Annotated in this window: 35 protein-coding genes and 1 pseudogene; 19 read left to right on the forward strand and 17 right to left on the reverse strand. The window is 43.7% G+C overall.

The genetic code is table 11. The features are described 5' to 3' along the window. The first annotated feature begins 237 nt into the window (after positions 1–237). The 8 genes from D9603_RS13725 (at position 238) to D9603_RS13760 (ending at position 10,841) form a co-directional block, all read left to right on the forward strand. Positions 238–918, forward strand: coding sequence for a DNA-3-methyladenine glycosylase I (locus D9603_RS13725; protein WP_128731737.1), 681 nt, complete (start codon positions 238–240; stop codon positions 916–918). 20 nt (positions 919–938) lie between these two features. Continuing rightward, positions 939–2,360, forward strand: coding sequence for a protein adenylyltransferase SelO family protein (locus D9603_RS13730; RefSeq protein WP_128731738.1), 1,422 nt, complete (start codon positions 939–941; stop codon positions 2,358–2,360). Then, positions 2,361–4,139, forward strand: a complete 1,779-nt coding sequence (locus D9603_RS13735; RefSeq protein ID WP_128731739.1) for an ABC transporter ATP-binding protein — start codon at positions 2,361–2,363, stop codon at positions 4,137–4,139. 151 nt (positions 4,140–4,290) lie between these two features. Further along, positions 4,291–5,340 carry an OmpA family protein gene (locus D9603_RS13740; RefSeq protein WP_128731764.1) on the forward strand — a complete coding sequence of 350 codons (1,050 nt, stop codon included), beginning with the start codon at positions 4,291–4,293 and terminating at the stop codon, positions 5,338–5,340. 309 nt (positions 5,341–5,649) lie between these two features. Next, positions 5,650–8,247, forward strand: coding sequence for a bifunctional aconitate hydratase 2/2-methylisocitrate dehydratase (gene acnB, locus D9603_RS13745; protein ID WP_128731740.1), 2,598 nt, complete (start codon positions 5,650–5,652; stop codon positions 8,245–8,247). 243 nt (positions 8,248–8,490) lie between these two features. Further along, a complete protein-coding gene (locus D9603_RS13750) occupies positions 8,491–9,123 on the forward strand; it encodes a 2OG-Fe dioxygenase family protein (RefSeq protein ID WP_128731741.1) in 633 nt (210 codons plus the stop codon). Positions 9,124–9,132: 9 nt separating this feature from the next. Further along, the gene (locus D9603_RS13755; RefSeq protein ID WP_128731742.1) at positions 9,133–10,368 is read left to right on the forward strand and encodes a cysteine desulfurase-like protein; all 1,236 of its coding nucleotides are present in this window, start codon (positions 9,133–9,135) and stop codon (positions 10,366–10,368) included. Between the two features lie 128 nt (positions 10,369–10,496). Beyond that, positions 10,497–10,841 carry a hypothetical protein gene (locus tag D9603_RS13760; protein ID WP_128731743.1) on the forward strand — a complete coding sequence of 115 codons (345 nt, stop codon included), beginning with the start codon at positions 10,497–10,499 and terminating at the stop codon, positions 10,839–10,841. Here D9603_RS13760 and D9603_RS13765 read toward each other — a convergent pair. From D9603_RS13765 to D9603_RS13815, 10 genes are all read right to left on the reverse strand, one after another. Further along, entirely contained in the window at positions 10,819–11,280 is a 462-nt protein-coding gene (locus tag D9603_RS13765) for a cyclic nucleotide-binding domain-containing protein (RefSeq protein ID WP_128731744.1), read from the reverse strand. The genes D9603_RS13760 and D9603_RS13765 overlap by 23 nt on opposite strands. 22 nt (positions 11,281–11,302) lie before the next feature. Further along, positions 11,303–12,700, reverse strand: a complete 1,398-nt coding sequence (ntrC, locus tag D9603_RS13770) for a nitrogen regulation protein NR(I) (protein ID WP_128731745.1) — start codon at positions 12,698–12,700, stop codon at positions 11,303–11,305. Continuing rightward, a complete protein-coding gene (gene glnL, locus D9603_RS13775) occupies positions 12,697–13,779 on the reverse strand; it encodes a nitrogen regulation protein NR(II) (RefSeq protein WP_128731746.1) in 1,083 nt (360 codons plus the stop codon). Before glnL ends, ntrC begins: the two co-directional genes overlap by 4 nt. Positions 13,780–14,070: 291 nt before the next feature. Beyond that, positions 14,071–14,601 (reverse strand): DUF4124 domain-containing protein, encoded by a 531-nt coding sequence (locus D9603_RS13780; protein ID WP_241651667.1) that lies wholly within the window; start codon positions 14,599–14,601, stop codon positions 14,071–14,073. 413 nt (positions 14,602–15,014) lie between these two features. Further along, positions 15,015–16,421, reverse strand: a complete 1,407-nt coding sequence (gene glnA, locus D9603_RS13785; RefSeq protein WP_128731747.1) for a glutamate--ammonia ligase — start codon at positions 16,419–16,421, stop codon at positions 15,015–15,017. A gap of 920 nt (positions 16,422–17,341) precedes the next feature. Beyond that, the gene (locus D9603_RS13795) at positions 17,342–18,064 is read right to left on the reverse strand and encodes an ABC transporter ATP-binding protein (protein ID WP_128731748.1); all 723 of its coding nucleotides are present in this window, start codon (positions 18,062–18,064) and stop codon (positions 17,342–17,344) included. A 26-nt stretch (positions 18,065–18,090) separates the two neighbouring features. Beyond that, complete coding sequence (locus D9603_RS13800; protein ID WP_241651668.1) at positions 18,091–19,341, reverse strand: HlyD family efflux transporter periplasmic adaptor subunit; 1,251 nt, start codon at positions 19,339–19,341, stop codon at positions 18,091–18,093. A 150-nt stretch (positions 19,342–19,491) separates the two neighbouring features. Beyond that, the gene (locus D9603_RS13805; protein WP_128731749.1) at positions 19,492–20,787 is read right to left on the reverse strand and encodes a HAMP domain-containing sensor histidine kinase; all 1,296 of its coding nucleotides are present in this window, start codon (positions 20,785–20,787) and stop codon (positions 19,492–19,494) included. Then, positions 20,774–22,141, reverse strand: a complete 1,368-nt coding sequence (locus D9603_RS13810; protein ID WP_128731750.1) for a sigma-54 dependent transcriptional regulator — start codon at positions 22,139–22,141, stop codon at positions 20,774–20,776. Before D9603_RS13810 ends, D9603_RS13805 begins: the two co-directional genes overlap by 14 nt. Positions 22,142–22,171: 30 nt before the next feature. Then, entirely contained in the window at positions 22,172–24,616 is a 2,445-nt protein-coding gene (locus D9603_RS13815) for an ABC transporter permease (protein WP_128731751.1), read from the reverse strand. Between the two features lie 369 nt (positions 24,617–24,985). Between D9603_RS13815 and typA the strand changes: the two genes are divergently transcribed. Further along, positions 24,986–26,806, forward strand: a complete 1,821-nt coding sequence (gene typA, locus D9603_RS13820; protein ID WP_125251358.1) for a translational GTPase TypA — start codon at positions 24,986–24,988, stop codon at positions 26,804–26,806. A 74-nt stretch (positions 26,807–26,880) separates the two neighbouring features. On the opposite strand, the gene D9603_RS13825 is transcribed toward typA, so the two are convergent. The 5 genes from D9603_RS13825 to D9603_RS13845 form a co-directional block, all read right to left on the reverse strand. Continuing rightward, on the reverse strand, positions 26,881–27,729 hold the full coding sequence (locus D9603_RS13825; RefSeq protein WP_125251359.1) for a CZB domain-containing protein: 849 nt from the start codon (positions 27,727–27,729) through the stop codon (positions 26,881–26,883). A gap of 44 nt (positions 27,730–27,773) precedes the next feature. Then, a complete protein-coding gene (locus tag D9603_RS13830) occupies positions 27,774–28,829 on the reverse strand; it encodes an ABC transporter substrate-binding protein (protein WP_241651670.1) in 1,056 nt (351 codons plus the stop codon). 19 nt (positions 28,830–28,848) lie between these two features. Next, the gene (locus D9603_RS13835) at positions 28,849–30,918 is read right to left on the reverse strand and encodes a GNAT family N-acetyltransferase (RefSeq protein WP_128731753.1); all 2,070 of its coding nucleotides are present in this window, start codon (positions 30,916–30,918) and stop codon (positions 28,849–28,851) included. After that, positions 30,896–33,061, reverse strand: a complete 2,166-nt coding sequence (gene uvrD, locus D9603_RS13840) for a DNA helicase II (protein WP_128731754.1) — start codon at positions 33,059–33,061, stop codon at positions 30,896–30,898. The genes D9603_RS13835 and uvrD overlap by 23 nt, the downstream gene beginning before the upstream one ends. Positions 33,062–33,200: 139 nt before the next feature. Next, entirely contained in the window at positions 33,201–34,148 is a 948-nt protein-coding gene (locus D9603_RS13845; RefSeq protein WP_128731755.1) for a chemotaxis protein CheV, read from the reverse strand. 122 nt (positions 34,149–34,270) lie between these two features. Here D9603_RS13845 and D9603_RS13850 point away from each other — a divergent pair, with 122 nt between their 5' ends. Both D9603_RS13850 and D9603_RS22150 read left to right on the forward strand, forming a co-directional pair. After that, on the forward strand, positions 34,271–35,350 hold the full coding sequence (locus tag D9603_RS13850) for an ion channel (RefSeq protein ID WP_128731756.1): 1,080 nt from the start codon (positions 34,271–34,273) through the stop codon (positions 35,348–35,350). Then, a complete protein-coding gene (locus D9603_RS22150; RefSeq protein ID WP_241651669.1) occupies positions 35,329–35,532 on the forward strand; it encodes a hypothetical protein in 204 nt (67 codons plus the stop codon). The genes D9603_RS13850 and D9603_RS22150 overlap by 22 nt, the downstream gene beginning before the upstream one ends. Here the strand turns inward: D9603_RS22150 and D9603_RS13860 are convergent. Continuing rightward, entirely contained in the window at positions 35,529–35,990 is a 462-nt protein-coding gene (locus D9603_RS13860; RefSeq protein ID WP_128731757.1) for an EVE domain-containing protein, read from the reverse strand. The two genes, D9603_RS22150 and D9603_RS13860, sit on opposite strands and share 4 nt — an antisense overlap. Before the next feature lie 125 nt (positions 35,991–36,115). Here D9603_RS13860 and tesB point away from each other — a divergent pair, with 125 nt between their 5' ends. The 8 genes from tesB (at position 36,116) to D9603_RS13900 (ending at position 43,500) form a co-directional block, all read left to right on the forward strand. After that, a complete protein-coding gene (gene tesB / locus D9603_RS13865) occupies positions 36,116–36,973 on the forward strand; it encodes an acyl-CoA thioesterase II (RefSeq protein ID WP_128731758.1) in 858 nt (285 codons plus the stop codon). 347 nt (positions 36,974–37,320) lie between these two features. Further along, positions 37,321–37,989 carry a CsgG/HfaB family protein gene (locus D9603_RS13870; RefSeq protein ID WP_125251367.1) on the forward strand — a complete coding sequence of 223 codons (669 nt, stop codon included), beginning with the start codon at positions 37,321–37,323 and terminating at the stop codon, positions 37,987–37,989. 34 nt (positions 37,990–38,023) lie between these two features. Continuing rightward, the gene (locus tag D9603_RS13875; RefSeq protein WP_128731759.1) at positions 38,024–38,368 is read left to right on the forward strand and encodes a DUF4810 domain-containing protein; all 345 of its coding nucleotides are present in this window, start codon (positions 38,024–38,026) and stop codon (positions 38,366–38,368) included. A gap of 1 nt (position 38,369) precedes the next feature. Next, entirely contained in the window at positions 38,370–39,029 is a 660-nt protein-coding gene (locus D9603_RS13880) for a DUF799 domain-containing protein (RefSeq protein ID WP_128731760.1), read from the forward strand. Positions 39,030–39,114: 85 nt separating this feature from the next. Then, positions 39,115–39,915: a VOC family protein gene (locus D9603_RS13885; protein ID WP_128731761.1), complete on the forward strand. Its 801-nt coding sequence runs from the start codon at positions 39,115–39,117 to the stop codon at positions 39,913–39,915. A 132-nt stretch (positions 39,916–40,047) separates the two neighbouring features. Further along, complete coding sequence (locus tag D9603_RS13890; protein ID WP_128731762.1) at positions 40,048–40,713, forward strand: SDR family oxidoreductase; 666 nt, start codon at positions 40,048–40,050, stop codon at positions 40,711–40,713. An 84-nt stretch (positions 40,714–40,797) separates the two neighbouring features. Then, positions 40,798–41,166: a hypothetical protein gene (locus D9603_RS13895; protein ID WP_125251372.1), complete on the forward strand. Its 369-nt coding sequence runs from the start codon at positions 40,798–40,800 to the stop codon at positions 41,164–41,166. Then, on the forward strand, positions 41,167–43,500 hold the full coding sequence (locus D9603_RS13900) for a fatty acid cis/trans isomerase (RefSeq protein ID WP_128731763.1): 2,334 nt from the start codon (positions 41,167–41,169) through the stop codon (positions 43,498–43,500). A gap of 51 nt (positions 43,501–43,551) precedes the next feature. Here D9603_RS13900 and D9603_RS13905 read toward each other — a convergent pair. Further along, positions 43,552–43,768 (reverse strand): annotated as a pseudogene (locus D9603_RS13905) (AhpC/TSA family protein); the annotation flags it as partial.

Consider the following 43,768-nt stretch of genomic DNA (forward strand, 5'->3'; position numbering starts at 1 on the left):
ACCTTGGCGATAGCAGGACGCGTTAGCGGGGTTATCGACAAGATTTTCTAGCCTCAAAATAGACCACTTAATTAAGCAAATTGGTATAACTTTCCTATTCCCCTAACTTTAATTGGCCGTTGCGATCCCCAACGGTCAATTATCAACATATCTTGTTGCTATTTGTAGAAAACCTCTGACATCGATATTTCAGATCAGTTACCCTGTAATAACTATCCAGTAAATTCAGTAGCGAGCATGAACGTATTCGACAATATTTATCAAAGAGCTGCTCAGCGCAAAGGTTCACAAGCGGCACTTGCAGCAAAATTAAGTAAACCATTAAGTCCAGAAAGCCTACGTGCGCTCAGTGATGACCAATGGCTGGAGGAATTTACCCGAAAAGTATTTCAAAGTGGCTTTTATTGGTCTGTTGTTGACAGCAAGTGGGAAGGGTTTAGAGAGGTTTTTTGGCAGTTTTCTATCGACAAGCTACTGATGATGTCACCAGAAATGTATGAACAGCGTAGTCAAGATGAACGTATCATTCGTAATGCCAAAAAAGTGAAAAGTATCGCTGATAATTGTCATATGATTTTTGAAGTACAGCAGCAGTATGGCCGCTTTAGTGAGTTTGTTGCTAGCTGGCCTGAAGATAATATTGTTGGATTATGGTTGTATCTGAAAAAACATGGTGCGCGTTTGGGTGGTAATACAGGTCCTTACGCACTGAGAGTTTTGGGAAAAGACACCTTTTTGTTGAGTAAAGATGTAGAAACGGTACTGCGCGCAGAAGCTGTTATTGATGGTGGGCTACAAAGCCAAAAGTCATTATTAGCAGCACAACAATTTTTCAATGAAATGCGTCAGTATAGTGGTTTCAGTCTACAAGAATTAAGCCAAATCGTAGCGATGAGCGTAGGTGAAAACGTTCGCTAGTGAAAGAGGGAGAAAGTTGGATGGCGTTTTTTCAGCCCTATCAAGGCACAGAGCTGCTTTTTGATGAGCAGCCTACAAAATTTAATCAACCCGTTTTGCTGTTAAAGCATGCTCCTTTATTGGAGAAGTTGGGTCTTAGTCATGTTGACGATACAGCACTGGCGGCATTGTTGAGTGGCCAGCAACCGCTTGGAGAGATTAAGCCGGCAAGCCTAGCATATAGTGGCCATCAATTTGGTCAATTTAACCCACTGCTAGGAGATGGTCGCGCTCACCTTATTGGTGGGGTTAAACTTGAAGATGGCACACAATATGACCTGCACTTAAAAGGCTCTGGTGCAACGCGGTTCTCGCGTGGTGGTGATGGTTTTTGCGCGCTGGGCCCTGCTGTTAGAGAGTTTATAATGAGTCAGGCGATGGCTGCGCTTGGGGTGCCAACAACAGAGTGCTTATCGGTAGTCACAACCGGCCATCGAGTTTATCGTCAAACTGAGGTGCCTGGTGCTGTGGTGTGTCGTGTGGCTAAGAGTCATATTCGTATCGGCACTTTGCAATATCTTGCCACTCAAGAGAATCAGGCGGGGCTATGGCAACTGTTACAGCAGCTAGGTGTGCAATTATTTGACGGTTTAGCGGTGCGCTCGGAGCGTGATGTGCTTGAACTGTTCCGTGAGGTATGTGAGCAGCTGGTGGACTTGGCGGTAGAGTGGATGCGAGTGGGCTTTATTCATGGCGTTATGAACACAGACAATATTTTGCTCAGTGGTGAAACCATAGACTATGGTCCGTGCGCCATGATGGAAAAGTTTGATTTTAACGCAGTATATAGCTCAATTGATAGGCAGGGGCGTTATGCGTTTGGCAATCAACCAAATATCATGAACTGGAATTGTGCGCGACTGGCGGAGTCCTTGTTGGTGTTGTGGCAAGATGAGCAGCAGGGTATCGCAGCTCTAAGTCAAATATTGACAGAGTTCTCAGAGTCTTTTAATCGTAAATATAAAGACATGTGGGCGGCAAAGTTAGGAATTGACGAGTGGCACGATGCCGATGATGTTTTACTTGCCGACTTGCTCAAGCTAATGACTGAGCATTCACTTGACTTTACTAATACCTTTGCAGCGCTTACGAACACTTTGCTTGGAAATCCAAATAAGACCTTACAAATACCCAGTGAACTGGATAGTTGGCAGCAACGTTGGCAGCAAAGGCGTGCGTCAGATGATGTCGCGACGCACTTGATGAGTCAAGCAAATCCAATTTTGATCCCTCGAAACGCACTGGTAGAAGCTGAGATTGAACAGTTTAATCAGAGTGGGTCGAGTGAATCGCTTGATGATTGGCTACTCGCACTCAACAGCCCTTACGAATATAAGGACTATCCTGAGATGTGGATGAAGGCATCCACACCCGCACACTATAAAACTTTTTGTGGAACCTAAATGGCAAAAAATCAGCTTTCTTGGCAAGAGATCAAAGATAAGGTACTTGAGCAAAAGCGCCCACTAATTTCAGCGCACATTATTGCGTTGTTTGCGGCCTTGGTCAGTGTGCCCATTCCGTTAATGATGCCGCTGCTAGTGGATGAAGTGCTACTTAACACTCCAGGCCCTGCCGTGAATTGGATGAACTCAATACTGCCACAGCATTGGCACCAGCCGAGTGCTTATATCATTGTTATTTTGCTGGCTGTTATTGCCATGCGACTTGCTAGTTTAGTATTGGGGGTGATGCAGTCTCGACAATTCACAATTATTGGCAAGGGGATTAGTTATGAGATCCGTGAACGCTTGCTCTCTCACTTGCCTAAGGTGCAACTCAAAGAGTATGAAAGTCAAGGTGGTGCGGCTATTAGTTCACGCTGTATCACGGATGTGGAAACATTAGATAAGTTTATTAGTCAGACCTTGTCTCGCTTTTTGATAGGGTTACTGACCATCGTTGGTACTGCAGCTATCTTACTGTGGATTGATTGGGTGCTTGGACTGGTTATTTTGCTACTTAATCCTGCGGTTATCTATTTTTCTCGGCAATTTGGTAAACATGTTAAAGAGCTAAAAAGGGAAGAAAATGCAGCGTTTGAGGCATTACAAACAGCGTTAGTAGAAACGTTAGATGCAATTTCTCAATTAAAAGCGGTACGTCGTGAAGGCACTTACTTTGAACAAGTTAAAGTAGCTGCCAAAGATCTCAAACATTTCGCTGTGCAGTCACAATGGAAAACGGATGCCGTTAATCGCCTAAGCTTTACGGTGTTTTTGGTTGGGTTCGAGTTTTTCCGTGCTGTTGCCATGTTTATGGTGGTGTTTTCTGACTTAACCGTAGGGCAGATATTTGCGGTATTTGGATACCTGTGGTTTATGATGGGACCGGTTCAGGAAATCTTGGGTATTCAATATGCTTATTATGGGGCATCAGCGGCATTAACGCGGCTCAATCAAGTATTTAATTTTGCCACCGAGACACAGTATCCTGCAACGCATTCGGTGTTTGATTCTGCTCAAGTGGATATTAAGTTCAACAATATTGATTTTGCCTATGTTGCAGAGCAGCCCGTACTAAAACAAGTTTCGTTACACATTCCAGCAGGTAAGAAAGTGGCTCTGGTGGCGGTCTCTGGAGGAGGGAAATCAACATTAGTGCAGCTGCTGTTAGGGTTATATGAAAAGCAAAGTGGTGATATTCACATTAATGATACACCAGTAGAGCAAATTGGCTATGACGCTGTAAGAGATAATATTGTCACTGTATTACAACAACCCATACTCTTTAATGCCAGTATTCGTGAAAATCTGGCAATGGGAAGAACGGTAGCTGATGATGTGCTTTGGCAAGCGTTACAAGTTGCAGAACTTGCCAGCACTGTAATGATGTTGGAAGACAAGTTAGACGCCCAAGTTGGTCGCAATGGTATTAAATTATCAGGTGGACAGAAACAGCGACTTGCCATCGCCCGTATGGTTGTTGCGGATCCAAAAGTGGTGGTATTGGATGAAGCAACATCAGCGCTTGATATTGAAACAGAAGCCAAAATTCATCGTAATTTACAGGCTTTCTTAGCGAGCAGAACCACACTGATTATCGCTCATCGCTTGAGTGCAATTAAACAAGCCGACTTAATTTATGTGCTTGATGACGGTTCTGTATCCCAATATGGAGCTCATGATGAACTATTACAGGAACAGGGGCTCTACCGTATCTTGTTTGGCCATCAGCATTAGTGGATATTTGGCGAAAATTCTGGATGTAACGTTAAGTAAACATTAATAGACAAGCTAATATTATCTCTGCAACGTAATCAGTCGGCGCATTTTCTGATAGACTGTCAGAGTCAATACTCAATGCGTTAACTAACAGAGATGGGAAGGAATGATGAAAATTAAAACTTTGAGTTTACTAGTTGCGATGGCTGCATCAGCCACTGCACATGCAAATACCACCGAGCCAACTGAAGGCGTATATCTTGGGGTGTTTGGTGACTACTATGATGCCGACTGGCAAAATCACCGTGACATGGCTGGTTTAGATGTTGAGGACTCAACGGGTTGGGGTGCTGAAATTGGCTACCGCTTTGATAAGTTTTGGAGCGGTCGTATTGAATATGCAGACATGGACTTTGATTTAGGTGGGATCAGTAATGGTTCGCTTGACGCTGAGCGCTATGGTATCGATGGTCTATATCACTTTGATGGTGGCCCATTCTACGGTCTAGTTGGTTTGAAAAAAATGAACTTAGATGCCATTTCAGATAACACCTTCGCAAACTTAGGTGCGGGTGTACGTCACCATTTTACTGAGCACCTATTTTTAAATGCTGAAGCTGCTGTGTATCAGGGGTTAGAAGCTGGTTTTACTGATGTAGGTGGTAAAATTGGTATTAACTACTCGTTCGGTAGTGCAGGTAAATCAGAAGCAGTTGCACCAGCTCCAGCACCTGTTGTTCCACAAGCACCGCAAGACAGTGATAAAGATGGCGTAGTGGATAGCGAAGATAAATGCGCAAATACACCAATGACGGATGCAGTTGACGCGTCTGGCTGTACTTTGTACGAAACGAAAGAAGACAAAGTGAGCCTGCTAGTGCGTTTCCCACACGATGATGCCACTTTCTCTCAGCAATATGTCGATGACATCAATGCTGTAGCTAAGTTCTTAAAAGAACATAAAAACGCAGACGTTTTGATTGAAGGTCACGCGTCAGCTGTCGGTGATGCTGATTACAACCAACAACTGTCTGAGCGCCGCGCGAAAAACGTTGCTGAAAAACTCGTTGATATGGGTATTGATTCAATGCGTATTACCACAGTGGGTTACGGTGAGGAGCGTTTGAAGAATCCAGCGAATACGCTAAAAGCACATGCGGAAAACCGCCGTGTAGAAGCGCACGTTTCTTCTAAAGAAAAAGTAAAAGTTAAGCGTTAATGTTCACTTAGCTTATGCGAAAAGGCTCCTATTGGAGCTTTTTTGATCCAATTAATTGCGCGCTTTTACAAAATTTAAATGATTCTCGTTTGACTAATATTCATCAAAATATACTTGTTCCACCATGCTTATTCATAGTATTTATAGTGACTATAAGGCGAGGTATCGCATGCAAGATTTTCATCTATACTCAAAGACCTTATAATTGTTCATTATATTTTATGGTCAAGGGAATGGTTCAGCCGGTTTCACTAATAACCGCAGCCAGATCATTTACTTGTCTGTCCACGTCACCAAGAGGGCAATATTGTGCTTCAAGAATATCGTAAACACGTAGAAGAGCGTGCCGCGCAAGGTATCGTGCCTAAGCCGTTAGACGCGCAGCAAACTGCTGACCTTATCGAATTATTAAAAACTCCACCGGCTGGTGAAGAAGAGTTTATTGTTGATCTATTCATTAACCGTGTACCGCCAGGTGTAGATGACGCGGCTTATGTAAAAGCGGGCTTTTTAGCTGCGGTAGCGAAAGGCGAAGCTGAATCACCACTTATTTCAAAAGAGTATGCAGCAGAGCTACTTGGTACCATGCTAGGTGGTTATAACATCGCGCCAATGATTGACCTGTTAGACGATGCAACACTTGCACCTATCGTTGCTAAAGGTTTATCTCATACACTACTGATGTTTGACGCATTCTACGACGTAGAAGAAAAAGCAAAAGCTGGCAACGAGTTTGCTAAGCAAGTTATTGAATCATGGGCAAATGCAGAATGGTTCCTTGAGAAGCCAGCGGTTGCAGACAAAATTTCTGTAACTGTATTCAAAGTAACGGGTGAGACAAACACAGATGACTTGTCTCCAGCTCCAGACGCTTGGTCTCGTCCAGATATCCCATTACACGCACTGGCTATGCTTAAAAACGAGCGTGATGGTATCAACCCAGACAAACCTGGTGAAGTAGGTCCTATCGCACAGCTTGAAGCGCTGAATGGTAAAGGTTTACCGCTAGCATACGTGGGTGATGTTGTTGGTACCGGTTCATCTCGTAAATCTGCAACTAACTCAGTACTTTGGTTCATGGGTGATGACATCCCATTCGTACCAAACAAGCGCGTTGGCGGTGTCTGTCTAGGTGGTAAAATTGCACCTATCTTCTTCAACACCATGGAAGATTCAGGTGCACTACCTATTGAACTTCCAGTTGACGAACTAAACATGGGCGACCAAATCGACATCTTCCCATACGAAGGTGTAGTTAAGCGTCACGGTACAGACGAAGTTATTTCGACTTTCTCACTAAAATCAGACGTAATTCTTGATGAAGTGCGTGCTGGTGGTCGTATTCCACTTATCATCGGTCGCGGTCTAACAGACAAGGCACGTACCTCTCTTGGTCTTGAAGCTGAAGACATCTTCCGTAAGCCAAAACTAGTGGCGGATTCTGGAAAGGGCTTTACCCTTGCACAGAAAATGGTAGGTAAAGCATGTAACATGCCGGGTGTACGCCCAGGTCAATACTGTGAACCAACAATGACAACGGTAGGTTCTCAGGATACCACGGGTCCTATGACGCGTGATGAGCTTAAAGATCTTGCTTGTCTTGGCTTCTCTGCTGACCTGACAATGCAGTCATTCTGCCACACATCAGCTTATCCTAAGCCAATCGACGTAAACACACACCACACACTTCCTGATTTCATCATGAACCGTGGCGGTGTATCGCTACGTCCAGGTGACGGTGTTATCCACTCGTGGCTAAACCGTATGCTACTACCTGATACAGTAGGTACAGGTGGTGACTCACATACTCGTTTCCCGTTAGGTATTTCATTCCCAGCAGGTTCTGGTGCGGTAGCATTTGCAGCTGCGACAGGTGTAATGCCACTTGATATGCCTGAGTCAATCCTTGTTCGCTTTAAAGGTGAAATGCAGCCAGGTATCACACTACGTGACCTAGTACACGCTATCCCTTACTATGCAATTCAGCAAGGTCTATTGACGGTTGAGAAAAAAGGTAAGATCAACGAATTCTCTGGTCGCATCCTTGAAATCGAAGGTGTTGAACATCTAACTGTTGAGCAAGCGTTCGAACTCTCTGACGCTTCTGCAGAGCGCAGTGCAGCAGGTTGTACCGTTAAACTTTCACAAGCGTCTATTGAAGAGTACCTAAACTCTAACATCGTGATGCTTAAGTGGATGATCTCTGAAGGCTATGGTGATGTACGTACTATTGAGCGTCGTATTACTAAGATGCAAGAGTGGTTAGCAAACCCAGAGCTAATGACAGCAGACGCGGATGCAGAATACGCACACACTATTGAGATTGACCTTGCAGATATCAAAGAGCCAATCCTTTGTGCACCGAATGACCCTGATGACGCACGTTTACTTTCAGCGGTAACCGGTGAGAAAATCGATGAAGTATTCATCGGTTCTTGTATGACTAACATCGGTCACTTCCGTGCAGCTGGTAAACTACTAGATAACTTCGGTGGTCGTCTACCAACGCAACTATGGGTTGCTCCACCAACGAAGATGGACCGCGATCAGTTAACTGACGAAGGTTACTACGGTATTTATGGCCGTGTAGGTGCACGTATCGAAACGCCTGGATGTTCACTATGTATGGGTAACCAAGCACGTGTTGCTGATAAAGCAACAGTGGTGTCTACCTCTACTCGCAACTTCCCTAACCGCCTAGGTACAGGTGCAAATGTATTCCTTGCATCAGCAGAACTTGCAGCTGTCGCTGCTATTCTTGGTAAATTACCAACACCTGCTGAATATCAAGAGTATGCAGAGAAAATCAATGCAACGGCTGCTGACACGTACCGTTACTTGAACTTCCACAAGATGCCTCAGTACACTAAAAAAGCAGACTCAGTGATCATTCAACAAGCAGTTTAATTACGCGTTTAGAATACATTGAGATAAAAAGCCAGCACTTGCTGGCTTTTTTTATGCGCATAAAACGCTCAAATTAAATGGTGTTATCAAGCTTTATTTTAAATCTAGATAAGTAATCTATTAAAGTTGCAATTAGTGGGTTTTTATTGCGTTTTAGTGATTAAAATCCCGTTTTTTTAAACAGTAATTTTCTCTAGTTTTATTAGAATTATCGGCAAATTCTCATCAATGGGCGAGAGGATCATGACAACAGTAAACAACCAGAATTTATTACAACTACGCTTTTTACCACAGCAGCATATTGATGCAGTGAAGCCGTATTTTAGCCAGCTTCCAGACAACCCTTATGCTGATGGCGCATTTAGAAAACGTCGCTACTCGGTGGTAAAGTTCATCAATAATGAAGTAACATTACAGCCGACCAAGGCCTTTGTGCAAGACGATTCAATTAATACCTTTCAAGGCAATGTTGAGCGTGTTTACGAAAACCTAGAACAAGAGATGCTAAATACCGATGGTTTCAAGCATATGCTTGCAGAATTTAAAACCATGACAGGTATTGCAGATGACACCGATATTGAGGTGCATCAGTTCCGCATGCTGGCGATAGAAAGTGATACGCCTCCAGCCCCTGAGGGCGTGCACCAAGATGGCTTTGACCATGTGTGTGTATGTGGTGTTTCGCATGAAAATATTGCTGGTGGTGAATTATTGGTATACGAGCATAAAGAAGCCGAGCCATGTTTTAAAATGGAAATCAAAGATGGTCTATTTGCACTGGTGAATGACCGTGAAGTGTGGCATAACGCAACACCAATGAATAAGCTAGATGCCGAGCAAGTCGGTTACCTAGATTGCTTCGTGTTTACAGCCTAAGAGGGTAGTATGGATTTAAATCAAGTGCGTCGTCAGTTTCCTGCGTTGATGCAAAGTGTCGGCGGGACTGCTCCTATTTTTCTAGATGGCCCAGGTGGCTCTCAAGTACCACAATCTGTGTTGAGCGCGATGTCAGCCTACCTTGGTTACTTCAACTCCAACTTGGGTGGCGCATTTTTCTCAAGCGACAAAACGGTCAGTTTAATGAATGAAGCCCGCCAAGCTGTGGCGGACTTTTTGAATGCACCGAGTGTTGAGCAAATCGTTTTTGGTGCCAACATGACTAGCCTTGCATTCAGCTTTAGCCGAGCCGTGTCACGTGATTGGCAAGTTGGCGATGAAGTTATTGTGACCAATGCAGATCACTATTCAAATGTATCTTCATGGCATCAAGCTGCTGAAGATAAAGGGGCGACTGTACACACAGTTAAGGTAAACGAAACCGACTGTACGCTTGATTTGGCACAGCTGGAAGGGTTATTAAATCATAACACGAAGTTAGTTGCTGTTACGTATGCCTCTAATACCACAGGCTCAATCAATGACATCAAGCGCATTGTCGAGCGTGCGCACCAAGTTGGTGCGTTAGTGTTTGTTGATGCTGTTCACTATGCGCCACATGAATTACTTGATGTTCAAGCACTAGACTGTGATTTCCTTGCATGCTCAGCCTATAAGTTCTTCGGCCCACATGTTGGTATCGTTTACGGCAAACGAGAGCATCTAGAAGGCTTTACACCATATAAAGTAGAGCCTGTAAAAGATATTATCCCTTATCGTTGGGAAACGGGTACTCAGAGCTTTGAAGGAATAGCAGGTGTTGTGGCTGCCATAGACTATATCGCCTCTTTAAGCGAAATGAGTGCCGATACGCCGCGTCGTGATAAGTTAGTGGAAGCTTTTGCACGCATCAAAGCGCATGAGACGCAACTGAGCCAACATTTCTTGACGCGTTTAGCGGAGTTTAAGCAAATTAAGCTATTTGGTATCGCATCGCTTGATAGGTTAGCAGAGCGTACACCAACGTTTGCGCTGACATTTGACGGCATTGCACCTCGTGAGGTTTCTGAGTTTTTAGGTGCAAAACACATGTGTGTATGGGATGGTCACTTTTACGCGCAAGGGTTATGTGAGCAACTAGGCGTAATGGACAAAGGCGGTGTTGTTCGCATCGGCTGTATGCACTACAACACGATTGCTGAGTTAGATCGACTATTTGATGCCTTTAGTGAATTATTAGCGTAAGTCGCATCAACATAATGGGAGCCAAGGCTCCCATTATTTATTTCCCAACAAGATCACATGGAGTCGTGTTTGTTGGAAGCTAATTTGATACGCTCATATTAGCGAACTCAAAGAGAAGGAAGCACTCATTGGTAAAGGATATAAATAATATCGGCAAGATAGTGGCCATACCGGTATGTTGTGGACTGTTAACCATTTCAATGATTTATGCGTATCACTTTCCGGTTCCGATGGTTGGGATGGTGAATGAAACGGATTTAACGAGTTCGGATTTTTGGTGGACGGCAGTACTCGGTTATCTCTTTTACGGATTTATCTGCTTTACTATCCCGCTGATGATGCTTATTCAGTATGTCATTTCAAAGTCAAAGTGGATTACAAATCACAGCGGGCAAGACAAGCTGCTTTGGTGTAGTGCCATTCTTTTATGTTTTGCTTGGGCTACTTTACTTAGTCAGTTACACCTTCAATAAAGGCATTAAGCTTTGCAATACGATGACTCATGCCTTCAATCAGCTTGTCTTTAATTTTTTCTCGGATCACATTGGGCAAGCGCGTAAGAGCATCAGGAGTAATAGCTAATATAATGCTGTCTTTTAGTGCTTGTGCACTGGTGCTGCGCTCTCGGTTTGTGATAAATGCGCCTTCACCTAAGAACTCTCCGGGTCCGACTTTGCCTAAGTCATGAGCGGCATCTTGTTTAAAAATCAAAAATTCGCCGCTTAATACAATATAAAGACGATTGTCTTTTTCAAAGCGTTTAAAGGCGTGGCGCTGCTGTGGTACCAGATATAGATGGCTAAAAGACTCCAAGAGCACCTGACGCTCTGCCAAGGTAAATTCTTTAAAAAAGGCTAAGCGATTAATAATCTCTAGCTGTTTTATCAGTGGGACATTTTCAAGTAACTTCATGCAAATGATTTATCATCTAAACTTAATCTTGAATATTGCGTTCTTTTAGCTTTCGCGTCAACGTGTTGCGTCCCCAACCTATCTTTAATGCAGCATCTTGCTTGTGACCATGGCACGCATGCAGTGCTGATTTTATTAAACGCGTCTCCAATTGTGCCTGTATATCTGGCCAAATATGATCTTTGCCTTTACGCAGTTCCGTATCAAGCCAAGATTGAAAAGCATCAAGCCAATGGGCTTGCTCAGCGGCTTCGAGTTGCTGTGGTTGCGCTAGTTCCTCTGGTAAGTCAGCAGCAGTAACAAGCTCACCAGGGGCCATTACTGTTAGCCAACGACAGGTATTTTCAAGCTGGCGAACATTACCAGGCCAATGATACGCCTGCATTTTTTGTAAGGCTTGTGTGGAGATAATTTTAGGATCAGCTTTTAGCTCTTTGGCACTTTTTGCTAAAAAATGGTCGCATAGTGCTGCAATGTCCTCAGGTCTTTCCCTAAGTGCCGGTAGCTTGAGACGTACAACGTTAAGGCGGTGAAACAAATCTTCACGGAATTTGCCCTGTTTTACCAGTGCTTCTAGGTTTTGGTGTGTGGCAGCTACAATTCGAACATCGACTTTAACACTGTTGTGGCCTCCAACGCGATAAAACTCGCCATCAGCAAGGACTCGCAATAATCGAGTTTGCACATCCAATGGCATATCACCAATTTCGTCAAGGAACAAAGTACCGCCATCTGCTTGTTCAAAACGTCCTCTACGCATGCTATCGGCCCCAGTGAAAGCCCCTTTTTCATGACCGAAAAGCTCAGACTCAACAAGATCTTTTGGTATAGCAGCCATATTGAGCGCAATAAACGCAGCATCTTTACGCGGACTATGATTATGCAGTGCGCCTGCTACTAACTCTTTACCTGATCCGGACTCACCGTTGATGAGTACACTCATACTCGATGCTGAGAGTTTTCCAATGGCGCGAAACACCTCTTGCATGGCCGGTGCTTCGCCTATGATATCCGGGCTAGTCGCTTTGCTATTTATGCGTTTGTGTTTTTTAGTCTGTTGACTGGCACGAAATGCTCGTTGCACCAGTGACACTGCTTCGTTTAAGTCAAAAGGTTTGGCAAGATACTCGAAAGCGCCTTTTTTGAACGCATTGACAGCGGAGTCTAAATCAGAATGCGCTGTCATAATGATGACAGGCAAAGTTGGGTGTAGACTCGCTATCTTGTCTAATAAGGCCATACCATCAATGCCCGGCATGCGTACATCTGAAATCAGCACTGCGGGTTGCTCATATTCAAGCGCAGTTAACACGTCTTGAGCACTGGCGAAGCTTTCGGTTTCAAACTCTGCTCGCTTTAATGCTTTTTCTAAAACAAATCTAATTGAAGCGTCATCATCGACTAACCACACTGATTTCATTGCACGGTTCCTGTTTCGGTGTTGTCAAAGGGAAGGTAGATACTAAATTCAGTGTGTCCCGGCCAACTATCGCATTCGATAAACCCTTGGTGTTGCTCCACCAGCGTTTGTGCAATAGACAGCCCAAGCCCTGAGCCACCTTCTTTGTTCGTTATCATCGGGAAAAATAACGTTTCTTTTACCTCTTCTGCGATACCCGGACCATTATCGCTGATCCGCACAAGTAGCGCTTTTTTAAGCAGCCGCTCGCCATGATGCAGACGATGCTTAATACGCGTTGTGATGGTAATAGTGCCATCATGTTGTAGTGCTTGTTGAGCATTACGAAGCATATTGAGTAGCACCTGCTGGATTTTCGCCTGATCTATCACTATGGCTGGGATACTGGGATCATAATCCTTCACTAATTTGATCTCTGCATCGCGCTCCAAGGTAGTGAGCTTAATTACCGACTCTAGTGCTTGGTGTATATTACACGGCGCTTTTTGTGGTAATTGGTTTGGCCCAAGTAACTTGTCTACAAGTTCTCTGAGCCTGTCAGCTTGCTCAATGATAAGTGCTGCGCATTCTTCCCGTTCTTGCTGATCAGTTTCATACTGCAATAATTGCGCCGCACCTCTAATGCCACCAAGAGGGTTTTTTATCTCATGTGCTAAACCACGGATCAAATTTCTTGCTGCTTGAAACTGGTGCATCTGATTCGATGCTTGATCATAGCGCAGGGCGTCATCAACACGGCGGCACTCTAGTAATATATATGCTTGATCTGACTGCAATATCCGCCTTGCATGAAGGCTTAATGTTGCGACCCGGTTATCGACAAACACCACGTCAACCCTGTGCTGCTGGCAATCAACACCATCTTGGAGTACATATTTGGAGAGCCTTGGTAGGTCAATATGATGATGGTTAAAGATATTATCAATGGCCAATCCAGTGAGGCGCTTCGTACTCAATCCTAACAGCTCACTGCTGCTGTAATTCGCAAAGCAAATAGTAAGGTTATGGTCGAGCACTAAAATTGCAGTCGAAAGAGATTGCCACACTTTGTCTAAGTCAATTGAATTGTTTTGATCCATTTGTGTTCACCGTGCACCAAATTGGTGCAATGAGAATAGCACAGTGTGTTACACATGTACGAAAATTATTATCCTGCCCAATACATTCATCGTTCTGAGCTTGCTCTTACTTATCCATTAATAAATCATGCCAACTTGATAAGGCGCTAATCCGCAACCGTTTGATTTGTGCTCATAGGGAATATTTTGTGACTCGTTAAATTTCAAAGGGAAGCATTATAGGTAACCTCTTGCTGCCTACCCAAAGGGGTGGTAAGCAACACACGTAGAAGGGGGGTTATTTTTGGAGGATCAGTTATTTACTGTGTTGCGATGTAAATAGAACTTATGCTCATTACTTTGGGCGACAACTTGACCTTTTTGATTGAAGACTTTTAGTACTAGCGCATGTTCACCACGATGTATATTGCGTAGCGAAAACTGAGCATTGGACTGTTTTGGTCCAGTTGCCTCACCATTTAGATAAAGCTGTACACTTAACCCCTGAGTAAACCTAGGTTCTACAGAGCCTGTGACATATACGCTACCGCTGTTGTCACGAATGGTTTGTTCATTTTCAGGGGAGGTTATCTTAGCTTGATAAGTAATGGTTGGTGTAGTGTCAGATTGTGATGCTAAAACTTTTGTATCGATGCTTGGCATGGTTAATATGTTCGAGTGTAATTTGACCTCTTTAGAGCCAGGTTTCGGTATATCAGAATAAACCCAATGCCCGTTTTTATCTTTCCAGCGATAGATTTTAGGGTTGGACTCGGCAGTAGCATCAATGCTTATTATGGTTAGCATCATGCTAACCGAAAAAAAAATACCCCACTGACGCACCACAACTCTCCAAACTACATAACTCATCATACTTTAGTATAGAGTACTTTGAATTGCGAGTTTAGGCTTATACTTATTAGCCTGAATACTTGCTCAATTTGAAGGAGTAAACCTGACGCTAACCGCGTTAAAACTTCTTCTTTAGAACAACTAAATAGCGAAATTATTGGTTAGTTATCGACAAGATTTTCTCGCTTCAAAATAGACCACTTAATTAAGCTAATTGGTATAATATGCTGAGTTTTTACTCATCAAATGCGCTTTCGGCCGAATTTGATAGCGGTGAATAAAAAAGCCCGCATAAGCGGGCTTGAGAACACATATGATTAAGAGTGCCAGAAACACATAATGCGTTTAGGCTCTACAAGCTCAATATCTGCACATTGAGCCAAGTAGCAGGTTTACTACAGAGCTTATACGCTGTAGTACATTTCGAACTCAACAGGGTGAGTTGTCATGTTTAATTTTTCAACTTCTTTTGACTTAAGCGTGATGTAAGCATCAATTAAGTCGTCAGTGAATACGCCACCTTGAGTTAAGAACTCGCGGTCAGCATCTAGCGCAGCAAGTGCTTCATCAAGTGAAGCCGCAACGGTAGGGATCTCAGCTGCTTCTTCTGCTGGCAAGTCATATAAATCTTTATCCATTGCATCACCAGGGTGGATCTTATTCTTGATACCATCTAGGCCAGCCATTAACATTGCAGAGAAAGCAAGGTATGGGTTTGCAGTTGGATCTGGGAAGCGTACCTCAATACGACGCGCTTTTTCTGATGGCACCACTGGAATACGGATTGATGCAGAGCGGTTACGTGCAGAGTATGCAAGCATTACTGGCGCTTCAAATCCTGGTACTAAACGCTTGTATGAGTTAGTTGATGCGTTAGCAAAGGCGTTTATTGCTTTAGCGTGCTTGATGATACCGCCGATGTAATAAAGTGCATCTTCAGATAGACCGCCGTATTTATCGCCAGCAAAAATGTTTTTACCATCTTTAGCTAATGATTGGTGGCAGTGCATCCCTGAACCGTTATCGCCAACAATAGGTTTAGGCATAAACGTTGCTGTTTTGCCGTATAGATGTGCCATGTTGTGAATAACATACTTCATTTCTTGGATTTCATCTGCTTTTAGCACCATAGTGTTAAAGCGAGTTGCAATCTCATTTTGGCCAGCGGTTGCCACTTCATGGTGGTGCGCTTCAACTACCTGACCCATTTCTTCTAACACGAGGCAAGTAGCGCTACGCCAGTCTTGCGAAGAGTCAACAGGTGCAACTGGGAAGTAGCCGCCCTTAACACCAGGACGGTGACCTGTGTTGCCACCTTCGTAATCTTTGTCCGAGTTCCAACATGCTTCTTCTGCATCGATTTTATACATTGAACCAGACATGTCTGTTTTAAACTTAACATCGTCAAATAAGAAAAATTCTGGCTCTGGACCGAATAAAACCGTATCTGCGATACCCGTTGAGCGCATGTATTCTTCAGCGCGCTTTGATACTGAGCGAGGGTCGCGCTCGTAGCCTTGATGTGTATTTGGCTCAACCACGTCACAACGTACAATAAGGGTTGTTTCTTCTGCGAATGGGTCTAGCTTTGCGCTTTGTGCATCAGGCATAAGCACCATGTCAGATTCGTTGATGCCTTTCCAACCAGCAATAGATGAGCCGTCAAACATCTTGCCGTCTTCAAAGAAATCTTCATCGGCTTGATGGTGTGGGATAGATACGTGTTGTTCTTTACCTTTTGTATCAGTAAAACGTAAATCAACAAATTTTACGTCGTGCTCTTTAATAAAATCTAAAACCGATTGTGACATGTGTCCTCCGACTCGTTGGGTTATTTTGCTGCAATGTACTGCAATTGAACACAGATAAGCTTGATCTGTGCCAAAGTTTTATCAGTATGATAAGTAAAGGCTTTTTAAGTATTTCATGACGTGTCAATTGTTGTGTTGCACCAATTTGGTGCTCTGTTGCTACACGGTGGTGCGCAAGTGTAGTGCTGTTCGTTCGATGCCTTTATTACTTTTACCTATAAATGAATGTGGGTGCTGGCTTTCGCTGTGAGTAACGACCTATTCTGTAATTATCGCCGTTCTCTATCAATTTGCTTTGTAGCACGCTGCTAATTTCGAATTCAGATTAGTTTAAGAACCTCTGTTAGGCAAAATGATTGGGCTGATATTTCGATAAAAAGTGCAACATGCGACTGGTCTCAAGGAGTAACGAGATCAGTGTGAAATCGCTACATCCTACTGTGTCTCTGAGCTATAAGGCGGCTTTAGGAGCCTTAGCGCCGTTTAGCATTTGGATAGGGTGGGCAGCGCTTAATTAGCATGTCTGCTTCGCAGCCCCACATAGATGTGGGGGAAGGTGACTTTGCATGAGCACCAAGTCTTTATCATCTGACTCACATAAAATAACTATGCTACGCAAGCTCTACCTTGCATTGATAGCAATTAAACTGAGGCAACAATAATACCAATTTGACTTAATACTTGTTCAATTTGAAGGAGTCAATCTGGCGCTAACAGCGTTAAAAATTTCTTATTTAGAACAACTAAATAGCAAAATTTTTGCTTTGCTTACACGGAGGTAGGTACCTTGGCGATAGCAGGACGCGGTAGCGGGGTTATCGACAAGATTTTCTCGCCTCAACATAGACCACTTAATTAAGAAAATTGGTATTACCCAGCACGCATGCCCGTGTTGAGATACTTTTGATTTCCGAATACTTTTAAAACGCATCAACCAGTGTAGGGTGAGCTGTTTGCGCTTGTGGAGCCAGTATTTTTCCATCTAACAGATGTAGCTTGCGTGTTGCCATATCTGCATACCTGGGATCGTGCGTTACCATGCACAGTGTTGTACCTTCCAAGTTTAGTGTTTTAAGCATATCCATTACAGCATCCCCATTTTTAGAATCGAGGTTACCTGTGGGCTCATCCACAAGCAGTAAAGCAGGGTTACCTACCAAGGCTCTGGCAATCGCTATCCGCTGCTGTTGTCCACCAGATAATTGATTAGGGCGGTGCTTTGTACGATGTGCCATATCGACTTTTGTTAGGCAGCTCATTACTGCTTGGTCAATGTCCGAGTTACTCATTGGGTTTTGACGGTAGCGTAATGGTAGTGCAATATTGTCATACACAGAGAGTTCGTCGATTAGATTAAAAGACTGAAATATAAATCCAATTTTTTCATTTCTGATATGTGCGGCAGCGGTCAAGCTAAGTTGGCTGACTTCTGTACCTTCAATAACATAACTCCCTGTGCTGGGCATATCGAGTAACCCGAGGATGGAGAGTAGAGTGGACTTACCGCAGCCAGATGGGCCACAAATTGAAACAAAATCACCTTTGTCAATCTCGAGGTTAATTCCACGTAATGCGTGTGTCTCCATTTCTTCAGTGCTAAATACTTTGGTAATATCTGACATCTTTAAAATCGTTTCTTTCATAACTTAGTCCTAATATTGAGGATGACTTACTGCATGATCCGTACTTGTTCTGCATTTTTATAGGTGCTGGTATCGGATAATATAATTTGTTGATTGGCCGAGATGCCGCTTTCAATTTGCAAGAACTTTCCAGCATCAATACCAAAAGAAACTAACTGAGGCACCGCAATATCCTGCTCTAACACAAACAATGTTTGCTGACTATGAGATTGGGTATTACTGGGGCGTTCCACGTATAAAACGTTTTTGAGTTGATGTGTGTTGATCTGTGCATCAACATTAAGTTCAGGCCTTGCTGAATCAGGCACGCCATTGACAAAGGTGAGCTCAACTTCAATCGTTCCCTCTTGGACTTGAGGGCTGATGCGAGTCACTTTTGCTTGTACTTGTTCACGGCGAGTATTGACCACTGCTGATTGACCAACTTGGATTTGCTCTGCTTTGGATTGTGATACTCGAACTAAAGCTTGGAGATCCTTACTGCTCCCGACTTGTGCCAGCTCTTGACCTGCAACTACGCTTTGACCTAGCTCAACGGCTAAACGCTGTAAAACGCCTTCTGTGCCAGCCCGTACGGTTAGTTTTGCCTCCCGCTCTGCTAATCGAGCAAGGATCGAGTGTGCTTGATTGATAAGCTCTTGTGATATGGTTAAATCTTCAGAATGTACCAACTTTAGCTGTGCTATTCTTTGCTCTTGAAGTTTTACCCGCTCGGCAAGCTGCTGCTCCTCAAGTTCTGCCGTCTTGACCTCAATTGCTGGCACTACACCTTGATCTCTTAATGTTTGCTGGGCTTCACGGCGCATAACAAGTGATTGGTGCTGACTGGTTAGTTCAGCTAATGTAGCCATTTCCATCAGTAGCTCACGCTGATTAGCCAGCTTTTGTCGGCGAAAGTTGGCTTGTTGACGATTAAGCTCCATTTCTGCACTTTCCAGCTGTTGCGTGAGATCTGGATCTTGCATCTTTAGAATAATGGTATCGGGCTTAACAGCTCCACCTGGGCGAACAAGTATTTCATATACGGTTGCTGGGTCTTGTGTGGTGATGAGTTTTTGTTTATTTGAGCGCAGTACCCCATAACCATCAACATTGACATTTAAGTCACCTTGTTTTACTTGCCCCACAATGATCGCCTGTCTTTGCAATTTAAAATCATCTGAGGTTGAAAATAGCTCAAGGCTAAGCCAAGTGAATAGGAGCACCATTGACACACCGATGATAAGCCTCACTTTTTGCAAAGGCCTTACTTGCTTTTGCTTTACTACATCCATCATAAGTTACCTTGATTGGTTCGATTAACTTACTTTGAGCAAGCCATATGCCAAATTTTAAACCATTGATCTAGTTGTTGTTTTCTATTCTTGTGATGGAGTGGAGTCCGATTATGGACGCTGTGTTATAAAAACTGGACTATAAGATAAGCATTAATTTATCAAAACAGGAAAGCTCAGCTGGCAAATAGCTCCCGTTTTATCTTGTCGGTTGGTTAGGTTGACTGTGCCCGACATTTGCTCAACAAAGTAGCGACTGATATACAAACCTATCCCTTCTCCTGCTTGTTTTGTTGAGTAAAAAGGCACAAAGAGGTTATCGCTGTTTGCCACCCCGTTTCCTTCATCAATGACTTCAAAATACGCCATATTATCTTTGGTATATATTTTCAGTGTAATGGTGGCGTGAGCAGAGCTTGCCTCTATCGCATTTTTTACAATATTTATTAAAACTTGATTGATAAGCGTTGGATCAACATGAAAATAGGCTGGCGATAACTCAACTTGCCATTGCACTTCTGGGAAAAAGCTTTGAATCGACTGACTCAGCTCTAAGCCTGATATTCGCCGAAGGTCGACTTTGATTGGTTGATTTAACTGGCTGTATTTGTGGATGAAATCCTGTAAGTGAAAACATCGTTCAAGTACGATATTAAATGCCTCATTATCTCTGGGGTCTTTGGCTCGAGTCTGTAAACGCTCAAGTATCGCTGAGACAGGAGTGAGGGAGTTGCGTATTTCATGACTAATGACACGTATTAATCGCTGCCAAGCTTGTAACTCTTGATCGCGCAGCGCTTGATGAATATCAATGCAAGCAACGAGATGGTAAGAGGAATTTTGTCGGGTAAACGTACTGTGTCTCACTTGCCATCGCTTATTCCGCTCAGGGTCGATGAAATGCCAATTAGGTTCAGGTGTTAGCCCGATTGCTTCTGGTGGACTGTATCTTAGTGTTTGCCACGGTTTTTGGAAAAGTTCTACGCATTCGTCATTACCAAAGCATAGTTGCATACGTTGGTCGAAAATAAAGATGGGAGTGTTTAATACGCTGATTAACTCTGCAACTAAAAAGGACTGTACATCTTCATCTGTTTTTTCACTTTGAAGCATTTCAGAAACACCATTTAGTTGCTGGTGCAGATGCGCAACCACCCCTGTTGAGAATGTCGGTTTAGCTCTGAGGCTAAAGTCGCGCTTTAGCCATGCCTCTGCTTGGTAGCTACATCGCTCAAATGAGTGTTTGCAGCGCATGTAGAGTTGTCTGAATAGTAGACCCTGCATAATCAAAAAGCTGGTGATAATTAGCGCGGTTGATGTAGACAAAGCCGTCGGCAAGTTTATGTCTAAGTGCCAACTGAGTGCAGCAACCCCGAAAACTTCAACGGCTACCAACAATATAAACTTAACAATAAAGTAGCCCGCTAGAGGTTCTTTAATTATGGCCATACTTTTCAAGACGACGGTAGAGCGCTTGCTTAGTAATACCCAATAACTCAGCGGCTTGCTGCTTGTTTCCAGAGGTATTTGCTAGCGCTTGTGTGATTAATTTCTGCTCAGCTTGCTCCAACGTAATAAGAGGCAAGGGGGCGGTTGCACTGCTGCTTAGCGATAAGGAAGATGATGCACTTAGTTGTAGTTGTTCAGTGCTGATCTCTCCTGTGCGGCTCAATAAAACGGCACGCTCTAATAAATGACTCAATTCCCTAGTATTACCTGGCCAATCATACTGTTTTAGTTGTGCTATCGCCATAGGTGTAAGTGAGCATTCACTTTTTCCATATCGGTTACCATGTGATTTGATAAAATGTCGAGCGAGTAACTCAATGTCTTCTGGGCGTGAGCGTAAAGGCGGGATCTCGATAGTAAAGGTGTTGATGCGGTAAAACAAATCTTGACGAAACTCTGCTTTGGCGATTTGTTGCTCCAATTTGGCATTAGTCGCACTAATTAGTCTGACATCGGCTATTTCGGTTTTACTTGAACCCACAGCTTCATATTCTCGAGATTCAAGGACGCGAAGTAGTTTACTCTGCTGATTAATGGGAAGTGTGCCAATTTCATCTAAGAATAAGGTGCCGAGGTTAGCCAGTTTAAATCGTCCGGCACGATCCGATTTAGCATCGGTAAACGCGCCTTTGGTATGACCGAATAGTTCACTTTCAAACAGCTGTTCGGGAATGGTAGCCATATTTACTGAGATAAATGGTTGCATCGCTCGCGTTGAGTGCTGGTGGATCCACTGCGCTATCAGGCTTTTGCCAACACCGTTTTCTCCAGTAAGGAGAATATTTGCATCGGTTGGTGCCATGATCTCCAGCTGCTCCATCAGTTGCTGCATCGCATTGCTCTGCCAAAGCACGGTGCTTTTCTCTCCAGCCAGCGCATGTTGTAATGCCTGATTTTTATTACTCAGTTCACTGAGTTGGAGCTGGTGGCGAATGACTTGCTCAAAGCGTTGGTTCTTCCATGGTTTTTCTAGGAAGTCCGCAGCACCAAGCTGCATTGCTTGTACAACTAACTCGGTATGTGACCATGCCGTCATTGCGACCACGGGGATGGTGTTGCCTAGCTGCTGCTGTTGACGTAAAAACCTTAGCCCTTCTTGTCCTGAGGTGGAATCTAGTTCAAAGTTCATATCGAGCAAAATCAGACTAGGCTGACGTTGCTCGAGGAAAGTGAGTGCCTGAACCGGATTTTCGACTTCTTCCACAGCTAAGCCTAAATCTTCCAGTACAAATCTAGCTGCTAATCGGACTTCTCTGTTGTCTTCGACTAGTAATATTAGTGGTTTGGCACTCACAGTAAACTTCCTTGATGGTAAAAAATGTTATTATTCTCCGCGCAGTGCGTGCAGTGCTGGGCGGGCAATAATGTCTCTGGCAGAGGCTAGGGTCACACCAGTAACTAAAGTTATCACAGCCGCCAACGATACTAGCCAGTGCACAATACTACTGGCTGTATTAGGTACAAGCGTATCCTGAAGTGCTGAAATACTCAATAAAATACATGCAGATGCACAGACCGCGATAAGTAGGGGTCGCAAGTTATCCTTTAATATTAGAATCAATACGGTTATCGGTGTTGCGCCTATGGACATTCTCACCCCCAGCTCGAAACGGCGTAATGCGATGTTATATTTGCAGACACCATAGATCCCGATTGCTGCCAATATTAAGGCAATGACAGACAATACCAATGTAAAGATACTAGCGACACGATCTCGCTGTAAATGTGTTGCAAGTAGTGTTGTTGTCGACTGAAAATTATAGACTCGCATCTGTGGGTGAATATCGACCAAAAGCTGGTTTATTTCTGCTTTGCTGATACCTGTATTGGCCTTAGTTTCAATCATGATAAAAGGGTAGCCAGTTGGTATTGCGGGAATAAAAATTCTAGCAATATTTGGCTGATTAGGTAGATAAATATCATCGACTACGCCAATAACTTCAACACTGTTTTGACTGTTACGGGAATATAATTTGGCACCGAGCACTTGTCCTCTTTCTCTAAGCTGCCTTGCCAGATACTGATTGATAATAACGACAGACTCGTTGTTAATGGCTTCTTCCATCGTGAAGGCTCTACCATCAATGAGCTTGGTTCCGAAAGCGTTAAAGTAAGATGCCGTACCAGCCGTGCTTTGAAATTCAAATGAGTTTTTCTTGATCCCTGGCTCAAATTGCATCTGACGACTAGAAAAACCAGGAACCCAATAAGAAATGGGAGGGTAGCCACCGATCCCTGCATGCTCGACTTGTGGTAATGCCCGCAGGGAGTCTAATGCTGAGAGTAATAGCTGCCGGCGTTCCTCAAGCGTCATTTGTTGCAGTAATGTGCCAAGATTCAGTGCCACTTGGTAGGTATTTTGTTCTTTTATACCCGTTTCACGCTGTAAATGCTGCCAGCTTGTTTGAAATACACCAAGGCAAACGGTAAGCAAAGAGAGGCAAATAAGCAGTTGAAAAGAGATGAGTAAGTTACGGGTGGTAGCAGAGATTTGTACACCAGTCCCTTTACCACTGCTTTGTAATTGGCGAATAATGTTCTGATAATTAAGTTGACGGCTGACAATCCAAGCGAGCATCAAACACAAGGCGGCACTCGTAATTAAAGCAAATACCACGGTATGCAGTTCAAGTTGTAGTGTTTGCAAACGCGCAAGAGGCCCCGCCATGCCAGATTTTAGTAACCAGATAATAGCGGTTGCGACTACAAGGGAAATCGCGGCCGCGCAGGTAAACAAGAGCCCTAACTCTGTTACTATGTGATGAAACAAGTGGCTTGGTCTTGCACCTAAAGCAGCTTGAACAGCAAAGTTTCTTTGTTGCTCTACAGCTCGCGATAGTACTAAGTTACAGATATTACTTAGTGCAATTAACAACAATACAATGCTGCCAAGTAACATCATCAAGCTGACCTGTGAGGCATCGCCAACAATACGAGTTTTGAACGGGATCAATTCCAGTTTGACTCTACTATTTGCGAAATCTTGCATACCTCTGGTTTGCTGATGTAGCTGCTCATTAAACCAGTTTTCCAGAGACAGCTGTGCTGTTTGAGAGTCTGCTGACTTATGTAATTTTAGGATCTGGTAGGTTTGAATGTTGTTACGTTGCCACTGAGGAGCCGGTGAATCGTTGTAGTCATAGGTTAGCCAAACATCAGTATGCCAATTTGGTGTTGAAAGCACTGGTTCGTCAAATTGTGAGGCCGTTACACCAATAATTTTGAAACTGACGCCTTTAAAAACCACCGTTTTTTCTAAAACATCAGGGTTACCAGCGAAATATTGTTGCCACACAGAATATGAAATCATTGCAACCGGTTGCTGACTACCTAGACCTTCATCGCTGGAAAAGTAGCGACCGAGTGCCATCGGTGCATCAAGTAACTGCATGTACTCAGGGGTGATGGCACCGATATTAAATGTAGGACTACTTGGTAAGCTTTGCTCCACATCAATACTAATGTTTTGTAGTGCTATGCTTTCAATCTCGGGGAATTGGGGTTGTTTCTCATAAGACGTTAAGCTTCCAGCGTGCGGAATAAAGTTGCTTTGTTTTATTTCATTATTGTCATCGACTAGCGCGCCGCGTAACAACATCAACCGCTCCGCATCTGGATAAGGGAGTGGTGCTGCGAGTAATTGATAATTGAGGTTGTATGTCGACACCAAAGCACCTAGTGCGAGCCCAAGTGTCAGAATAATAGTGACTGTATAACTGATATGACGTTTGAGCCGTTGCCAAGCCATGTTTATTGAATGTGTTACCATATTTGCTCCAAGTACAGTGAGGTGTCACGATGGTTTATTATTAATATTTCACCTTGATTGGTACTTTAGCAACGTATGTGCCAAACGCTATTGCCATGATATTAATAGGCTTTATTGTATTTTTGCAAGAGCTAAGTCCAGAATCGGACGAGCAAAGTATTGTAATCGGACTCGACCTAGTCGCGTTTTACTGCCCTCTTTACCAGAGAAATTCATGCTAGATTATTGAAAAAAATGTTGGATAAACTTTCATCTGTCACATTAATAGTAGATAATACGCGACCTTTAATTCTCAATCGGGCAATCTCAACGCGCATTTTTGCGTAGATCGACTAGGATCACTGAGGGCCAACTTCACTGAGTAATAATATGAGCATCGAAAAGTTAAGAAATATCGCGATTATCGCGCACGTAGACCACGGTAAAACAACGCTTGTAGACAAGCTACTTGAGCAATCAGGTACACTACAGCAGCGCGGTGGTAATGAAGAGCGAGTGATGGACTCAAACGATCTTGAAAGAGAACGTGGTATCACCATCCTTGCAAAAAATACCGCAATCAAGTGGAACGACTACCGTATCAATATCGTAGATACTCCGGGACACGCCGACTTCGGTGGTGAAGTAGAACGTGTTCTTTCGATGGCTGACTCAGTATTACTACTAGTTGATGCACAAGAAGGTCCGATGCCACAAACGCGTTTCGTAACACAAAAGGCGTTTGCTCAGGGTCTTAAGCCTATTGTTGTAATCAACAAAATTGACAAGCCGGGCGCTCGTCCTGATTGGGTAATGGACCAAGTTTTTGACCTATTCGACAACTTAGGTGCAACTGACGAACAGCTAGACTTTAAAGTGATTTACGCATCAGCAATCAACGGCTGGGCAACACTTGATCTAGATGAGCCGTCTGACAACATGGAACCTATGTTCCAAGCTATCGTAGATGAAGTTGAAGCGCCTAACGCGGATCCTGAAGGTCCGTTCCAGATGCAAATTTCTCAGCTTGATTACAACTCATACGTAGGTGTTATCGGTGTTGGCCGCATCAAGCGTGGTTCAGTTAAGCCTAACCAACAGGTGACTATCGTCGGTGCTGATGGTAAAACACGTAACGGTAAAGTAGGTCAAGTACTTGGTTACTTAGGTCTTGACCGTCATGAGGTTGAGCAAGCAACTGCAGGTGATATCATCGCAATCACAGGTCTTGGCGAACTGAAAATTTCTGACACTATCTGTTGCCAGAACAATGTTGAAGCATTGCCTCCGTTATCTGTTGATGAACCAACAGTAACAATGACTTTCTCTGTAAACACGTCTCCATTCTCAGGCCAAGAAGGTAAATACGTCACCTCGCGTAATATCCTTGAGCGTCTAGAAGCTGAGCTTGTGCACAACGTTGCACTACGTGTTGAAGAAACCGATAACCCAGATAGCTTCCGTGTATCTGGTCGTGGTGAACTTCACTTGGGTATTCTTATTGAGAATATGCGTCGTGAAGGCTACGAGATTGCAGTATCTCGTCCAGAAGTAATCCTACGTGAAGTTGATGGTCAGCTAGAAGAGCCGTACGAAACAGTAACCATTGACTGTCAAGAAGAACACCAAGGTTCTATCATGGAGCAGCTTGGTCTTCGTAAAGCAGAAATGACTGACATGTCTCCAGATGGCAAAGGTCGTGTGCGTATGGACTTCATGATGCCTGCACGTGGTCTAATTGGTTTCCAAACAGAATTTATGACGTTAACGTCTGGTTCTGGTTTGATGTACCACACGTTCTCGCATTACGGTCCACACAAAGGCGGTAACATTGGTCAGCGCAAGAATGGTGTACTAATCGCGAATGCACCAGGTAAAGCGCTAACAAACGCACTATTTAACCTACAAGAACGTGGTCGTCTATTTATCGGTCACGGTGTTGAGGTTTACGAAGGTATGATCATCGGTATTCATAGCCGTGACAACGACCTAACGGTAAATGCACTTAAAGGTAAGCAGTTAACTAACGTACGTGCAGCAGGTACTGACGAAGCACAAAACCTTGTGCCACCTATCGTGATGTCGCTAGAACAAGCGCTTGAGTTCATTGATGATGATGAGCTAGTAGAAGTAACGCCTGAAAGCATCCGTATTCGTAAGAAATTACTGACTGAAAGCGAGCGTAAACGCGCTAGCCGCCAAGCTAAGTAATCACTAATCTGAGCTCAGATTATAAAGTACAAAACGCCGCGAATAGCGGCGTTTTTGTGTGTAACTGTATAGTGTTAAAACAAACCGTACTCTTCGGTTTCTTCTGGCTCATAATGTTGTAAATGTTCTGGTCGGAAAATAGCACTAGGGTCAATCAACACGCTGTGGCGTTCACCCATTTTTACTAATCCTTTCATTAATTTCTTCGTTTGTGCATCGATCTCGAAGCCAATACTGGTCATTTCATGAAGTGACTTGATATCGCTTTCTTCACAGTGCACGTTATCTTCGACTTTGTCGACAAGCAAGCCAATATGGGGGCTTTGGCCATCCTGGGTCGTGAATACAATAATAGGCTTATGATCAAGCATAATTTGGTCGCGGGCAGACTCAAAGAGTCGCATGAGTTTATTGAATGTCGTTCTTTTCTCTCGCGCTAACATGTCTAATGCTTCTTGCTTGTTGCCTTTGGCACAAAGGGTGAGGAGTTTATCGGCTAACGCATGTAACTGTTCATGTGGGATCTCAAAGCGTTTTAGTAACGCTTTGAGATCATCATTGTCAGTTTTAAAACTATAAAACCATTGTCCAAAAGCGCACTGTTTTGGATCTTTCGCTTTTAAAAAAGGGGCATCATTAAAAATACTTGCTTCTAGAGCGTGTAGCCATTCTTTATGGTCTTCTTCTCGCTTTTTAAGCATGTCTACAAGTTCTTGATTAGTATCATAAGAAGAACGTTTGTTGAGGATGATCCCTAAGTCGAATATGGGAGTGGGTATTCCCATATAATCTTTAACACCAAGAAAGCTCGGGTTGTCGTTAGGTAAGTCTGTTAAGTTTTCTTCGTAACGCTCAGTTAATAAAATATCGAGGATTTGCAGTGATATTGTTTTTTTTCCGACCCGAAAGTTAATTAAATCCATGTCAGCCTCGCCTATAGTCAATCTCTCCTAAGGATAGAACATTATTAGAAAAATGAGCGGTAAACTGGCAATTTCTTTTGTCCAGGTTGCAACATAAATACATCACGAATAAGTTGGTTATTTTCTAACTGATCTTGTAACGCATTCATTAGGCAGGTACTTTGCAGCGGCAACTGACAAGCTTGAATAGCGCTGGTGAGTAAATAGGCGTTGAGAAACCCTTCAAACACCTGTTCATTTAAGGGCAGGTTAGTTTGATTGATGGTCTGTCGGAAGTGATCACACAGTTGTGCTTTGCAAATCACAGGATCAGGGACAACTTCGGTGACGAGTACCTTAGGCTGTCCTTTGAGGCGGGCAAATAGCTCGTTAGAAGAAGCAAAAGAAACCGTTGCATAGTGTGCTTCTAACCCTGAAAATTTTGCTTGATTAATAAACTTGGCTAAAGGCTGATAGGTACCAACCATGGCAAACGCCTCTATTTTATGGCGCTTAGCTCGTTTCAGTGCTTTATCTATATCGTCACTATTACGCCTAAAGCGTGTAATAACAACAGGCCGCATGCCATGTTCTGACAAGGCTTTGGTCAGGCCTTTCTCAACCGTTAAGCCAAATTCATCTGCTTGAATAAGTAAAGCAATACGTTTGAATTTTAGCTCATCGACAAAGTAGTGAATGATATCTTGGGTTTCTTTATTGTAGCTGGCGCGTAGGTTGAATACATCGAAGGTAGTAGGGTTTTGTAAAAACTCAGCGCCTGTGTACGGCATTAATAAAGGGATGTGGGAGTGCTCTAGTATGGGCTTAATTGCATAAGAGGTGGGGGTGCCCATTACTCCAAATAACGCATCTACTTTGTGTTCATAAATAAGCTTGCGTGCATTGATGACGGTTTTATGCGGTTCATAACCATCGTCTAAGGCTTCGAGCGTCACAGGCAACGCGTCAGCCGGTTTATGCTGATTATAGTGATCCAAGTGTAACTCTGCACCGGCTTTTAACTGCTGACCAATCTCCTGGGCTGGTCCTGAAAGTGCCGTCGACATTCCCATTTTGACCGCTTGTTTGGCAGATAACGGAAGGCTCGAGCTCAGAATCATGACTGCCAACAGCAGCAGCTTAATGCCGGAAATATTCATATACTTGCTGTAAGGCCTCTCTTAATTTAATAACTAATGCTTTTTTACCAGAAAGTCCTAGCATTTGCTGTACGACTTGGGTTGCATGCTGCTGTAATACTAGCCGAATAATTAATTCTGAGGAAATATTAGTTAAGCTTTTAACTAATATTGGTTGTAGTGTGACAAGTTGCCATAAAAAGGGGCATATTTGTTGTTCATTAGGTGTACTTTGTGAAAGAAAGTGCAGGTAGCTCAGTTGCTCACTACTTACTTGCTGTGATTGTAGTGTCGCCAAGACCGCTGTGACGGTACTAGTGTCAAGGTGTTGATAAGTCGTACGTAACTGGTAGACAAACCCTTGCCTAAATAACGCTTGATAAGAAGCCGATATTGGCTCTTTTCTGGGCTTTAGAGCAATCAAGGCATATTCACCGCTAGCTTTATCTTGTTTAAAACCGATTTTTAAAGGTTGGTATCCTTGCTGATGCCAAAATGTCAGCAACTCGGTGGTGAGGCCAAAACTGGTACCAACTGCGCTGATATGCCTAGGCAACGAGTTCTCAACAGCGCTTAATAGTTGGCTGCCAATCCCGCGACGCTGCATATCTGGGTGTACTGCAATACGGATAATGCGAGCATGATGAGCGCTAACAAAGTGGCGATCGCCGTAGGTGGTGGCGAGCTGTTGTGACATCAGGTGCCCAGCTGGCCTGCGCTTACCATTGATAATATCCTGCGCCAATGGGTCAGGCATTCCGCCTTCTAATACCGCGAGACAAATTGCTACCAACTGATCATCGCAAAAAGCGCCGTACAGGTACAGATCTGGTGCATCTAACAGTTGTCTCAAATCATCAACACTGGTTTGATAATGCGCCAATACTAACAAAGAAAACACCTGTTCAAGCAATGTGTTATTCGTAGCCAATTCGGCTTGTGTAATTGCGCGCATTGAGTACTGATAAGAGGAGGAGGGCGGTTTGATTTTACACTCTAATGCGAATAACCGCCGAATTTGTTGCTCTAATGGATCATTGGACGCATAACGAATAGGTGATGTTAGAGTGAAATCAAGATGTTTTGGGTAGTGGGTGGCAAGGTAGCGTTTAAACCTTAAGGTATAACCGCGGCCATTTCCTTCATAACCTACTAAGGTACTCGAGAATACACAACGAAAGCCAAGCTGCGCAACTTGAATTAAAAAAGGCACTGGCAGTGTGGCTGCTTCGTCTATTAACAAAATCGTATTGCTATCCAGAGATGGCGCTTGCTGTAGTAACGCATCTGGTGCTAGATAACTTAGATTGGCGAGTGTTTTGCTATTGTGCTTGATGGGCTGATTGAGTGTATTCGCTCGCATCGCAAAGCAACTATGCAAAGCATGGAAATGACGGCTGCAAATAACAAATGGTTGTTCAGGCAGCTTTGCTGCTAGCAACCCTAAAAGCGCACTCTTACCGCGTCCGCGATCGGCACTGAGCAAGATAGGAGTATGGTTATTTATTAGTGCACTAGTGATGCGGGATAATACGTGTTGCTGCGCTTCGATACCGCACGTCATTGGGCCCGATGGGTGGTAATTTTTGGGCAGCGAGCTTTCGTGTTTTTCGCTAATTTGCCAAGCTGGTTGGCGCTGCCATAGTTGCTGCCATCGGTTTAAAAAGTAGCTGTGTGTTGGCGTATACCCCTCTGAACTCCAGCGTTGAATTGCGGAGTCTATCCAGTGATCCAGCTCGCTCAACTCAGGAAGTAGTAGCACAAACAAACCGCCCGCTTTTACGGTACCGGCAGCTGCTGCGATTTTGTTGGGGAGAATCCCACTAAAGCCATCGTAAATTAGGTGGTCAAACTCTTGTCCAAGTATTTGATGTAAGTGATCCGGCCATATTGCTTGGCTAAGTAATTGGTTATTACTGAGCACCAAACAGTCACTTGATTGCGTAAGCAGCTGTTCAGATTGTTGATAACACCAAGCTTGGCGACCAGTGACGAGCAACAGCTGCCGATGGCGGGCATCAGCAAGCTGTTTGAGTAAGGTTGGGAGGTTAGAGTGCTTGTAATCTAGCATAGGCTGTCACTAACCACTTGCTACCCACGTCATCAAAATTGACTTGAATACGTGATTGCGCTCCTGCGCCTTCGTAATTCAATACGGTGCCTGCACCAAACTTCGCATGTAGTACACGTTGTCCAAGGTTGAAGCCACTTTCTTCAAAAGTTGCATGGCTGATTGAAGGGCTGAATCTCCCCGTATTTGCAGGGCGAGAGATTTGCGTTTTAATTCGTATCTCTTCCATACAGTCTTCAGGGATTTCTCGGAGGAAACGTGATGGGCTGTGGTGCTTTTCTTGACCATATAAACGCCGACTTTCTGCATGGCTAATGTAAAGCTTATCCATGGCGCGTGTCATACCAACGTAGCAGAGGCGGCGCTCTTCTTCTAGTCGACCGGACTCTTCATTACTTTGCTGTGATGGAAACATGCCTTCCTCCACACCAACCATAAATACTAAGGGGAATTCTAGACCTTTAGCTGAGTGCAGCGTCATCATTTGCACAGCATCTTCGTGCTCGTCTGCTTGGCCTTCACCAGCTTCTAATGAGGTATAGGCTAAGAAGCCCTGTAGCGGTGAAGTGAAGTCTTCATCAATAGGCAGTTCATACTGACCACAGGCGCTGATGAGTTCTTCCAAGTTTTCCACTCGTGCGCGGCCTTTTTCGCCTTTTTCTGCTTGATACATGGCCATCAAACCTGACTGTTCAATCGCTGTCTGTGCTTGCTGCGCAAGTTCCAGTTCAGTGATTTTGTTGTCTAGTTGTTCGATTAAGTCGATAAACTTAGTGACTGCGGTGGCGGCTCGCCCTGCCAAATGTTTTTGCGCCAGCACTGCTTTTGCTGCATCCCAAAGTGACAAGGATTCATGACGTGCACAGTCGCGAATATGACTTAGGGTTTTATCACCAATCCCCCGTGCTGGAGTATTAATAACGCGCTCAAAGGCGGCATCATCGTTACGGTTACTGATAATGCGTAAGTAAGAAAGCGCATCTTTTATTTCTTGGCGTTCGAAAAAGCGCATACCACCGTAGATCCGGTACTTTAGTCCTTCTTGCAGTAGTGCTTCTTCTAATACCCGTGATTGTGCGTTATTTCTATATAGCACCGCGCTGTCGCTCAGCGCATTACCAGCTTGCAGCCATGACTTGATTTTACCCACAACAAATCTTGCTTCATCAAGCTCATTGAAAGCCGCGTAAATTGAAATGGGTTCACCTTGATTACCGTCCGTCCATAGGCTTTTTCCCATACGCTCTGCATTATTTTCAATTAGCGCATTTGATGCTTTTAGAATCGTCGCGGTAGAGCGGTAATTTTGCTCAAGGCGAATGGTCTGTGCGTTAAAGTCATCTAGGAATCGTTTGATGTTTTCAACTTTTGCACCGCGCCAACCATATATACTTTGGTCATCATCGCCTACGATCATGATGTTGTTTTCGCTTCCAGCAAGCAGGCGTAACCATAAGTATTGAATGCTGTTGGTATCTTGGAATTCGTCTACCAGCATGTGGCGAAATCGCTGTTGATAATGACGCAATAAAGTCGGTTGTTGCTGTAACAGTTCATAACAGCGGAGTAAGATCTCAGCAAAATCAACCAAGCCGGCTCTGTCGCAAGCATCTTGATAAGCGCTGTAAACTTTTAACATCAGTTGTTCATTGACATCATATGCTTGAATATCTTTTGGCCTTAGCCCTTCATCTTTTCGAGCACTGATATACCAGCTTAACTGTTTAGGTGGCCACTTTTTCTCATCGATATTCATAGCTTTGAGCAAGCGGCGGATCATCCGCTGTTGATCATCGCTGTCTAAGATTTGGAACGACTCAGGCAGTTTTGCTTCACGATGATGGGCGCGTAACATTCGGTGAGCAAGGCCGTGGAAGGTACCAATCCACATACCACCAACAGGAGTACTTATCGTTGCCTCGACGCGCGCACGCATTTCTTTGGCAGCCTTGTTAGTAAAGGTTACCGCGAAAATACTAAACGGCGAGGCGTGTTCAACTTGCATAAGCCAAGCAATGCGGTGAACAAGTACTCGTGTTTTACCTGACCCCGCGCCCGCGAGCACTAACATGTTTTGCAGAGGAGCTGCGACTGCATCGCGCTGTTTGTCGTTAAGGCCGTCGAGTAGTTCTGATACGTCCATTGCTTTGCCTATTTGCTCAAATGATGGCAAGTATACCGAGTCACTGGGTTAAATCCCAGCATCTCGCTAAGTAAAGCAAGGCTTAGAAAAGCAACGCTATGATTTATAAGAAAAATAAAACTGTTTTTTTATACAGTATTTATTTGTTTTCTAACACGTCTTTCAGGCGGCTCTGCACTTCGGTCACTAACAAGTCGGGCTGAAATTTTGACAAGAAGGCATTACATCCAACTTTTTCGACCATAGCATTATTGAAACTGCCGCTCAGTGAGGTATTAAGGATGACGTAAAGATCCTTTAGACGACTATCGTTACGGATCTCATAAGTCAGGCGATACCCGTCCATAACGGGCATCTCGGCATCGGTGATAACTGCTAAGAGTTCTTTTTGTACATCAATGCCTTCATCGGCCCAGTGTTTTAGTACATTCAGCGCCTCTTGGCCATCAGTCGCTGGGATTATCTCGATTCCCAGCTGCGCTAGTGTATCGGCCACTTGTCTGCGTGCAGTAGGAGAGTCATCCGCATGTAAAATCTTGCGACCATGAAATTCATTGATAATGGCTTTATCAAGAATACCTTGTGGGATCTCGACGGTGTACTCAACAATTTCAGCTAACACTTTCTCTACATCAATGATTTCAACAATATGCTCTACACCACTGCGTTGTATTTTAGTCAATGCAGTAAGGTAGTGGTTACGACCAACGGACTTGGGGGTTGGCATAATGTCTGACCAAGTGGTGTTAATTATCTGGTCGACTTTTCCAACTAAAAAGGCCTGAACAGAGCGGTTGTATTCGGTGATGACTAGGTTGCAGTCTTTATCTCGCTCGCATGACGGCATGCAGATAGCTTGGCGCAGATCAATAACCGGGATCGACTCTCCACGGATATTGGTTACACCACATACTTTAGGATGGGCATTAGGTATCTTATTTAGATGAGGGAGTTTAACGACTTCTTTTACTTTAAAGACGTTTAGCGCAAAAAAGTGGCGACTATGAAGATGAAACAATAGTAGTTCAAGGCGATTTTCACCCACCAGTTGCGTGCGTTGATCCACTGAGGCCAATACGCCAGCCATGTTAACCCCTCATTACTTCTTGTAACCTTTTCTAAGACTATATCAAAGAAGTCGATATGTCGTGTTGTTTTTTGGGTAAAATCTACAGTATGGTAGCAGTATGTATATGATAGGGAAGTAATATGCCTATATTTTTTAAGCGCTTAGTTGTTTTGATGCGAGCTCATGTCGATAAAGCAAGTTGGCAGCTGCTGTTTATGGCAACGCTTATTCACATGTCGGTGACATGGGGGCTATTATGGCTCAGTAATGAAACGGCGTTATTGCCACTAAGTACATTTTTTTATTATTACGTCGTGACGACCTCGACGGTTGGGTATGGCGACTTTAGTGCAACAACAGACTTTGGGCGTTTGGTTGTGGCTACAATACAGATCCCATTTGGCCTAGCGCTATTTGGTGTGTTGTTAGGGAAAGCTGGACAGTTTGTGACGTTTTGGGTGAGAAGAGGCATGACAGGGGAAAAAGATTTCGCACACTTGCAAAATCATATTGTAATTTTTGGTTGGCATGATGTCAGAACAAAAAAGATGGTGGATTACATTTTAGGTGATAACAAGCGGGAAGAAAGAAAGATAGTACTGGCAGTTACTGACATGATGGAACATCCATTATTAAGTTATCCAGATGTCGCTTTTGCCAGATTAACAAGTTTTACTGATGACGAGCAATTAACCCGTATTAATATTGAGCGTGCCGACAAAGTCATTATTGACGGTGACGACGATAATCAAACTTTTACCACTGCTTTAAAACTGAGCCGAGTTGTAAAACCAGAAGCACATATCACAGCCCACTTTTTAGACGATAGTAAGGCACTGTTATTAAGAGAGCATTGTTCCAACGTTGAATGTTCAGCGTCGATGTCTGCTGAAATTTTGGTGCGTGCCATGCAAGACCCTGGGTCAAGTAGAGTACAGGAAGAGTTATTATCAACACTACATGGTGACACACAATTTAGCTTGACCATTCCCGTTGAGGTCGGCAGCTTAACCTTTGAGGATATTTTTGGTTACTTCAAGCAGCATCATGACGCGACCTTATTGGGCGTTGCGCATGATCTCAATGGCTTAAATATGGACCTTAATCCGCCTTTGGATTACCGCATTAGTGGAGGTGATATTTTACATTATATCGCGCCACAGCGTGTATTGGCATCAGAGGTGAATTGGCCAGGGTTATGTTCGAAACCCCGCTGTTAATCTTCGGTGCTGTGTGTGCTTATTTGCTTCCTGTCACTTTGGTTGCAGGAAGTAAACGCACGAAAGGTCATGAGAAAAATGGGTGGCTAATCGGAACATTATTGTTTTCATGGGTCGCCTTGCTGCTTTATATCAGTATTGTCCCTAAACATGGGTGGAATAAAAATAGGAGCAAGCGTTAGCTCGCTCCTGACATGGCTAATATGGCGTGCCATTCAGCATCCACAACTGGCATGACAGATAGCCGACCTGCTTTTTTTAGCGCAATTTCCGTTAATGCTGGATTTGCCTTGATGGCCTGAAGTGTGACAGGGCGCAAATGCCTCTCATAAGCTAAAGTGACCCCGACCCAGCGCGGGTTATCTGTAGAGGACTTTGGGTCGTAGTAGTCACTGTTGAGATCAAACTGATGAGGATCTGGAGTTGCTGCCTTTATCACTCGGGCAATACCAACTATCGCGGGTACTTTGCAACTGGAATGATAAATAAACACCAAATCGCCTACTTTCACTTGATCACGCAAAAAATTACGAGCCTGATAGTTGCGGATCCCTTCCCAAAAAGTCCGCTGTTCAGGTGCATTTTTGAGATCATCAATTGAGAAAGCATCAGGTTCAGTTTTAAACAGCCAATAAGCCATATGGGTTAGTCCAATAGGTTGAGTTATGATGTATTATACTCATTTGAGCAATGTATTTGGATTGGTCAAGGTATTACGTCATTATATCTACTATTGCCAGTTCTACTAGACGTTCGGAGCGCAGCATGAGTCAAGTATTACAAAACCTATTGGATCTTCTTAGTCTCGAGGAGATCGAGCAAGGCATCTACCGTGGGCAGAGTCAAGATCTGGGCTTTCCGCAAGTATTTGGTGGTCAAGTGATGGGACAGGCATTGTCTGCGGCGAAATATACCTTGCCTGAAGGTCGGTATGTTAATTCACTCCATTCGTACTTCTTACGTCCAGGAGATGCGAGTAAGCCGATTGTTTATGATGTTGAGAATATTCGTGATGGGCGCAGTTTTAGCACACGCAGAGTTAGCGCTATTCAGTATGGCAAGCCGATTTTTTACATGACTGCGTCATTTCAAGGGGATGAGCCAGGTTTGTCTCATCAGTCCTTAATGCCAGATGTACCAGAGCCGGAGAGTTTAAAGTCATCGCTTCATTTTTATCAGGAACATACAGACTTAATTCCAGAAACGTTGCGCGCCAAATTTACGCAAGAAATGCCCTTGGATATGCGCCCAGTTAACTTCCAAAATCCTTTTCAGCCTAAAAAGCAATCACCGGTTAGGAACGTCTGGTTTAAAGCCAATGGTGAGATGCCCGACGACCGTCGAATACACAACTATTTATTGGCGTATGCGTCAGACTTTGAGTTTTTGCCAACTGCATTACAACCACACGGGCTGTCGTTTATGCAGCCGAATATGCAGGTTGCAACCATTGATCATGCGATGTGGTTTCATCGTCCATTTAGAATGGATGAGTGGATTTTGTATAGTGTGGATAGTCCGAGTGCTTCTAATGGCCGTGGTCTTGTCAGAGGACAGTTTTTTAATCGTCAAGGTGAACTTGTGGCCTCTACTATCCAAGAAGGGGTTATGCGCCAACGTTGATTTGTAGAAAAGTGTAAATCGGCTTCAATATCATACCTTTTTTGTTTAGTGCCGCTAATGGCACTAAGCACCACTCTCCTCTTTCTTCTTTAACACCTTGTATATAAATAACTATTTTCTATAAACCTAGCTAGGTTTAATGCGCTTTGCTGCAAAAGGCAAACAGGTGGCACAAGGCTATACTTAGTAAGCCTTGTTACGACTTCACCAAATGTAGTGTGAGGTACACCTTTGACAAACAAAAATTAACATCAAAGCGCATCAAGTTTGATTACATTAGTTAGCAACAAGGCACAGATTATTCTGGGCTGTTTTTACAAGGCCTGAACCTCATTAGGAGATAAACAATGAACAAACAACTCGTGACTGTATTTGCGCTAACTTTTATTGGACTGACTGCGGGTTGCGCAACGGAAGCATCAAGAACACTCGAGAGCCCAAAAGTGGCAACATACAACCAAGCTTACAATGGCCCGAAGAGCCAGTTAGCGGTTGGTAAGTTACAAAATCGCTCCGCTTATCTTAACGGTGTTTTTAATTCTGGCGCCGATCGTCTTGGCTCTCAGGCTAAAACGATTCTTACTACGCACCTGCAACAAAGTAATCGATTTGTCGTGCTAGATAGAGAAAATATGAGTGAAATTTCTCAAGAAGCGGGCTTTTCAGGGGCAAAACAAAAGATCAAAGGCGCTAATTTTGTGGTGACTGGTGATGTATCTGAGTTTGGTAGAAAAGAAGTTGGTGATAAACAATTATTCGGCATTTTGGGTAAAGGTAAATCGCAAGTTGCGTACGCCAAAGTCAACTTGAATATTGTTGATGTTAACAGTTCGGAAGTTGTGTACTCGGTACAAGGTGCTGGTGAATATAGTTTATCTAATCGTGAAGTAATAGGGTTTGGTGGTACTGCCAGTTATGACTCAACGTTAAACGGTAAAGTATTGGATTTGGCCATTCGTGAAGCGGTTAACAACTTAGTAAATGGTATTGAACAGGGCGATTGGCAGCCTTTATAAACCCATTTAGCGCAATCTAATATTCAGGTAAATTATGAAAAAAACGATATTTTTGGCGGTGTTGCTATTGGTATTGTCAGGGTGTCAAAGTACAACACCGCAATATTATTACGGCTCTTATGAGCGCAATGTCTACGCGTTTTTTCGTGGCGATATGGCGGCACTGAATGAACAAATCGCCGAATTAGAGTCTGATATAGCACGTGCTGAAGCTAACCAATTGAGTCCTGCGCCGGGAATGTATGCTCACCTTGGATATTTGCATTTACTTCAAGGTGATCAAACAACGGGATTTAGTTATTTTGAGCAAGAGAAGCAGCTGTTTCCTGAGTCTCAGCACTATATTAACTTTCTCATGGTCAATGCACAGGGAGAATAATATGAAATGGTTCAGGTGCGCGTTGGTATTCGTTACGTTGACTTTGCTAAATGGCTGTAAAACGTCACCAAGTCAAGACTATAGCGCTTTTATTCAAAGTGACCCTAAATCCATCTTGGTATTACCGCCAATCAATAACTCAAATGAAGTTATTGCACCTTACAGTGTGATGGCAACCGTAATACAGCCTCTGGCTGATTCGGGGTACTATGTGTTTCCAGTATCGTTAGTGCAAGAGACATTTAAAAGTAATGGCCTTGCAATTGCACACGATGTTCATAATGTAGCACCTAGCAAGCTGCACGAGATATTCGCTGCAGATGCTGCTTTGTATATTGAAGTTCAAGATTATGGAACTTCTTATATTGTGATCGATAGCGACACTAAGGTTGCATTATCTGCAAAGTTAGTCGATCTACAAACTGGTCAAGTGATCTGGCAGGGACACGCTCAAGCTGCTAGTAGTGAAGATCGCGATGATAATGATAACAGTCTAGCAGGCGCTTTAATTGGTGCAGTGCTGAATCAAGTGATTGAAAGTACCTTCGATATGGGCTTCGAAGTATCACAAGAAGCATCTCAGCGCTTGCTATCTGCAGGGTCAGCAAATGGTTTGCTGTATGGCCCTCGTTCGCCCAAGTACGGTCAATTAAAGGAATAACCCTTGGTTATCTGACTTAGCAGCACTTCATTATTACCAGAACACTGCTATATTCACTTGACTAGGTTTCATTGGAGAAATTGTGATGTCAGTTGTCAGCGAATTTAGACCCGGTTACTTTTGTTGGATTGAGTTGTGCTCAAGTGACTGGAAATCAGCAAAACCCTTTTATAGCCAGTTATTCGATTGGCAGATTCTAGATCAGCCGATAGGTGAAGACTGTTACTACACTATGCTACAAAAAGGCACCGATGATATAGCTGCGATGTATCAGATGACAGCTGAGCAGCAGAAAAATGGCGCAGTGAGTCATTGGCTTGCTTATGTTGCAGTAACCCATGTCGATAACAGTGTGGCTCGTGCTGTGGAATTAGGTGCAAAAGTGTTGGCAGGGCCCCATGATGTAGCTGGTGCTGGGCGCATGGTAATGTTGCAAGAGCCTGGGGGTGCCATTTTTGCATTATGGCAAGAAGGTGGGCATATCGGCACACAACGTCAGCTAGAAGCTAATACCCCTTATTGGTTTGAACTGGTGAGTAAAAATAGTCAAAAAAGTCGCGATTTTTATACTTCGTTATTTGATTGGCAAGTTGAAACCAAAGATATGGGGGAGATGGAATATACGCTATTTAAAGTCGATGACCACCCGGTTGCAGGGATGATAGAAATGACTGCAGAGTGGGGGGAGGATATTCCGCCACATTGGATGGTATACCTTGCTGTATTAGATTGTGACAGTAAAGCAGCGCACGCGCAAAAGCTAGGTGGTGAAATATGTGTGCCACCAACAGATGTGCCTGAAGTTGGGCGGTTTTGTGTCATTACAGATCCACAAGGGGCGGTTTTTTCTATGCTTGAGTCTGCAACGGATGATATTTGCGCATAAAATCTGACTTTTCACCCTAGTATGACTATTGTATCGATTTTTCGTGACTTATAAATTCAGGCTCGATTGATCTTGAGTTTGGTACACTCACACCAATAGTAATACTTTGAGCAATAAAATGAGGAGAAGGATATGGCATTGCATGTTTTGGTGACAGGTGCAAATCGTGGGATTGGATTAGAGTTTTGTAAGCAATATCAAGCTTTAGGCTGTGAGGTAACGGCTGTTGTTCGTAACACTTCAGAAGAGCTAGAAGCATTAGGTATCAACATAATAGAAAATATTGATGTTGCTACAGAAAATGGCGTTAAAAAGCTGCTGGCGGCACTGGGCACAAAACAAGTGGATGTGCTGGTGAACAACGCTGGGGTGTTCCACAATGAAACGCTCGCAGATATGGATTTTAAAACTCTTGAGCAACAGTTTCATGTCAATGCGATGGGGCCAATTCGGGTTACTCATGCGCTCTTAAAGAACTTCAGTGCAGGCAGTAAAGTTGCGATGATAACCAGCCGAATGGGTTCCATTGCTGATAATGGTTCTGGTGGATATATTGGTTATCGTATGTCAAAAGCGGCACTCAATGCTGCGAGCGTGAGCATGGCTCATGAACTAAAAAATCAGGGAATTTCGGTTGGACTGTTCCATCCGGGGTTTGTGCAAACGCAAATGGTTGGGTTTGCTGGAGATATTACCCCTGATGTCGCCGCTGAGCGTTTAATTAAAAGAATTGAACACTTGAACATCGAAAATAGTGGGGGCTTTTGGCACTCTAACGGTGAAACCTTACCTTGGTAAATGGGGCGCTTTGTTGCGCTCTTTTTCAGCTATCAGCCATCTAGCTGTGCTAATATAAAGTAAATACTCAGATGGTAACCTTTGATGGAATTACAACAAGATACCCCCTTGTCACTACCGCTTTTTTTGTTAGATGACAATATTGAAAATCGTGACGTTAATGTTCCAGACGCCGAAGTGTCTGTGATCTTGAGTGAGAACTTACTTGCTCACTTATGTCAGAATCCTAAAGAAGATGAAAATATCAGCTTGCATATTGATGACTATGAGCTTCTTAATATCAGTGCGAATGTCACTGCGTTGCTAGAAGCAGGCCATCAACTGCAACTGTTGCTTAACCGAGGTCCCGTACTTAGCGCTGTATTGAGCACCGAAGGTGAGGCATTATTTGTTTCTCCTCCGATGGAAATGTTACCTACATTTGACCTAGGCTTAGATGACGAGGACGAGTAAATGTCTAAACGTGTATTGTTTTGTGCGCTGATGCTCACTGTGTTATCGGGTTGTGTGGCGCTCGGCGTTTCCAAGTACGACGACATGTTTGGCCCTGAGCAACCGCAAGCACGGATTGAGCAGCACCATCAAAGCGGTACACGTTATTTGCACACGGTGAAGCCTATTTTAGAGTCCCGCTGTGTGGTGTGTCATGGTTGTTATGATGCGCCTTGCCAGCTTAAGCTATCCTCCCCTGAAGGGATCGATAGAGGGCTTTCGAAGGAGCTTGTATACGATGGCACACGGCTGCTAGCACAAACGCCAACACGCTTGTTATTTGATGCACAAACTACAACACAATGGCGTGAACGAGGCTTCACAGCAGTACTGAATGAGCGCCAACAGTCTGATTATAGCAACCTTGCAGGTAGTGTGCTCTACAACAGTTTGCTGCTCAAAATGTCTCACCCCTTCCCGAAGCAAGGTATATTGGGTAAAGAGTTTGACTTTTCTCTTGATAGGGAGCAATCCTGTCCAACCATGGATGAGTTCTCTGCACTGGCGAAGCAACAGCCACATGCCGGTATGCCTTACGGGCTGCCCGCTCTGAGCCATGATGAGTTTAAAACACTTGAACAGTGGCTAATAAATGGCAGCAAAATGCAGCAAATAGCCAAACCAAGCGATGTTGATCAAAAAGAAGCGGCAAAATGGGAGCAATTTTTAAATCAAGATACCAATAAGCATCGCTTAGCAGCACGCTATATTTTTGAGCATTGGTATCTTGCCCACATCTATTTTCCAAAAAGTGATGATGGTTCATTTTTTCAATTGGTGCGCTCCAGCACTCCCCCTGGGCAACCGATTGCGTTAGTGAAGGCAGTGAGACCGTTTGATGATCCAAAAATAGATAGAGTCTATTATCGTTTGATGCAAGTCCGCAGCACCATTTTGTCAAAAACACACATGCCATTAGCGCTCGATGACGCTAAGCTAGCTCGTTTACACCAGCAGTTTTATGCTGCTGATTATCAAGTACAATCACTGCCTGGCTATGAACCCGAGCTTGCAGCAAACCCATTCAAAGTATTCAAAGACATTCCAGTTAAATCCCGTTATCAGTTCATGCTAGATGAAGCTGAGCTTATTGTTAAAGGGTTTATCAAAGGGCCTGTTTGCCGTGGTCAAATCGCACTGAATGTTATTAATGATCACTTTTGGGTGGCATTTGTTGACCCTGAAAAAAACAGCAATGAAGCCGTTAATCAACTGCTGTTAAAACACGACGAGGATTTGGTCTTGCCTGCGGCGGAGCAAAGTAATGCACTGCCACTTTCTAGTTGGGCAAAATATGCAAGTAAGCAACAAGACTATTTACGTGCCAAAACAGCACTTGCGGAAACGATGTTTGCTGATGGCCAGCGCCTCAATATGGACTTAATCTGGCGCGGTGAAGGAGAAAACCCTAATGCTGCGCTAACCATCTTCCGTCATTTTGACAGTGCGACAGTTGTGAAAGGGTTTATCGGTCAACCACCTAAAACTACTTGGGTACTCGATTATGCTCTGTTTGAGCGCATTCACTATTTGCTGGTGGCGGGTTTTGATGTGTATGGCAACATTGGCCATCAGCTGATAACTCGCTTATATATGGACTTCTTAAGGCTAGAGGGGGAACAAAACTTTTTAAACTTGTTGCCGCTTAGCCACCGTCAAGAAATTAAGCATCACTGGTATCGCAAATCACATTTGAGTTTAAGCGAGTTTATTAACCGCAAGTCTCTGATAGGTGCGCCAACGGGCATAAAATACAAAACTGACGACCCCAAGCAAGAACTATATCAGCAATTGCATACGGTGCTCGAACCTGTTCTTAATAAGGATTACGACTACCGTGTTGTCGGAAAACCTCTACAAGCACTAAACAGTATGCCCGTGGAAGCAATTAATCTGTTACCTCAGGTTTCGTTTATCATTACTAAGCAAAGTGACGGTTCACATCAAGCGTTCTCATTATTACACCACAATGCGCACTTCAATATTTCAAGCTTACTCAATGAAGAGGGCCAAAGAGCATATGCTGAAGACACGGTGACAATAGTCCCAGGTTTTATTGGCGATTACCCCGAAGCAATTTGGTACTTAGAAAACAAAGCAGCGCAAGAGGACTTTGTATCATTATTTAGTCAAATGACGAGTGAACCTGACTACCTTGCGCTACGAGCGCAATATGGTATTCGTAGAACTCACCCCGAATTTTGGCGCTATAGCGACTTAATCCACAAAATTGCCGAGCAAACACGTGGTGTTGAATATGGGTTATTTGATTACAACCGTTTAGAGAATCGCTAAAAAAATGGAGTCCTAGACTCCATTTTTTATAGTTACCTGAGGTTGAGAGGTTTAGAGCTGGCTTGCGGCTTTTACTGCGGCCAGTAATACGCTTTCGTCCAATCGTACTTTGTAATTAGGGTTTGCATATTGGAACTGAATTAAGCCTTTCTTATCAATTACAAATACCGCAGGCACTGGTAAAGCAACTTTGTCTTTGCCGTCTAAATCGACAAAATTTACGCCAAGCTTATTACGGTATGCCAGTGCAGTATTGTCGTCTAAAAAA

This window comes from Pseudoalteromonas sp. PS5, from assembly GCF_004103255.1.
Classification (GTDB): domain Bacteria; phylum Pseudomonadota; class Gammaproteobacteria; order Enterobacterales; family Alteromonadaceae; genus Pseudoalteromonas; species Pseudoalteromonas peptidolytica.

Coding starts and splice junctions, on each gene's coding strand:
- D9603_RS13860 (WP_128731757.1), bottom strand. CDS start 35,990: ATGGCTTATTGGCTGTTTAAAACTGAACCTGATGCTTTCTCAATTGAT.
- D9603_RS13800 (WP_241651668.1), bottom strand. CDS start 19,341: ATGATGGATGTAGTAAAGCAAAAGCAAGTAAGGCCTTTGCAAAAAGTG.
- D9603_RS13740 (WP_128731764.1), top strand. CDS start 4,291: ATGAAAATTAAAACTTTGAGTTTACTAGTTGCGATGGCTGCATCAGCC.
- D9603_RS13880 (WP_128731760.1), top strand. CDS start 38,370: ATGAAATGGTTCAGGTGCGCGTTGGTATTCGTTACGTTGACTTTGCTA.
- D9603_RS13890 (WP_128731762.1), top strand. CDS start 40,048: ATGGCATTGCATGTTTTGGTGACAGGTGCAAATCGTGGGATTGGATTA.
- glnA (WP_128731747.1), bottom strand. CDS start 16,421: ATGTCACAATCGGTTTTAGATTTTATTAAAGAGCACGACGTAAAATTT.
- D9603_RS13885 (WP_128731761.1), top strand. CDS start 39,115: ATGTCAGTTGTCAGCGAATTTAGACCCGGTTACTTTTGTTGGATTGAG.
- D9603_RS22150 (WP_241651669.1), top strand. CDS start 35,329: ATGTTCGAAACCCCGCTGTTAATCTTCGGTGCTGTGTGTGCTTATTTG.
- D9603_RS13835 (WP_128731753.1), bottom strand. CDS start 30,918: ATGCTAGATTACAAGCACTCTAACCTCCCAACCTTACTCAAACAGCTT.
- D9603_RS13735 (WP_128731739.1), top strand. CDS start 2,361: ATGGCAAAAAATCAGCTTTCTTGGCAAGAGATCAAAGATAAGGTACTT.
- D9603_RS13755 (WP_128731742.1), top strand. CDS start 9,133: ATGGATTTAAATCAAGTGCGTCGTCAGTTTCCTGCGTTGATGCAAAGT.
- D9603_RS13825 (WP_125251359.1), bottom strand. CDS start 27,729: ATGGATTTAATTAACTTTCGGGTCGGAAAAAAAACAATATCACTGCAA.
- D9603_RS13830 (WP_241651670.1), bottom strand. CDS start 28,829: ATGATTCTGAGCTCGAGCCTTCCGTTATCTGCCAAACAAGCGGTCAAA.
- D9603_RS13875 (WP_128731759.1), top strand. CDS start 38,024: ATGAAAAAAACGATATTTTTGGCGGTGTTGCTATTGGTATTGTCAGGG.
- typA (WP_125251358.1), top strand. CDS start 24,986: ATGAGCATCGAAAAGTTAAGAAATATCGCGATTATCGCGCACGTAGAC.
- glnL (WP_128731746.1), bottom strand. CDS start 13,779: ATGGATCAAAACAATTCAATTGACTTAGACAAAGTGTGGCAATCTCTT.
- D9603_RS13730 (WP_128731738.1), top strand. CDS start 939: ATGGCGTTTTTTCAGCCCTATCAAGGCACAGAGCTGCTTTTTGATGAG.
- D9603_RS13750 (WP_128731741.1), top strand. CDS start 8,491: ATGACAACAGTAAACAACCAGAATTTATTACAACTACGCTTTTTACCA.
- D9603_RS13795 (WP_128731748.1), bottom strand. CDS start 18,064: ATGAAAGAAACGATTTTAAAGATGTCAGATATTACCAAAGTATTTAGC.
- uvrD (WP_128731754.1), bottom strand. CDS start 33,061: ATGGACGTATCAGAACTACTCGACGGCCTTAACGACAAACAGCGCGAT.
- ntrC (WP_128731745.1), bottom strand. CDS start 12,700: ATGAAATCAGTGTGGTTAGTCGATGATGACGCTTCAATTAGATTTGTT.
- D9603_RS13850 (WP_128731756.1), top strand. CDS start 34,271: ATGCCTATATTTTTTAAGCGCTTAGTTGTTTTGATGCGAGCTCATGTC.
- D9603_RS13900 (WP_128731763.1), top strand. CDS start 41,167: ATGTCTAAACGTGTATTGTTTTGTGCGCTGATGCTCACTGTGTTATCG.
- D9603_RS13765 (WP_128731744.1), bottom strand. CDS start 11,280: ATGAAGTTACTTGAAAATGTCCCACTGATAAAACAGCTAGAGATTATT.
- D9603_RS13895 (WP_125251372.1), top strand. CDS start 40,798: ATGGAATTACAACAAGATACCCCCTTGTCACTACCGCTTTTTTTGTTA.
- tesB (WP_128731758.1), top strand. CDS start 36,116: ATGAGTCAAGTATTACAAAACCTATTGGATCTTCTTAGTCTCGAGGAG.
- D9603_RS13805 (WP_128731749.1), bottom strand. CDS start 20,787: ATGGCCATAATTAAAGAACCTCTAGCGGGCTACTTTATTGTTAAGTTT.
- D9603_RS13725 (WP_128731737.1), top strand. CDS start 238: ATGAACGTATTCGACAATATTTATCAAAGAGCTGCTCAGCGCAAAGGT.
- D9603_RS13845 (WP_128731755.1), bottom strand. CDS start 34,148: ATGGCTGGCGTATTGGCCTCAGTGGATCAACGCACGCAACTGGTGGGT.
- D9603_RS13870 (WP_125251367.1), top strand. CDS start 37,321: ATGAACAAACAACTCGTGACTGTATTTGCGCTAACTTTTATTGGACTG.
- D9603_RS13815 (WP_128731751.1), bottom strand. CDS start 24,616: ATGGTAACACATTCAATAAACATGGCTTGGCAACGGCTCAAACGTCAT.